At 62.9% G+C, this 56,616-nt stretch carries 55 protein-coding genes (2 of these 55 only partly in view); 22 read left to right on the top strand and 33 right to left on the bottom strand.

Features of this window, described 5'->3' with window-relative positions; genetic code table 11:
* Positions 1–1,104, bottom strand: partial view of a B12-binding domain-containing radical SAM protein gene (locus tag AC1DZP_RS19040; RefSeq protein ID WP_477304828.1) — the 5' portion only. Its footprint begins 678 nt before the window's first position; only the first 1,104 of its 1,782 coding nucleotides appear in the window; it begins with the start codon at positions 1,102–1,104; the stop codon falls past the left edge of the window.
* Positions 1,105–1,599: 495 nt separating this feature from the next.
* Between AC1DZP_RS19040 and AC1DZP_RS19035 the strand changes: the two genes are divergently transcribed.
* On the top strand, positions 1,600–2,070 hold the full coding sequence (locus tag AC1DZP_RS19035; RefSeq protein WP_477304510.1) for a nucleoside deaminase: 471 nt from the start codon (positions 1,600–1,602) through the stop codon (positions 2,068–2,070).
* A 75-nt stretch (positions 2,071–2,145) separates the two neighbouring features.
* On the top strand, positions 2,146–3,831 hold the full coding sequence (locus AC1DZP_RS19030; protein ID WP_477304508.1) for a hypothetical protein: 1,686 nt from the start codon (positions 2,146–2,148) through the stop codon (positions 3,829–3,831).
* A gap of 9 nt (positions 3,832–3,840) precedes the next feature.
* Here the strand turns inward: AC1DZP_RS19030 and AC1DZP_RS19025 are convergent, their stop codons facing one another.
* Positions 3,841–4,527 (bottom strand): D-lyxose/D-mannose family sugar isomerase, encoded by a 687-nt coding sequence (locus AC1DZP_RS19025; protein ID WP_477304506.1) that lies wholly within the window; start codon positions 4,525–4,527, stop codon positions 3,841–3,843.
* Between the two features lie 190 nt (positions 4,528–4,717).
* Here AC1DZP_RS19025 and AC1DZP_RS19020 point away from each other — a divergent pair, with 190 nt between their 5' ends.
* Positions 4,718–5,776: a D-TA family PLP-dependent enzyme gene (locus tag AC1DZP_RS19020; protein ID WP_477304503.1), complete on the top strand. Its 1,059-nt coding sequence runs from the start codon at positions 4,718–4,720 to the stop codon at positions 5,774–5,776.
* A gap of 57 nt (positions 5,777–5,833) precedes the next feature.
* Here AC1DZP_RS19020 and AC1DZP_RS19015 read toward each other — a convergent pair whose 3' ends face one another.
* From AC1DZP_RS19015 to hutI, 9 genes are all read right to left on the bottom strand, one after another.
* Complete coding sequence (locus tag AC1DZP_RS19015; protein ID WP_477228897.1) at positions 5,834–6,586, bottom strand: heme ABC transporter permease; 753 nt, start codon at positions 6,584–6,586, stop codon at positions 5,834–5,836.
* 151 nt (positions 6,587–6,737) lie between these two features.
* On the bottom strand, positions 6,738–8,519 hold the full coding sequence (locus AC1DZP_RS19010; protein WP_095085827.1) for a glucan ABC transporter ATP-binding protein/ permease: 1,782 nt from the start codon (positions 8,517–8,519) through the stop codon (positions 6,738–6,740).
* Between the two features lie 513 nt (positions 8,520–9,032).
* Positions 9,033–17,615: a glycoside hydrolase family 94 protein gene (locus AC1DZP_RS19005; RefSeq protein ID WP_477304501.1), complete on the bottom strand. Its 8,583-nt coding sequence runs from the start codon at positions 17,613–17,615 to the stop codon at positions 9,033–9,035.
* A gap of 267 nt (positions 17,616–17,882) precedes the next feature.
* Positions 17,883–18,470 carry a HutD/Ves family protein gene (locus tag AC1DZP_RS19000; RefSeq protein WP_457152816.1) on the bottom strand — a complete coding sequence of 196 codons (588 nt, stop codon included), beginning with the start codon at positions 18,468–18,470 and terminating at the stop codon, positions 17,883–17,885.
* Between the two features lie 11 nt (positions 18,471–18,481).
* Positions 18,482–20,155, bottom strand: a complete 1,674-nt coding sequence (gene hutU / locus AC1DZP_RS18995; protein ID WP_457152815.1) for a urocanate hydratase — start codon at positions 20,153–20,155, stop codon at positions 18,482–18,484.
* Positions 20,152–20,526, bottom strand: a complete 375-nt coding sequence (locus AC1DZP_RS18990) for a hypothetical protein (RefSeq protein ID WP_477304499.1) — start codon at positions 20,524–20,526, stop codon at positions 20,152–20,154. Before AC1DZP_RS18990 ends, hutU begins: the two co-directional genes overlap by 4 nt.
* 23 nt (positions 20,527–20,549) lie before the next feature.
* Positions 20,550–21,362: an N-formylglutamate deformylase gene (gene hutG / locus AC1DZP_RS18985; RefSeq protein ID WP_477304497.1), complete on the bottom strand. Its 813-nt coding sequence runs from the start codon at positions 21,360–21,362 to the stop codon at positions 20,550–20,552.
* 2 nt (positions 21,363–21,364) lie between these two features.
* Positions 21,365–22,903, bottom strand: coding sequence for a histidine ammonia-lyase (gene hutH, locus AC1DZP_RS18980; RefSeq protein ID WP_457152813.1), 1,539 nt, complete (start codon positions 22,901–22,903; stop codon positions 21,365–21,367).
* A complete protein-coding gene (gene hutI, locus AC1DZP_RS18975; protein WP_477304495.1) occupies positions 22,900–24,135 on the bottom strand; it encodes an imidazolonepropionase in 1,236 nt (411 codons plus the stop codon). The genes hutH and hutI overlap by 4 nt, the downstream gene beginning before the upstream one ends.
* A gap of 98 nt (positions 24,136–24,233) precedes the next feature.
* On the opposite strand from hutI, the gene AC1DZP_RS18970 reads away from it, so the two are divergent.
* A complete protein-coding gene (locus AC1DZP_RS18970; RefSeq protein ID WP_477304493.1) occupies positions 24,234–25,586 on the top strand; it encodes a formimidoylglutamate deiminase in 1,353 nt (450 codons plus the stop codon).
* Positions 25,583–26,326, top strand: coding sequence for a histidine utilization repressor (gene hutC, locus AC1DZP_RS18965; protein ID WP_477304491.1), 744 nt, complete (start codon positions 25,583–25,585; stop codon positions 26,324–26,326). The genes AC1DZP_RS18970 and hutC overlap by 4 nt, the downstream gene beginning before the upstream one ends.
* Before the next feature lie 177 nt (positions 26,327–26,503).
* Here hutC and AC1DZP_RS18960 read toward each other — a convergent pair whose 3' ends face one another.
* On the bottom strand, positions 26,504–26,848 hold the full coding sequence (locus AC1DZP_RS18960; RefSeq protein ID WP_095085854.1) for a RidA family protein: 345 nt from the start codon (positions 26,846–26,848) through the stop codon (positions 26,504–26,506).
* A gap of 238 nt (positions 26,849–27,086) precedes the next feature.
* Here AC1DZP_RS18960 and aztA point away from each other — a divergent pair, with 238 nt between their 5' ends.
* From aztA to AC1DZP_RS18930, 6 genes are all read left to right on the top strand, one after another.
* Positions 27,087–27,905, top strand: a complete 819-nt coding sequence (gene aztA, locus AC1DZP_RS18955) for a zinc ABC transporter ATP-binding protein AztA (protein ID WP_477304489.1) — start codon at positions 27,087–27,089, stop codon at positions 27,903–27,905.
* On the top strand, positions 27,905–28,780 hold the full coding sequence (aztB, locus tag AC1DZP_RS18950) for a zinc ABC transporter permease AztB (protein WP_095085859.1): 876 nt from the start codon (positions 27,905–27,907) through the stop codon (positions 28,778–28,780). The genes aztA and aztB overlap by 1 nt, the downstream gene beginning before the upstream one ends.
* Positions 28,781–28,807: 27 nt before the next feature.
* Positions 28,808–29,749 carry a zinc ABC transporter substrate-binding protein AztC gene (aztC, locus tag AC1DZP_RS18945; RefSeq protein ID WP_477304487.1) on the top strand — a complete coding sequence of 314 codons (942 nt, stop codon included), beginning with the start codon at positions 28,808–28,810 and terminating at the stop codon, positions 29,747–29,749.
* A gap of 153 nt (positions 29,750–29,902) precedes the next feature.
* Positions 29,903–30,325, top strand: coding sequence for a YeeE/YedE family protein (locus AC1DZP_RS18940; RefSeq protein ID WP_457154151.1), 423 nt, complete (start codon positions 29,903–29,905; stop codon positions 30,323–30,325).
* Between the two features lie 3 nt (positions 30,326–30,328).
* Positions 30,329–30,766 (top strand): DUF6691 family protein, encoded by a 438-nt coding sequence (locus tag AC1DZP_RS18935; RefSeq protein WP_477304485.1) that lies wholly within the window; start codon positions 30,329–30,331, stop codon positions 30,764–30,766.
* A 68-nt stretch (positions 30,767–30,834) separates the two neighbouring features.
* Positions 30,835–31,173, top strand: coding sequence for a protein tyrosine phosphatase family protein (locus AC1DZP_RS18930; RefSeq protein ID WP_477304483.1), 339 nt, complete (start codon positions 30,835–30,837; stop codon positions 31,171–31,173).
* Positions 31,174–31,193: 20 nt separating this feature from the next.
* Here AC1DZP_RS18930 and AC1DZP_RS18925 read toward each other — a convergent pair whose 3' ends face one another.
* Complete coding sequence (locus AC1DZP_RS18925; protein ID WP_477228886.1) at positions 31,194–31,532, bottom strand: hypothetical protein; 339 nt, start codon at positions 31,530–31,532, stop codon at positions 31,194–31,196.
* Positions 31,533–31,583: 51 nt separating this feature from the next.
* Positions 31,584–32,051 (bottom strand): Lrp/AsnC family transcriptional regulator, encoded by a 468-nt coding sequence (locus AC1DZP_RS18920; protein WP_477304481.1) that lies wholly within the window; start codon positions 32,049–32,051, stop codon positions 31,584–31,586.
* A gap of 137 nt (positions 32,052–32,188) precedes the next feature.
* Between AC1DZP_RS18920 and hppD the strand changes: the two genes are divergently transcribed.
* Entirely contained in the window at positions 32,189–33,301 is a 1,113-nt protein-coding gene (hppD, locus tag AC1DZP_RS18915; RefSeq protein ID WP_477304479.1) for a 4-hydroxyphenylpyruvate dioxygenase, read from the top strand.
* Positions 33,302–33,353: 52 nt separating this feature from the next.
* Here the strand turns inward: hppD and AC1DZP_RS18910 are convergent, their stop codons facing one another.
* The 5 genes from AC1DZP_RS18910 to hmgA all read right to left on the bottom strand — a co-directional run bounded on the left by AC1DZP_RS18910 (position 33,354) and on the right by hmgA (position 37,475).
* Positions 33,354–33,896: a DinB family protein gene (locus AC1DZP_RS18910; protein ID WP_477304477.1), complete on the bottom strand. Its 543-nt coding sequence runs from the start codon at positions 33,894–33,896 to the stop codon at positions 33,354–33,356.
* Complete coding sequence (locus tag AC1DZP_RS18905) at positions 33,893–34,186, bottom strand: hypothetical protein (RefSeq protein ID WP_477304475.1); 294 nt, start codon at positions 34,184–34,186, stop codon at positions 33,893–33,895. The genes AC1DZP_RS18910 and AC1DZP_RS18905 overlap by 4 nt, the downstream gene beginning before the upstream one ends.
* Before the next feature lie 4 nt (positions 34,187–34,190).
* Entirely contained in the window at positions 34,191–35,204 is a 1,014-nt protein-coding gene (locus AC1DZP_RS18900; RefSeq protein WP_477304473.1) for a fumarylacetoacetate hydrolase family protein, read from the bottom strand.
* 91 nt (positions 35,205–35,295) lie between these two features.
* On the bottom strand, positions 35,296–36,165 hold the full coding sequence (locus AC1DZP_RS18895) for an MBL fold metallo-hydrolase (protein ID WP_477304471.1): 870 nt from the start codon (positions 36,163–36,165) through the stop codon (positions 35,296–35,298).
* On the bottom strand, positions 36,162–37,475 hold the full coding sequence (gene hmgA / locus AC1DZP_RS18890; RefSeq protein ID WP_477304469.1) for a homogentisate 1,2-dioxygenase: 1,314 nt from the start codon (positions 37,473–37,475) through the stop codon (positions 36,162–36,164). Before hmgA ends, AC1DZP_RS18895 begins: the two co-directional genes overlap by 4 nt.
* A 101-nt stretch (positions 37,476–37,576) precedes the next feature.
* On the opposite strand from hmgA, the gene AC1DZP_RS18885 reads away from it, so the two are divergent.
* Entirely contained in the window at positions 37,577–38,029 is a 453-nt protein-coding gene (locus AC1DZP_RS18885; protein ID WP_477304467.1) for a MarR family winged helix-turn-helix transcriptional regulator, read from the top strand.
* Between the two features lie 13 nt (positions 38,030–38,042).
* On the opposite strand, the gene AC1DZP_RS18880 is transcribed toward AC1DZP_RS18885, so the two are convergent.
* The 3 genes from AC1DZP_RS18880 to AC1DZP_RS18870 are packed head-to-tail and all read right to left on the bottom strand — an operon-like array spanning position 38,043 to position 40,788.
* Positions 38,043–38,462 (bottom strand): hypothetical protein, encoded by a 420-nt coding sequence (locus AC1DZP_RS18880; RefSeq protein ID WP_477304465.1) that lies wholly within the window; start codon positions 38,460–38,462, stop codon positions 38,043–38,045.
* A 51-nt stretch (positions 38,463–38,513) separates the two neighbouring features.
* A complete protein-coding gene (gene tdh / locus AC1DZP_RS18875; RefSeq protein WP_040584004.1) occupies positions 38,514–39,548 on the bottom strand; it encodes an L-threonine 3-dehydrogenase in 1,035 nt (344 codons plus the stop codon).
* Between the two features lie 52 nt (positions 39,549–39,600).
* The gene (locus tag AC1DZP_RS18870; RefSeq protein WP_477304464.1) at positions 39,601–40,788 is read right to left on the bottom strand and encodes a glycine C-acetyltransferase; all 1,188 of its coding nucleotides are present in this window, start codon (positions 40,786–40,788) and stop codon (positions 39,601–39,603) included.
* Positions 40,789–41,098: 310 nt separating this feature from the next.
* On the opposite strand from AC1DZP_RS18870, the gene AC1DZP_RS18865 reads away from it, so the two are divergent.
* Entirely contained in the window at positions 41,099–43,168 is a 2,070-nt protein-coding gene (locus AC1DZP_RS18865) for a putative bifunctional diguanylate cyclase/phosphodiesterase (protein ID WP_477304462.1), read from the top strand.
* A 177-nt stretch (positions 43,169–43,345) separates the two neighbouring features.
* The gene (locus tag AC1DZP_RS18860; RefSeq protein WP_477304460.1) at positions 43,346–44,086 is read left to right on the top strand and encodes a polysaccharide deacetylase family protein; all 741 of its coding nucleotides are present in this window, start codon (positions 43,346–43,348) and stop codon (positions 44,084–44,086) included.
* Positions 44,087–44,093: 7 nt separating this feature from the next.
* On the opposite strand, the gene AC1DZP_RS18855 is transcribed toward AC1DZP_RS18860, so the two are convergent.
* Positions 44,094–44,522: a MarR family winged helix-turn-helix transcriptional regulator gene (locus AC1DZP_RS18855; protein ID WP_095085903.1), complete on the bottom strand. Its 429-nt coding sequence runs from the start codon at positions 44,520–44,522 to the stop codon at positions 44,094–44,096.
* 117 nt (positions 44,523–44,639) lie between these two features.
* Between AC1DZP_RS18855 and AC1DZP_RS18850 the strand changes: the two genes are divergently transcribed.
* The gene (locus AC1DZP_RS18850; protein WP_477228875.1) at positions 44,640–45,047 is read left to right on the top strand and encodes a hypothetical protein; all 408 of its coding nucleotides are present in this window, start codon (positions 44,640–44,642) and stop codon (positions 45,045–45,047) included.
* A 239-nt stretch (positions 45,048–45,286) separates the two neighbouring features.
* Positions 45,287–45,748 carry a preQ(1) synthase gene (gene queF / locus AC1DZP_RS18845; protein WP_477304458.1) on the top strand — a complete coding sequence of 154 codons (462 nt, stop codon included), beginning with the start codon at positions 45,287–45,289 and terminating at the stop codon, positions 45,746–45,748.
* A gap of 110 nt (positions 45,749–45,858) precedes the next feature.
* Here queF and AC1DZP_RS18840 read toward each other — a convergent pair whose 3' ends face one another.
* The 4 genes from AC1DZP_RS18840 to AC1DZP_RS18825 all read right to left on the bottom strand — a co-directional run bounded on the left by AC1DZP_RS18840 (position 45,859) and on the right by AC1DZP_RS18825 (position 49,051).
* Complete coding sequence (locus AC1DZP_RS18840; protein WP_477304456.1) at positions 45,859–46,467, bottom strand: hypothetical protein; 609 nt, start codon at positions 46,465–46,467, stop codon at positions 45,859–45,861.
* A 5-nt stretch (positions 46,468–46,472) separates the two neighbouring features.
* Complete coding sequence (locus AC1DZP_RS18835; protein ID WP_457152002.1) at positions 46,473–46,952, bottom strand: DUF3828 domain-containing protein; 480 nt, start codon at positions 46,950–46,952, stop codon at positions 46,473–46,475.
* 197 nt (positions 46,953–47,149) lie between these two features.
* Entirely contained in the window at positions 47,150–48,259 is a 1,110-nt protein-coding gene (locus AC1DZP_RS18830) for a mandelate racemase/muconate lactonizing enzyme family protein (protein WP_457152003.1), read from the bottom strand.
* Positions 48,260–48,358: 99 nt separating this feature from the next.
* Positions 48,359–49,051: a corrinoid protein gene (locus AC1DZP_RS18825; protein WP_095085921.1), complete on the bottom strand. Its 693-nt coding sequence runs from the start codon at positions 49,049–49,051 to the stop codon at positions 48,359–48,361.
* A 275-nt stretch (positions 49,052–49,326) separates the two neighbouring features.
* Between AC1DZP_RS18825 and AC1DZP_RS18820 the strand changes: the two genes are divergently transcribed.
* From AC1DZP_RS18820 to AC1DZP_RS18805, 4 genes are all read left to right on the top strand, one after another.
* Positions 49,327–50,901: a trimethylamine methyltransferase family protein gene (locus AC1DZP_RS18820; RefSeq protein ID WP_477227536.1), complete on the top strand. Its 1,575-nt coding sequence runs from the start codon at positions 49,327–49,329 to the stop codon at positions 50,899–50,901.
* Between the two features lie 89 nt (positions 50,902–50,990).
* Complete coding sequence (locus AC1DZP_RS18815) at positions 50,991–51,680, top strand: hypothetical protein (protein ID WP_477304453.1); 690 nt, start codon at positions 50,991–50,993, stop codon at positions 51,678–51,680.
* 105 nt (positions 51,681–51,785) lie between these two features.
* Positions 51,786–52,523, top strand: a complete 738-nt coding sequence (locus tag AC1DZP_RS18810) for a dienelactone hydrolase family protein (protein ID WP_457154459.1) — start codon at positions 51,786–51,788, stop codon at positions 52,521–52,523.
* Positions 52,524–52,624: 101 nt separating this feature from the next.
* Positions 52,625–53,803 (top strand): BaiN/RdsA family NAD(P)/FAD-dependent oxidoreductase, encoded by a 1,179-nt coding sequence (locus AC1DZP_RS18805; protein ID WP_477304451.1) that lies wholly within the window; start codon positions 52,625–52,627, stop codon positions 53,801–53,803.
* 22 nt (positions 53,804–53,825) lie between these two features.
* Here AC1DZP_RS18805 and AC1DZP_RS18800 read toward each other — a convergent pair whose 3' ends face one another.
* From AC1DZP_RS18800 to AC1DZP_RS18775, 6 genes are all read right to left on the bottom strand, one after another.
* Positions 53,826–54,221 carry a DUF1801 domain-containing protein gene (locus AC1DZP_RS18800; RefSeq protein WP_477304449.1) on the bottom strand — a complete coding sequence of 132 codons (396 nt, stop codon included), beginning with the start codon at positions 54,219–54,221 and terminating at the stop codon, positions 53,826–53,828.
* A gap of 41 nt (positions 54,222–54,262) precedes the next feature.
* Positions 54,263–54,655: a VOC family protein gene (locus AC1DZP_RS18795; RefSeq protein WP_477304447.1), complete on the bottom strand. Its 393-nt coding sequence runs from the start codon at positions 54,653–54,655 to the stop codon at positions 54,263–54,265.
* Positions 54,656–54,736: 81 nt separating this feature from the next.
* Positions 54,737–55,186, bottom strand: coding sequence for a DUF1801 domain-containing protein (locus AC1DZP_RS18790; protein WP_477304445.1), 450 nt, complete (start codon positions 55,184–55,186; stop codon positions 54,737–54,739).
* Positions 55,187–55,197: 11 nt separating this feature from the next.
* A complete protein-coding gene (locus AC1DZP_RS18785) occupies positions 55,198–55,419 on the bottom strand; it encodes a hypothetical protein (protein WP_477304443.1) in 222 nt (73 codons plus the stop codon).
* Between the two features lie 56 nt (positions 55,420–55,475).
* Positions 55,476–55,901 (bottom strand): SRPBCC family protein, encoded by a 426-nt coding sequence (locus AC1DZP_RS18780; RefSeq protein WP_477287951.1) that lies wholly within the window; start codon positions 55,899–55,901, stop codon positions 55,476–55,478.
* On the bottom strand, positions 55,898–56,221 hold the full coding sequence (locus AC1DZP_RS18775; protein WP_457154973.1) for an ArsR/SmtB family transcription factor: 324 nt from the start codon (positions 56,219–56,221) through the stop codon (positions 55,898–55,900). The genes AC1DZP_RS18780 and AC1DZP_RS18775 overlap by 4 nt, the downstream gene beginning before the upstream one ends.
* 154 nt (positions 56,222–56,375) lie before the next feature.
* Between AC1DZP_RS18775 and AC1DZP_RS18770 the strand changes: the two genes are divergently transcribed.
* Positions 56,376–56,616, top strand: partial view of an RNA polymerase sigma factor gene (locus AC1DZP_RS18770; RefSeq protein ID WP_095087997.1) — the 5' portion only. The gene runs 320 nt beyond the window's last position; only the first 241 of its 561 coding nucleotides appear in the window; the start codon lies at positions 56,376–56,378; its stop codon lies beyond the right edge, outside the window.

Here is a 56,616-nt window from a genome sequence, read left to right as displayed (position 1 = left end):
GATCGTCTCGGGCGTGTCCGACGGAAAGCCGAGAATATAGCCCGCCAAAGTCATGATGCCCTGTGCCTTCCAGGCGAGTAGCATCTTACGGTATTCGGTAATCTTGTTCTGCCGCTTTTTGGCCGCAGCGAGATTGTCCGGATTGACGTTCTCCAAGCCAATGAAGACGCGCGTAACACCAGCTCGTTTCGCCTTCTCCACGAAGTTCTCGATCTTGTGGCACAGCGTGTCCACCTGGATCATGAGGCCGAGAGGGATGCCGTCCTTCTCACGCAACGAGATGAGGCGATCGAAAATCGCTTCCCATTCCCTGTTGCGCGCGAAATTGTCGTCAGTGATGAAGAACTTGTGGACCCCGTGCGTCCAGTTCATCCGCACCAGCTTCTCCACGTCATCTGCGGAGCGGAAGCGTGATTTTCGACCTTGCACATTGATGATGGTGCAGAACGAGCATTGATAGGGGCAGCCGCGACCCGCATCGAAACTCGTGCTGAGGCCCATAGTGTGTTCGACGTACTGTTTAGGAAGGAACGGTACCGGCGAGCCCTCAATGCCGGGCATGTCCTTCAGGAAATCGTATAGCGGCGCGAGATGGCCTGATGCAGCGTCGCGCAGTACCGCTTCGAATCTGCCTTCGGCCTCGCCTGCAAACATGGAAATGCCCATTTCTCGACAAGCGTCGAGTTCGACCGCGCTCCCGTCCAGCATGGCCAGGCATCCAGAGACATGGAAGCCACCCATCGCGACGGCCACTTTCGCGTCGCGGAAGGGTCGAGCAATATCGAGCGCGCGGGGATACTGATTGGACTGGACGCCAATCAGAGCGATCATTCCGAAATTGTCGTGCTGCCGGAGCTTCGCCAACAGCGCCGGAATATCGACCCGCGTGTTGGTCTCGTCGATCGCCATGATGTCGATGGCTACGTCTGAACCGAGGATCTTGCGATCCGCACAATCGGTAGCGATGCCATAGACAGCGGCGAGCGAATTCGACGGGATCATCGCTCGCCACCAGCGAATAACGTATCCGTCGTCGTCGTAGTGCGATGGCTTTATCAGGATGAGCTGGAAGCGTCGGCTCCCAGCTTTTGGAGAAGCGGACAAAACACGCACCCCTCGTATCAAAAGCTAAAGATAGCACGCAGGACTGCGCCTGTCGCCCTGCGGGGTCATAATTAAAGTGACGGGCGAAGGTTGAGGAAGGGCCGGTAGGCCCTTCCTCAACGGCTCGAAGGTCGGTCGTTACTTTCATAATCCGCTGACGATTACCGACTTCGCCAGCCGTTATCTGATCGCCTGCGAGGCGCTCTTCACCACGAAGGAAGCCTATGCCTTCACCAAAATCCCTGTTTTTTCCCTGTACTTCAGGGAACCGAGACCAGAGACGGGTTCGCTTGAGACCGCCAGCACAGCCACGCAATTTGCCAAGTTAGATCAGCTCGTTGTCCAGGTCCGAGCCGATCGGCGCTCGCCTCCGCGCCACCGACCTTGGAGTAGGTGGACCCTCAAGCGGGTTAGCTCTTGCCAATCGCGTCGCTTTGGCCGCAATCTCGGCGCGAAGAGCCGCTCATCGGATGTCGGCGTGATGGGGATTTTGCCATGACCCGAGATCAGATGCTCGCCCACCTCCGATCCGCAGACGCGGTCGCGCGCGAGGCGGCGGCGCATGGGCATCATCCGTTCGGTTGCGTGCTGGTCGGGCCGGACGATCACGTGCTGATGCGGCAGGGCAATCTCGACACGGTGCGCCATGCCGAGACCGAGCTCGCGCGGCGCGCCGCGGCGACCTACGAGCCGGAGTTCCTATGGCAATGCACGCTGGTCTCGACCGGTGAGCCCTGCGCGATGTGCACCGGAACGCTCTACTGGGCAAATATCGGCCGGCTGGTCTACGGCTTCGAGGAGAGCAAGCTCCTGGCGCTCACGGGGGATCACGCGGACAACCCGACGATGAGCCTCTCTTCGCGCACCGTACTCGACTCCGGCCAGAAAAAGATCGAGGTCTTTGGCCCCTTCCCCGAAATCGCGGACGAGCTAATCGCACCGCACCGCGATTTCTGGAAGCGCTGACGCGGTGTCCAGCCCTCCACCGGGGCGCTCTGTAAGCGCACTCTGACCAAAGCGCTCGGAGAACTCGGGGGCTTAATGGATCGCTTCAACCTCGGCAGCTACCGCCGCCCCATCTCCACCCACTCGGCGGAAACCCAGCGCTGGTTCGATATCGGCCTGAACTGGTGCTACGGCTTCAACCATGAGGAAGGCATCAAGTGTTTTGAGAAGGCACTCGCAACGGACCCTGATTGCCCGATGGTGCATTGGGGCATCGCCTATGCCGCCGGGCCTTTCTACAATCTGACCTGGAAGGAGCATGGCGAGGCCGAGGCGAACAGCGCGACGAAGCGCTGCTTCGAGCATGTTCAACTCGCACGCGCCAATGCGGCTTCCGCCAGCGAGGTCGAAAGGCGATTGATCGAGGCGCTGGCCTGCCGCTTCCAAAAACCGCATCGGGTGACGCCGCCGGAATTCGAGCAGTGGGATGACGCCTACGCCGCCGCGATGCGGCTGGTGTATCAAAGCTTTCCTGATGACCATGACGTGATGGCGCTGCTGGTCGAGGCGCTGATGATGCGTACGGTGCGGCGGTTGTGGAACCTCAAGACCGGAGCGCCGGCGCCGAACTCCGACGTGATCGAGGCGCTCGCGGTTTGCGAGCGGTCGATCCGGCTTGCCGACGAGGCCGGCATTTCACAGCATCCGGCGATCGTCCATCTGCACATCCATCTCCTGGAAATGTCGACCATGCCGGAACGCGGCATGCGATCGGCGGACCTGCTCGGCGAAATGTGCCCCGATGCCGGGCACATGAACCACATGCCGGGTCACATCTATGTGCTGTGCAGCGCGTACGAGAAGGCCAAGCTCGCCAGCGAGAAGGCGGTTCGCGCCAACGACCTCTATCTCGCCTATGCGGACGAGCCAACCTACTACCTGCTCGGCTGCTGCCACGACCTGCATCTGATGATGTTCACCTGCATGTTGCTCGGCCAGTCCAGGCCGGCGCTGTGGGCCGCCGACAGAGTGCGCAGCCTGGTGACGCGCGATGTGGTCAGCCTTCCCGACCGGCCCAAACTCACGCAGACGGTGGAAGGCTACCACGCGATGAAATCGCATGTTGAGGTGCGCTTCGGCCGCTGGCAGGAAATCATCGACGAACCGGTGACCCAGGAGCCCGGCCTCTATGTGCTGACGGCGGCCATGCAGCACTACGCCAAGGGTGTGGCGCACGCGACGCTGAGGAATTTTGTCGAGGCGGAACGCGAGCGCGAAAAATTCCACCGGCATCTGGAAGGCATTCCCGCCGAACGGCGCTTCCTCAGCAACCCGACCCGCGCCTCGCTGGCTGTCGGCGCGGCTCTCCTCGATGGCGAGCTTGCCTTTCACCAGGGCCGGCATGACGATGCATACGGCCATCTGCGGCAAGCGGTCGAGCTTGACGACAATCTGTCCTACACCGAGCCGTGGGCGTGGATGCACCCGCCGCGCCATGCGCTGGCGGCGCTGCTTCTCGACCAGGGTCACGCCGAGGAAGCCGAGCAGGTCTATCGCGACGATCTGGGTCTGAGCGGCAAGGTGCAGCGCTGCGCCCAGCATCCGAACAATGTCTGGGCACTGCACGGGCTGGTGGAATGCCTGAAGCGGCGCGACGAGACCGAAGAACTGGCGGCGCTGCAGGCAAGCCTTGCCACGGCGCTGGCCAAGGCAGACGTGCCGATCACCTCGTCCTGCCTCTGCAGGACGAGCGTACAGTCAGCGCCCAGCTGCTGTCACTGAGCCCCGAAGCTACCCCAGCCACTTCTCATAGTCGGACACCAGCAGGTGCACCGGGGCGACGTCCTCGTCGATGTTGGAGAAACGGCCGATCTGCTCGCGGAACACATTGTCGGTGAGATCGTCATTGACGGTCGACACCTCGCCTATCAGCACATCCTTGCCCTCGGCCCAGAAGGCGTGCCAGACGCCGGGCAGCAGCGTGACGCTCTGGCCCGGGTCGAGCTTCAGGAGCCCGCCCGCCGGCAGCCTGTGGATGGTTCCATCGACAGGCACCGACACCTCGGCCTTGGGATCGATACCACCGTCGCGATCGTGCATGAACAGTTCCAGCACCAGCTTGCCGCCGCCGCGGTTGATGATGTCCTCGGCCTTGATGTTGTGGCGGTGCATCGGCGACAGCTGGTCCTTGCGCGAGATCATGATCTTCTCGGCATAGAGCATGCCCATGCCCTTCTTCATGTCTTCGTAGCGGCCGTTGCGAACGGTGAACAGGAACAGGCCCAGTTCATCGAACTTCTCCTGCCCATAGTCGGTGATGTCCCAGCCAAGCCGTGAGGTGAAAACGGCCGAGGAATCGACCTGGCGCGCCTTTGCCTCCTGCGGCGACCAATAGGCGAAGGGCGGCATGATGTAGCCGAACGAGCGGATGAAAGCGTCGGCGTCGCGGATGATGTCGTTGATGGCGGAGCGTTTCATGATCATGGTCCTTCGTGTCGATTTTTCCGACAAATCGCATAGCGGAACGCCGATCCGGTGTCGATCCATCTTGCCGCCCTGCCCGTCCTTGCGGCGTAAGCGCATGGACCACAGATCAGCTGCGCTGGCCGCGTGACATCATGCGCTTTCGGGGTCATAAACCCTGCGGATTTCCATGGGATGACAGACGATGCCGACCATCCACGACCTCGATACGCCATCGATCCTGATCGACGCCGCACGCGCCGAAGCCAACATTGCCCGCGCCCAGGCCCATGCCGACAAGAACGGGCTGCAGCTTAGGCCGCATATCAAGACGCACAAACTGCCCTATTGGGCGAAGAAGCAGGTCGCGGCCGGCGCCGTCGGCATCACCTGCCAGAAGATCGGCGAGGCCGAGGTGATGGCCGACGCTGGCCTGACAGATATTTTTCTCCCCTACAACATCCTCGGGCGGGCCAAGCTGGAACGGCTTCTGGCGCTGCATGGCCGTGTCACCCTGTCGGTGACGGCTGATAGCTTGGACACGATCGAGGGGCTGGCGGCCACCTTCACCGATGCCGGCCATCCTCTGCCGGTGCTGGTCGAGTTCGACACCGGCATGGGCCGCTGCGGCGTGCAGACGGCGGATGAAGCCGTTGCGCTGGCAAGACAGATCGACAAGGCCGGCGGCCTTGCCTTCGGCGGGCTGATGACCTACCCGGCCGCTGGCCGCGCGGCGGAGGCCGAAGCGTGGCTTGCCGACGTCAGGCAGGCCTTGGCCGGTTCGGGCCTCGCCTGTGACCGCATCTCCAGCGGCGGCACGCCGGATATGTGGCGCTCCAACGAGGCATCGGTCGTCACCGAGTATCGCCCCGGCACCTACATCTATCTCGACCGCTACCAGGTCGCCAAAGGCGTCGGCACTCTCGACGATTGCGCGCTGACGGTGCTGTCGACGGTGGTCAGCCATCCGACAGCAACGCGCGCTATCCTCGATGCCGGCAGCAAGGCGCTGTCCAGCGACACGCTGGGGCTTGCCGATTTTGGCGAACTGCTTGGCGTTGCGGGAGCGCGGGTGACGGGCTTGAGCGAGGAGCACGGCACCGTCACGCTTTCAGACCATGCCAAGCTGCGCATCGGCGAACGCGTCCGCGTCGTGCCCGACCATTGCTGCGTGGTCACCAACCTGTTCAACGAGGTCAACCTGATCGACGGCGACAAGGTGCTGGAGACACTGCCGGTGGCAGCGCGCGGACGGATGGGCTAACCCCACGCCAGCGAGTGCTGCCGCGCGCAGCAAGATTTTTTGAGAACTCGCCGGTCGTCAGCTAGCCTGTCGTGCCGCCACACGCCGCATGGCAATAACCCGGCGGCGGCGAATTTCCGTGCGCATCGCCATCAGGTGCAGCGCGAAGAACAGCACCGTGAAGCCGACGGCCATCACCAGCAGCGGCCACAGCAGGCTGGGGTCGATGGTCGGCCCGCCGAGCCTGAACACCGAAGCCGGCTGGTGCAGCGTGTTCCACCAGTCGACCGAGAATTTGATGATCGGGATGTTGATGAAGCCGACCAGGGTGATGATGGCGGCGGCCCAGGCGGCGCGTCCGGCATCGTCGAGCGCGCGGGTCAGCGCGATGATGCCGAGATACATCAGGAACAGCACGAAGACCGAGGTCAGCCGCGCATCCCAGACCCACCAGGTGCCCCACATCGGCTTGCCCCAGATCGAGCCGGTGATCAGCGCCAGCGCTGTGAAGACCGCGCCTATGGGGGCCGCCGATTTCAGCGCCACATCGGCCAGCGGATGCCGCCAGACCAGAGTGCCAAGTGCGGAGACCGCCATCAGCGTGTAGCACATCATGGCGAGCCAGGCGAAAGGCACGTGGATGTACATGATGCGAACGGTAATGCCTTGCTGGAAATCCTCAGGCGCGGCGAAACTCATATAGAGCCCGACGGCAAGGACCAGTGCGGCGATGGACGCCAGCCATGGCACGACCCTGTCTGCCAGCCCGACAAAGCGCGTCGGGTTGGCAAGATCCATCCAGCCGGTCAGGCGTGAAGTCGCGTCGCTCATGCGGATCTACATAGACCGCTCGTGCGCTTGGGGCAATCGAGCGGTGGTGTCGCAGGCTGCCTCCTTGCATGGAGGGCACTGCGAAGCAGCGGAGGAGGCCCACCCGGACCTTGGGTCCGACCTCCCCACAAGGGGGAGGTAAAGAACGAAATCAGGCGGCGGCTTCCTGCTGTTGCTGCACGGTGCGGCTGAGGCGGCGAACCTCCTCGTCGTTGAGCAGGCCGCCGGCGCGCAGCAGGCTGGCAAAGCGGCCATTGCGCATCGACAGTTCGGCGAAGCCGCCCATCTCGACCACCCTGCCCTTGTCCATGAACACGACCAGATCGGCGTCGCGAACGGTGGTCAGGCGGTGGGCGATGATGAAGGTGGTGCGGTCGCGCCGCAATTCGTCGATCGCTTCCTTGACCCGATCCTCGGTCTCGACGTCGAGGGCGCTGGTCGCCTCGTCGAGCACCAGGATAGGGGCATCCTTCAGCACGGCGCGGGCAATAGCGATGCGCTGGCGCTCGCCACCCGACAGCTGGCCGCCACGTTCGCCAACCAGCGTGTCATAGCCATTGCTCTTGGACAGGATGAAGTCCTGCGCGGCAGCCGCGGTGGCGGCTGCATGGACCTCGTCATTGGTCGCGTCAGCCCGCCCGACGCGGATGTTGTCCTCGATCGAGCGGTTGAGCAGGCCCGCATCCTGGAACACGGTGGCGATCGAATGACGCAGCGACTTGCGGGTCACGCTGCGGGTGTCGATGCCGTCGACCAGGATACGGCCATGGGACGGCGAGAAGACGCGCTGCAGCAGATTGATGAGCGTGGTCTTGCCGGCCCCCGTCGGGCCGACGATGGCGACCGTCTGACCGGCCTGGACCTCGAACGACACGTCGTCGATGCCCTGGCCCGAATTGGCGAATTCGAAGCCGACATTCTCGAAGCGAACATGGCCGGTGACGTTGGTGAGATCGCGCAACCCGTCCGGCTCGGCGGCGTCGGCCGCGGAATCCTCGAGGTGGTAGAAGTCCTCGAGCTTGGCACGGGCCTCCGAAATCTGGTTGGCGAAAGCCGACATCTGGTCGAGCCTGGCGATCAGCAGCGTGGCAAAGCCGGTGAAGGCGATGACGTCGCCGATACGCAGCTGGCCATGGGTGACCAGATAGGCGCCGATCAGCAGCACCACCATCATCGAGATTGTCGACGACAGACGGTGAAGCGCATTGGCCATCGCCCACCAGTCGAGCACCGGGTTCTGCGCGTCGAGCAGGTTCTTGACATAGCGGCGTAGCGTGTCTGCCTCGTGGCCGAGGCGGTTGTAGCTCTGCAGGACGGCGACGTTGGAGACCGAGTCGGTCACATGCGCGAAAACCTTGTGGTAATGGCGCTCAACCGCCGCCTGACCTTCCTTGGTCCGCTTCATCACCAGCCGGCCGATGCCGACATAGAGCACGCCGAGCGCCAACAGCACCATCGACATGCGCAGGTCCATGCTGATCGCGGTCGGGATCAGCAGGAACAGCGCGACCGCCGTCGACAGGTGCTGGCGCATGAATTCAAGCCACAGGCTGAACAGGGTCTCGACCGCGCGCAACAGGGTGTGCAGGGCATTGGAGGTGCCGCGCTGGTGATGCCAAGCAAGCGGCATGGTGATCACGCGCTCGAACGACTGGCAAAGCACCTCGCTGCGACGCTTGTGGGCAAAGCGATCGGCACCGCGCGCCACCAGGACGAAGGCCACGATGTTGAAGGCGCCCAGGCCCGCCCACAGGGCAAGCGTGGCAAACACCGATCCGCGTTCGGAAATCGCATCGATCACTCGTCCGAACATGATCGGCTCGAGAATGGCGATGATTGCGAGAGCGACGTTGGCCGAACAGATCAACGCGACGCGTTTCCTGTCTGCGGCCAGATAACCGAGCGCTCGCCAGTAGATTTGCAGAAGGGTCACCCCAGTTACTCCGCCATCCTGTTTATTGTGCACTGCATCATTTGACTCGTACCGGTTGATACGTCGCAAAACAATGGCCGTGTACCTCTTCAGTTCCCAATTCGCGAACAAAAGATGGCGACGTTCCGAAATCTGCCGTGATCACCTAACGGTTTGAGAAGACAGGTAAAATGTCAGGCATGCGGCGAAATCATGGCAGCTGGCACGTGCTGCCACAAATTTAATCAACAACGATGTCTGGCGGATGACCAATGCCGAAATCGCCTTCTACACAGTATAGCGCCAAACAAATGCGGCCTCGCGCCCGCCAAAGGCGACGAGATGCCAAGCCCAGCCAGCCTGGGCGGCGTATGCACTTTGCATCAAGCCTTTGATTTTATGTGCTTTTAATCGGCGCGCCCTTCACCCAAGGCGATGGCAACGCAGGGTGGCATGGCGCCTTACATCCTGTTGTGGTCCCGAAACCGCCCCCGGGCTCTTGAGCCCGAGAGCACGCTTTCTGGGCAAAATGCCTCAGGCCGGGATCCTGATGACGACGTCGGTAACTTCGCCATCCTTCAGTTCGACTGCCGAAACCTTGGTCTTGGCCCCATTCAGCTCCAGCGAAACCGCCTTGGCCTTATTGTCGCGGACGACGCGAACCTTGAGTTCGGCCCCCAGCATCTTGAGGGTTGCCGAGTATCCGTCCCAATGGCCGGGGAGTTTTGGCTTGAACTGAACACGCTTGCCGCGCCGTTCGATGCCGAGGATCCCTTCGACTGCAGCCCTGTAGAGCCAGCCGGCCGAGCCGGTGTACCAGGTCCAGCCGCCACGGCCGCCCTTGTCGTCCCCGGCGTAGATGTCAGCCGCCACCACATAGGGCTCGACGCGATAGTGCTCGGCCGAGGCCTCGTCGGTCGCATGGTTGACCGGGTTCAGCATCGAGAAACAACGATAGGCCTCGTCGGTCCGGCCCATCTCGGCAAGCGCGATGACGAACCACGTGGCGGCGTGGGTGTACTGGCCGCCATTTTCGCGAACACCGGGCGGATAGCTCTTGATGTAACCCGGTTCCTTGTCCGTCTTCGAGAACGGCGGCGTGAACAGCTTGACGATCTTGAGCTTGTCATCGACGAGCAGTTTGGTCGCCTGCTCCATCGCCGTCGTCGATCGGGCCGGATCGCCCTCTCCCGAAAGCACGCTCCAGGACTGGGCGATCGAGTCGATCTTGCACTCCTGCGAGGACCGCGACCCGAGCGGCGTGCCGTCGTCGAAGCTGCCGCGCCTGTACCATTCGCCATCCCATGCCGTGCTTTCAAGCGCCCGCTTCAACGCATCGGCATGCTTTGCCCAGGCTTGCGCGTGCTTGGCATCGCCTTCGGTCTTGGCAATTGCGGCGAAGTCGCCCAGCGTCTTCAGCAGGAACCAGCCGAGCCAGACGCTCTCGCCCTTGCCGTGTTCGCCGACGCGGTTCATGCCGTCGTTCCAGTCGCCGCCGAGGATCAGCGGCAGCCCGGCGGGGCTGCTGCGCTTGATGGCAAGATCGAGCGCCCGCGCGCAATGGTCGTAGAGCGACGCCGTCTTCTTCAAGATTTCCGGGGTGAAGAAGGCATCGTGCTCGCACTCGCCCAGCGCCTGTCCATCGATGAACGGCAGTTGCTGCTTCAGGATGGTGGCATCGCCGGTGACCAGCAAATAGCGCGCCGTGGCGTGGGCGAGCCAGACCACGTCGTCGGAGATCATGGTGCGCACGCCGGCCCCGGTGCGCGGCAGCCACCAATGCTGCACGTCGCCTTCGGGGAACTGCCGCCGCGCCGCGTTGAGGATCTGGTCGCGCGCCAGTTGCGGATCATGCGCCAGCAATGCCAGCGTGTCCTGCAACTGGTCGCGGAAGCCGAACGCACCGCTTGCCTGGTAGAAGGCGGAGCGGGCGCGAATGCGGCAGGCGAGGCTCTGGTAGGGCAGCCAGTGGTTGACCATGGCGTCGAGCGCCTTGTCCGGCGTCTCGACCTGGATGGTGTCGAGGAAGCCGCGCCATTCGCGCTCATTGTCGGCCAGCCGCCGGTCGAAATCCTTGACCCGATGCTCCTGCACCAGGGCGCTGGCCTCCTCGACGGTCTCGGCATCGCCGAGCAGCCAGAGCAGCGTCACGTCGCCGCCGGCCGGGATTTCGATGTCGCGGGCAATCGCAGCGCAAGGATCGTCTCCGGCCTCGACACGGCCCGACAACGCCGCGCCGCTCAGCACCGCCTGTGGGAGTTCGCTGGAGCCATGCCGGCCGAGGAACTCCGAACGGTCGGTCGTCACCGAATGGACGCCCCCGTCGGCGGCAAGGAAGGCCACCCGCTCGCTGAAATCGAGCCCGTAGGGGTTTTGCGCCAGCAACGCACCGGTAGCAGCGTCGCGCGACGGGACGATAGTTGCCGCCGTGCGCGACCGATGCCCACCGAGCACCCATTCGGCATAGGCGTAGACACGCAGCCGCGCCGGCATCGAGCCCGAATTCTGGATACGCAGCCGCGAGATCTTCACCGGGTCGATCGGGTCGACGACATGGGTGAGGTCCATCGACAGCGGCCCGCGCCTCGAACGGAACGTCGAGAAACCCTGGCCGTGCCAGGCCTCGTAGGTCATCGAGGGGTCGCGTACCACGGCGGCGAGCGGCGAGAACGCCTTGCCGCTGGCCTGATCGTAGATGTAGACGCCCTCGCCCGGCCGGTTCGAGACCGGATCGTTCGACCACGGCGTCAGCTGGTAGTCACGGCTGTTGCGGCTCCAGGTGAAGGCGGCACCCTCGGCGGAGGTGTGGAAGCCGAACGAAGCGTTGGAGACGACGTTGATCCATGGCTGCGGCGTGGTGCGCCGGCCAGCCAGGCGCACGACATAGTGCCGCCCGTCGCCATCGAAACCACCGAAGCCATTCCATTGGCTGAGGCCGCTTCCATCGGCGCTGACATCCGCCACGGCCTGCGAGGCATGCATCACGGGCACCGGCGACTGCAATTCGCGCGCGACCGCCAATGCTGCCGGCTGCAGGGCGTCGCGCGCCTGCAGGGCGGCCGCCTCGGCCCGCTCGATCTGGTCGAAGATGGTGCCGTTGCGCGTGTGCAGGACGACGCGGGCGACAGCGAGCAGCGTCTTGTAGGTGATCTCGTCCATCAGGTCGCGGCGCACCGCGAAAATGTGCTGGCGAGGCCCGAGTTCCTTGCCGCGCAGTCGGCTGTTTTCGCACAGCGTCTCGACGGCCCGCTGCAGGTCCTGGACATAGGAGGAGGCCTGCTCGTTGACGACGACGAAGTCGATCATCATGCCGCGGGTGCGCATGTATTCCTGGAAACGCAGCGCCTGGGCGACGATTTCGAGATCGGCGACGTCGCCGATCCTGACCAGGAAGATCGGGAAATCGCCCGAAATGCTGGTCGGCCACAGGCTCGACTGCTTGCCCAGCCCCGTGGCGATGGATTCGGCCGGAAGACGCAGGAACGGATCTGGATAGATCAGATAGCGCGCCAGTTTCTGCACATTGGCGGCATCGGTCAGGCTGAGGCCCATATGACGGGTCTGCACCTGGCTTCGCGTCCAGGCGAGCATGGCCTGGCGGGCAAAACTCTCCGGATGGTCAAGCCGGGCAAGGGCCTCTTCCAGTTCGGCGCGGCTGGCGCCGACGACGGTCCAGAAGGTCAGCGATATCTTCTTGTTGGCAGGCACGCGCACCTGGCGGCGCAGCGCTGCGACCGGATCGAGCGTGAAACCCGAATGGCCGCCAAGCCTGGCGCCGGGGTCGAAGGCGGCCGCGTCGACGATGGTGCGGCCGCGGCCGATGAAGGCGCGCCGGTCGGTCTCGGCTTCGGCATCGCGCGCCGATCCGGACGGATCGGTGACGAAATGCACCATGGCGATATCGGGCTCGCTGGTCTCCCGCTTGCGCCGCGTCGCAAAGATCTGCGCGTTGTTCGATGCGATTTCGGTTTCCACGAACATCTTCGAGAAAGCCGGATGCGCGTTGTCCGACGCCTCCAGGCCGAGCACCAGTTCGGCAAAGGAGGTGACTTCAATGTGACGGTCGGACGGCCCGTCATTGTAGAGCGTGACCCGACGGCCCTCGCCATTGCCTTCCGAGATGACGATACATTCGACTTCGGAGCGCAACGTGCCCACCGATTTGACGAAGCTTGCCTTGTCGTCGGAGAACAAGGTCTGCGCCTTTTCCTCGGCCGCACGCTTCGGCTCGGCCGTAGCCGACCACCAATCGCCGGTGCCTGCGTCCCGCAGGAAGATGTAGGAGCCGAGCCGGTCCTCGGTTGGATCCGGCTGCCAGCGGGTGATGGAGAGATCGCCCCAGCGGCTGTAGCCCGAGCCGGTCGCGGTGACCATCACCGAATAGCGGCCGTTCGACATCACACTGGTCGACCRCAGCGACCGCAACGGATCGAGCACGATGCGGGTGTCGGGGCTCTCGACTTCCGTCTCGTCCTTGGAGCGCTCGTCGGCCTCGGTCCTGACGGTCGCGGTCGGGATGTCGCGCGGCGCCCTCTCCTGCAGCAGGAGTTCAGCAGATTCGATGACCGGGTCACTGTGGAAGCGGTCGCGCATGCGGCCTTCGAAGATGGCGTCGGCGACGGCCACGATCGACATCCCCGAATGGTGGGCCATGTAGTTCTGCACGACGACATGATCGGTGCCTTCCGGCACGCGCTGCGGCGTGAAGTCGACAGCGTCGTAGTAACCGTGGCGGCCAAGCGCGCCGATCTCCCTCAGCCGGGCGAGATTCTGCACGGCTTCGCGCGGGTTGAACTGTGCCGCGAGCACGGTGGCGTAAGGCGCGATCACCGTGTTCTGGCCAAGGCCGCGCTTAAGGCCGAGCCCGGGCACGCCGAAATTGGTGTACTGGTAAGTCAGTTCGCGGTCGCGGGCGTTGTAGGCCGCTTCCGAAATGCCCCACGGCACGTTCTTCTGGCGGCCATACTGGATTTGCCGCTTGATGATCAGCTTGCTGGTCTGGTTGAGAATGCTGCCTTGCGGCTCCTTCATCACCAGCGGCGGCATGAGGTATTCGAACATCGAGCCGGACCAGGACATCAGCGCGCCCTTGAAACCGATCTCGACGATCGGCCGGCCAAGCCGGAACCAGTGCTCGGTCGGCAGGTCACCCTTGGCGATGGCGAACAGGCTGGTCAGCCGCGCCTCGGAAGCCATAAGGTCGTAGCAGCTTTCATCGAGCTGGTGTTCCTCGACCCGGTAGCCGATCGACAGCAGCTTGCGTTCGGGCCGCATCAGGAAGGAGAAATCCATCTCGAAGGCGAAGCGGCGCGTGCGCTCGCGCAAGGTGAGCAGCTTGGCGCGCAGCGCCTCGACGGCGTTGTCGTCGCTATGCGCATCATGGACATGCGCCTCGCAGGTGGCCTCGAGCCTGGCCGCCCAGTCGACGATGACGTCGCTCTGGGCCGACGCCGCCTCGGTGTGGATGGCGGTGGCGAGCTTGCGGATCTCGCCGGCCAGCACGGCCAGATTGATGGTGCGGATCGACGCCATTTCCGGCTGCGCCTTGATGGTGTCGACCGCGCGCCGCATACCGTCGAGACGGTCGACGAGGCGCTGGCGCAACGGTCGCAGCTGTCGGCGGTCGTCGGGCAGTTCGTCGAGGCTCTCGCTGAGGATGGTCACCGTGTCCAGAATGCCTTCGAAATCGCCCTGGAGATGGACCGAGGGCGCTTCCGCCCATTCGGCGCATGCCGCCGCAACCGCCACCAAATGGCCGGCCAGATTGCCGCTGTCGACAGCCGAAATGTAGAGCGGGTAGAGCGGCTTCAGCGTCGTCGTGTCATACCAGTTGAAGAGATGGCCACGGTCGCGCGGCATGCCTTCGATCGTCGTCATGGTGGCGTCGATGCGGGTGATGGCGTCGGACAGACTGATCCAGCCGAAGTCGCGGGCAGAGACGACGGACAGCAGATAGACGCCGATATTGGTCGGCGAGGTGCGCGGCGCCACGACCGGCGCCGGGCTTTCCTGGAAATTGTCCGGCGGCAGATTGTGGTGCTCGGCCGTCACGAAGCTTTCGAAATAATGCCAGGTGCGCCGCGCCACCGTACGCAGTGCGTGGATATCGGCTTGCGATATGCGCAAGCGATCCTCGGTTTCGGCCGAACGGCTGATCCAGCTGGCGATGGCCGGCGAAGCGATCCAGAACAGGGCGAAGAAGAAGGCGACGAAGGCGCCAGTGGAATCGGCCAGCACCGGAATGGCGAGGCCGACGAAGCCGATGATCACGGCGCCATACATCATGCCGTAATAGGAGCCGACATCGTTGTCGCCCGCCTTGTGCGCCTGCGAGGCGGTGCGCCATTCCAGCAGGTTCTGGCGGCTGACGAAGAGCCGGTAAATCGTGCGGATGATGGCGTCGCCCATCATCCAGGCGTTGTGCGCCATCAGCACGATCTTCAGCGCCACCATGGCGGTGCCGAAGGCGACGTCTCGCGCCAGGGCCGAGAAATGGCCGCGCGGCGTCTGGTCGCCGCTCTTGGGCAGGATGGCGTTGACGATGTCGAACGTCGGGGCCATGAACAGGCTGAGGATCAGCAGGGCCTGCCATTGGGCGGCCTGCGTGAAGGGCAGCAGCGTCCAGCCGGCGATCGCGGCCATGACCCAGAAGATCGGCGTCAGCGAGCGGCGCAGATTGTCGACCATCTTCCAGCGCGACAGAGCCGGCACGCCGGAGCGCGGATCGAGCATGAAGCCGAGAAGCTGCCAGTCGCCGCGTGCCCAGCGATGGTGGCGCGATGCGTCGACTGAATAACGGATCGGATAGTCCTCGACCAGTTCGACGTCGGTGACCAGCGCCGAGCGCGCCAGCGCGCCTTCCAGCAGATCGTGGCTTAGGATGGTGTTTTCCTCGATGCGGCCCTGTAGTGCGGCCTCGAAAGCATCGACGTGATAAAGGCCCTTGCCGGTGAAGGACCCGTCGCCGAAGACATCCTGATAGAGATCGGAGACGGCAAAGACATAAGGGTCGAGGCCGCGATTGGCCGAGAACACCCGCTGGAAAAACGACGCATCGTCGCCACTGGTCAGCGACGCGGTGATGCGCGGCTGCAGGATGGCATAGCCGGCCGTGACAACACGCCTGGTAGCATCGAAATGCGGACGGTTGAGCGGATGGCAGAGCTTGCCGACCAGGGTCGCGACCGCGTCGCGGGTTGTGCGCGTGTCGGCATCGAGCGTCATCACATGGACGACGTTCTCGGGCAGCGGCACGTCGAGCGGCAGGAATGTGGTGTCGCTGTCGCCGCGCAGCAGAAGGTCGAGTTCATGCAGCTTGCCGCGCTTGCGCTCCCAGCCCATCCAGGAACCCTGCGCCGCATTGAAGAGCCGGCGCCGGTGCAGGATGTAGAAACGCGGCGTGCCTTCGGAGGGATAGCGGGCGTTGAGACGAGCGATCTCGGCGCGGGCGAATTCGAGGATCTCGGTATCGGCCGCATCGATTTCGGTCTTGCTGTCGGGCCAGTCCGAAAGCAGCGCGAAATAGATTTCATCCGCCGTGTTCGCGAGATGATGCACCTCGATGTTGCGGATGTTTTCCTCGACGTCGTCGCGTGAGCCGATCAGCGACGGCACCACCACCAGGGTGCGCGCCTCAGGCGGCACGCCGTGCCTGTAATCATAGCCAACGAGGCGCGTCGGTTTCAGGAACAGCGATACGACGGTGTTGAAGAAGGCGAGCGCGCCCTCGCTGGCCGGTACGGCAAACAGCGCCAACATCACGACGATTGACGGCACCGACAGGCCGAGATTGGCCAGCGCGTTGCCGGTGAGCACGAGAAGCAGGGCCGTCAGCGCAAATACCGGTACGACGATGCCAAGCCATCCGGTCTTGCGGAAGGTGCGCTTGACCGTCTGGCTGATGGTCGGCCGATAGCCGATCGCCTTCTCCAGTTCCAGCCGGCGCGGACCGACGAGGAAGAAACCGACATCGGTGTGGGCGGATGCAACTTGGGTGGCAGAGCCTTCATCATCGCCCGATAGGGTCTCGGTGGCGGCGTGATCGGCCAGTTCAATGGCCTTCTCGGCGACGCGATATTCCGAAAGGTCCGAGCGGCGCGCCAGTTCCTCGATCGCGGTCCGGTACTGGTCACGCGAGAAGAAGTCGAGCGCGGCGAAATCGGTGCGCTCGCGCAGCACGGTGTCGATGCGGCTGACGCCTTCGAACCACACCGTCCAGTCGACGTCGTTGATGAGGCGCAGGCCGCGGATGATGTTTCCGGTCGTCACATTGCCGCTGGACAGCGTGTGATGTTCGGAAATGATGATTTCCTCGGCGTCGGAGCCGGTCTTTTCGAGCTCGCCTTCGAGCCATTCCAAGGCCTTGCCGGCATTCTGCGATCCATCGCGCAAGCGATAGAGCAGCTGGGTGGCGAAGGTGGTGTCCTGCGCATGAGCGCTGAATTTGGACAGGATCGCCTGCCGGTCCGGGCTGTCGTCGGTCGACAGAACCTTGTCGGCGACATCGTTGGCGATCTGGCGCATCTGGCGGGTGCGGTTGACCCTGACCGCCAGCCGGCGGAGATTTTCGATCAGGACGAAGCGCAGAAGCGACGGCAGCGCCCAGAGTTCGCCGATCTTCAGCGGCTCGAGCGACTGGAAGCCCTGGACGATGGACTTGAACATCGTCGCCGAGACGGAACTGTCCGAATGCGCCACATAGGTCCAGGCCAGCGCCAGCGCGCGCGGCACGCTGCCGCCCTCGGGCAGTTTCAGGCTGGGCAGCTGGCGGTAGAAGCGGCGCGGCAGATCGCGCTTGACCTGGAAAATGGTTTCTTCGACCAGATAATTGTTGTCGAGCAGCCACTGCGCCGCCGGCGTGATCGTCTCGCCCCTCGCCTGCGCGGCATTGGTCGAGCGGTAGACTTCCAAGATCTTCTTGGCGCTGTCGCGGATGCGGGCCTGAAAGTCGAACGGCGTCAGGCCGAACAGATCGGTGAGATCGCCTTTTGCCAGGCTTTCGCCAAGCAGGCGAAGACGCTCTTCGGGTAGGAAATTGGATCGGATCGGCTCTTCCGTGATGGCTGGGAAGCTCGCGCTCGTCTTCTCGATCTGGGCAGGGGTCGTCTGAATATTCATTGAAAATTCCGTATGCGGACACTGAGCGGCGTCACCGCCACGGCAATGGCCCTAAAACCGATTCAAATGCAATTGGTTGCATAATCCCACTTGCTGAAAGTTTGTTTCCGCACCACGACAGGGCGTTATCTCTCAGCAAAAATTCCAAGACGAGCGCCCCTTCTCCCGTCAAGCTCGATCGACGGGGAGGATTCAGGCTTTTTCGTGATGCCGCCGATAGCTTACGCTATATTTCGCCGGCATCGCGATCATGTTTGGAAACAAGCGTTAATCGTTGCCGGAGATGCCGCCGATCCGGATCACGAACAGCGTCGTCTCCTGGACGGGCTGGATAAAGAGGCTGGCGGTGTCCGGGCCGGGCAGCAGCGTGTCGAGCGGCCCGAGGTGGACCGGCTCGGTGCCGGGCACGGTGACTTCGCCGTTCAAACACAGGACGAGGGTCGTCCCGGTCCCGGTCCTGATTTCCACAGGGTTCGAAACCATAAGGCGTTCGACCGAATGCGTCATCCGGCTGCGGCGGGTCATGACATTGAGATCGGTGATCGGCCCGCCGATCAGCGCGGCCGCGGTCGCCACGTCAGCCGGAAAGGAAAGTGGGGCGGTCGCCCCAGTGACTGATATCGGCGGGCGGCCAGCAACATCCAGCACGATGCCCTCGCCTTCGAGCACTGCAAGCGTGCGATCGATACCGGCAAATTGCGAGAACGGACCGCTGCCTTCGACGCGCGCCATCGAGACGCGCCAGTCGAAGTCATTTAGCCCGGCGTCGGCAGGCGAGACGGCGACCTCGGTCGTCACCCCGCCGCCGTTCTTCCACGGCATGGACTTGTATCCGGCTGCCCGCAGGACGCGCATCAGTCAGTCCATCACCCGAGAATGCCGGGCAGGTTGAGCTGGTGCTCCCTCGCGCATTCGACTGCGATGTCGTAGCCGGCATCGGCGTGGCGCATGACGCCGGTCGCCGGGTCGTTCCACAACACCCGCTCGAGGCGCCTAGCCGCCTCACGCGTACCGTCGGCGACGATGACCATGCCGGCGTGCTGTGAGAAGCCCATGCCGACACCACCGCCATGGTGCAACGATACCCAGGTGGCGCCAGATGCGGTGTTGAGCAGCGCGTTGAGCAGCGGCCAGTCGGACACCGCGTCCGAGCCGTCCTTCATTGATTCCGTCTCGCGGTTCGGCGAGGCGACTGAGCCGGAATCGAGATGGTCGCGGCCGATGACGACAGGCGCCTTGAGCTCGCCCTTGGCCACCATCTCGTTGAAGGCGAGGCCGAGCCTGTGCCGGTCGCCAAGACCAACCCAGCAGATGCGCGCCGGCAGGCCCTGGAAGGCGATGCGCTCGCGCGCCATGTCGAGCCAGTTGTGCAGATGGGTGTTGCCGGGCGTCAGTTCGCGAACCTTTGCGTCGGTCTTGTAGATATCCTCGGGATCGCCCGACAAGGCCGCCCAGCGGAACGGGCCGATGCCGCGGCAAAACAGCGGACGGATATAGGCCGGCACGAAGCCGGGGAAGGCAAAGGCGTTCTCGAACCCCTCCTCCTTGGCCACCTGGCGGATGTTGTTGCCGTAGTCGAGCGTCGGCACGCCGGCGTTCCAGAACGCCACCATCGCCTCGACATGTTCGCGCATCGAGGCGCGGGCGGCTTTTTCAACTGCCTTCGGGTCGCTGACGCGCTTCTCACGCCACTCAGCCATCGTCCAGCCTTTGGGCAGATAGCCGTTGATGGGGTCGTGGGCCGAGGTCTGGTCGGTGACCATATCAGGGCGAATGCCGCGCCTGAACATTTCTGGAACGATCTCGGCTGTATTGCCGAGCAGGCCTACCGACTTCGCCTCGCCTGCCTTGGTCCAGCGCTCGATCATCGCCATCGCCTCGTCGAGCGTCTCGGCCTTCTCGTCGACATAGCGGGTGCGCAGGCGGAAATCGATCGAATCCGGGTTGCATTCGATGGCCAGGCAGCAGGCGCCGGCCATAACTGCGGCGAGCGGCTGGGCGCCGCCCATGCCGCCGAGGCCGCCGGTCAGGATCCACTTGCCCTTGAGATTGCCGCCATAGTGCTGGCGGCCGGCCTCGACGAAGGTCTCGTAGGTGCCCTGCACGATGCCTTGCGTGCCGATGTAGATCCACGAGCCGGCCGTCATCTGGCCGTACATCATCAGACCCTTCTTATCGAGCTCGTTGAACTTTTCCCATGTCGCCCAGTGCGGCACCAGGTTGGAGTTGGCGATCAGCACGCGCGGCGCGTCGGGATGGGTGCGGAAGACGCCGACCGGCTTGCCCGACTGCACCAGCAAGGTCTCGTCATCGGCCAGCGTCCTCAACGAGGCGACGATGCGGTCAAAGTCGTTCCAAGTGCGCGCCGCCCGGCCGATGCCGCCATAGACGACCAGCTCGTTGGGGTTTTCGGCGACGTCCGGGTCGAGATTGTTCATCAGCATGCGCAGCGGCGCCTCCGTCAACCAGGAGCGGGCGCTGATTTCCGTGCCGCGCGGGCTGCGGACTTCGCGAATGTTGTGGCGAGGATTGTTCATCATTGTCCCTTTCGAATGAGGTGCGCGGCGTTGCGGTGGCCGTCAGCACTGATCCAGGTGACCTGCTCATGGGCAGGGTCGGAAGCATCGATGGTCATGGCGTAGCAGGCCCAGACATCCGAAGGCGGCCATAGCGAGCAGTACTGGTCGCCACGAACATCCCAACGCCCGGGAGACTGGGGGCCGCCTTTTGTGTAGATGGTGGCTCCGCCGTCGTCGAAGCTCTGTGTCCAGTCCGGCCCTTCGACATGCGCGCCTTTCAAGGTGGCGAGCATATCAGCGCCCTTCATCTTCACCTCATCGGCTGACGCGCCGAAAACCAGCGTCGCTGCGAACAGAATGGCGAGAAAGCCGATCCTGGCATGGCGGTTCATGACATCCTCCCGATGTTTCGATGTCAGCTCTGCGCCCAGGTGATCGCGGTCTCGAGAATCTTCTTCAGCTTCGCAGCCATGGGTGCGGCGAACGCGGCATCATAGGGCACCGGCCAATTGTCCGGTTCACCCTTGCCCTCGGGCTCATGCAAGTAGCCGCGATCGGCAAGTTCCATCTGCAGGGCATGGAAGCCGCCTTGCGGATTGCCGAAGTAGCGCGTGATCCAGCCACCCTTGAAACGGCCGTTGATGACGTAGCTGTCGCCGCTTTCGGCCATGATCTGGCCGACCAGGCCCTGCAGCACCGGATCGGCTGTCTGGCCGTCATTGGTGCCGAGATTGAACACCGGCAGCGTGCCATAGAACAGGCGCGGCAGAACCGAGCGGATCGAGTGGCAATCATAGATGACGACCTTCTGATGCAGGCCGCGCAGCCTGGTCGCCTGAAACCCGAGCATTTCATGGTAGGGCGCGAAATATGACTGATAGCGCTGGCTGATTTCCGCCGGCGTCGGTTCCTCGCCGGGCAGGTAAAGCGGATCGCCGTCGAAAGTCTCTGTCGGGCAAAGCGTCGTCGTCGTCTGCCCTGGATAGAGCGAGGCGCCGGAGGGATCGCGGTTGACGTCGATGACGGTGCGCGAGATCGACGTATGCACGACCGTCGCGCCAAGGCCGGCGGCGAAATCGTAGAGCTGGTCAATCCACCAGTCGCAGTCGCGGCGACCGAGCCAGGGTGAGACCAGCCGGTTGTCGATGCCGGCGAGATCGATGCCGGTATGCGGGATCGACACCAGCAGAGGTGCCGTGCCTTCCGTCACTGTAAGCCAGTCGGTCATGTTCAGGCTCCCGAGATCGAAGGTAGTGTTACCGCGCCGGCTGCCTTGACGGTCGCGCCGCTGCGCACCATGGCGATGGCTTTTTCCATATCAGGATGGAAGTGGCGGTCATTGTCGAGATGCGGCACCTCGGCCCGGACCAGCTTGCGCACCGCTTCCAGGGCATTGCTCGATGCCAGTGGCGCATGGAAATCGCAGCCTTGCGCCGCGGCCAGCAATTCGATGCCGATCACCGCCGTCGCATTCTCGACCATGCCGATCAGCCGGCGCGCGCCATGCGCTGCCATCGAAACGTGGTCTTCCTGGTTGGCCGAGGTCGGGATGGAATCGACGCTGGCCGGATAGGCTTTCTGCTTGTTCTCGGAAACGAGCGCCGCCGCCGTCACCTGCGGGATCATGAAACCGGAATTCAAGCCGGGCTTGGGCGTCAGGAAGGCCGGCATGCCGGACAGCGCGGGGTCGACCAGCATGGCGATACGCCGCTCCGACAGCGAGCCGATCTCGCAGACGGCGAGCGCGATCATGTCGGCGGCAAAGGCCACCGGCTCAGCATGAAAATTGCCGCCGGAAAGTGCAGTATCGTCCTCGGCGAAAATCAGCGGATTGTCAGTGACGCCATTGGCCTCGGTGCCCAGCGTGTCCGCCGCCTGACGCAGGACGGTGAGTGCCGCACCCATCACCTGCGGCTGGCAGCGCAGGCAATAGGGATCCTGCACGCGCTCGTCGCCAACGCGATGCGATTCACGGATGGCACTGCCGGCCATCAGATTGCGCAGCGCATCTGCCGTCTCGATCTGGCCGCGATGCTTTCTCAGTTGATGGATGCGCGGATCGAAGGGCGCGTCGGAGCCTTTTGCCGCGTCGGTCGACAAGGCGCCGGCGACCAGCGCCGACTGGTAGAGCACTTCGGCCTCGAACAAAGCGGCCAGCGCATAGGCCGTCGAGAATTGCGTGCCATTGAGCAGTGCCAGGCCTTCCTTGGCGCCCAATGTCACCGGTTCCAGCCCGTGCGAGACGAAGGCGACCTTGGCCGGGAAACGGCCATGCGGGGTAAAGCATTCGCCGACACCGATCATCACCGCGGTCATGTGCGACAGCGGGGCAAGGTCGCCGGAGGCGCCGACGGAGCCTTGCGCCGGCACCACCGGGATGACGTCGTTGGCCAGCATCGCCTCAAGCAACTCGATGGTCTGCGGCCGCACGCCGGAGGCGCCCTGCGCCAGGCTGGCCAGCTTCAGGGCCATCATCAGCCGGCAAACAGCGACCGGCATCGGCTCGCCGACGCCGGCGGCATGCGACAGCACGATGTTGCGCTGCAAGGTCTCGAGATCCGCGGCGGGGATGCGGACGCTGGCCAGTTTGCCGAAGCCGGTGTTGATGCCATAGACCGGCTCGCCCTTGGCGACGATCCTGGCGACGGCCTCGGCGCTCGCCTTGATTTTTGGCTGGCAGGCATCGTCAAGCTTGGGCACGGCGCCACGGTAGATGGCGCGCCAGTCGGCCAGCGTCGCATTGCCGGGCTTCAGGGTCAGTTCGGTCATTGTCCTCTCCAGATGCGGGCATGCAGCGGGTTGAAGCCCATGCGGTACACGAGTTCAGCAGGGCGCTCGATGTTCCAGATCGCCAGATCGGCGGATTTGCCGGCTTCGAGCGTACCGGTCTCTCCCAGCAGCCCGAGCGCACGGGCGGCCTCGCGGGTAACGCCGGCCAGGCATTCGTCGACCGTCAGGCCGAACAGGGTCGCCGCCATGTTCATAGTCAAAAGCAGCGAGGTCAGCGGCGAGGTGCCGGGATTGTTGTCGGTGGCGACCGCCATTCTGACGCCGTGCTGGCGGAACAGGCTGACCGGCGGCTTCTTGGTCTCGCGAATGAAATAGTAGGCCCCGGGCAGGATCGTCGCCACGGTTCCCGCCTTCGCCATGGCCACGGCGCCTGCCTCGTCGGTGTATTCGAGATGATCGGCCGACAGCGCATCATAGCGGGCGGCAAGTTCGGCGCCATGCAGGTTGGAGAGCTGGTCTGCGTGGAGCTTGACCGGCAAGCCTGCCGCCTTGGCGGCATCGAACACGAGCGCCATCTGCTCCGGAGAAAAGGCAATGCCTTCGCAAAACCCGTCGACGGCATCGGCCAGCCCCTCGGCGGCGACCGCCGGGAGAATTTCTCTTGCGACCAGATCGATAAAGGCGTCCTTGTCGCCTTTGGCTTCCGGCGGCAACGCATGGGCGCCAAGGAAAGTTGTGCGGATCGTCACCGGCCGCTCAACGCCCAGCCGGCGCGCGGCGCGCAGCGACTTCATTTCGTTTTCCAGATCGAGCCCATATCCCGACTTTACTTCTACCGTCGTCACGCCCTCGGCGATCAGCGCATCGAGGCGCGGCAGCGACTGCTCGACCAGATCGCTCTCGCTGGCGGCACGCAATGATTTGACCGAGGAGACAATGCCGCCGCCGGCCTTGGCGACCTCTTCATAGGTGGCGCCGGCCAGCCGCATCTCGAATTCATTGGCGCGGTTGCCGGCATGAACCAGATGGGTATGGCAGTCGATCAGGCCGGGCGTGATCCAGCGCTGCTCGCAATCGATCGTCTCGACATTTTGGGCAAGCGCTGTGGGCATGCCCGATTCAGGGCCGGCATAGACAATGCGGCCATCACGAACCGCGACCGCGCCGTGTTCGACGACGCCAAGTCCGGCGGCTCCCTCGGCCATGGTCGCCAGGCGCGCATTGCGCCATAGACGAAGACCCCCTGCCCGGCTTTTGCTCTCTGCAGCCATCATCTTTTCCGTTTCAATCGGTGGCGATTATGTATATACATATTGAAACGCACTGCAAGTGCCATCATCGCATATGAGTCAGGGAACCGGAGAGAAAAGTGACTGACATCTTCGCGGAACAGGCGCTCCTTCCCAATGGCTGGCACAGCAATGTGCGGATCACCTTGGCCAAGGGGCGCATAACAACTGTCGAGCCGGGTGCGACCGCCGTGGCCGGCGACGAACGCCATGCGATCCTGGTGCCCGGTATGCCCAATTTGCACAGCCATGCCTTCCAGCGCGGCATGGCCGGATTGGCCGAGCTTCGCGGGCCCTCCGCCGACAGTTTCTGGAGCTGGCGCGAGGTGATGTATCGCTTCGCCCTGTCGATGACGCCCGACCAGGTCGAGGCGGTTGCCGCGCAGCTCTATGTCGAGATGCTGGAGGCCGGCTTTTCACGCGTCGGCGAATTTCACTATCTGCATCACGACCGCGACGGACAACCCTATTCCAACCCTGCCGAGATGGCCGAGCGCATCGCGGCGGCGGCCGGCGAAACCGGCATCGGCCTGACGCTGCTGCCGGTATTCTACGCGCACTCTTCTTTCGGAGGCGCTGCGCCAAACGAAGGCCAACGGCGTTTCATCAACGATGTGAACCGCTTCTCCAGGCTTGTTGAGAAAAGCCGGGAATGCGTTCGCACTTTGAATCAAGCTGTTGTCGGCGTCGCTCCGCACAGTTTGCGCGCCGCGACAGCGGACGAATTGACTGAGGTGGCCGCCATGGCGCCGGATGGGCCGATCCATATCCACGTCGCCGAGCAGGTGAAGGAAGTCGAGGACTGTCTTGCCTGGTCGGGCGCGCGACCAGTCGAATTCCTGCTGGCCAACGCGAAAGTGGACCAACGCTGGTGTCTCATCCACGCCACTCACATGACCGATGCCGAGACGGTCGCGATGGCCGGGAGCGGCGCGATCGCCGGCCTTTGTCCGATCACCGAGGCCAATCTTGGCGATGGCACTTTTGCAGCGCCGCTGTTCGGGGAGCATGGCGGCCGCTTCGGCGTCGGCTCCGATTCCAATGTGCTGATCGGCCTTCCCGACGAGCTGCGGCAGCTCGAATATTCGCAGCGCCTCGCGCACCGCGCCCGCAATGTGCTGGCAGTGGCCGGCGGCTCGACCGGACGCGCGCTGTTCGATGCCGCGCTCGACGGCGGCAGCGCCGCCCTTGGCGCCGGCGCCTCGCAAATCGCCACGGGCGCAACCGCCGATCTCGTCTCGCTCGACGGCAATCATCCCTCGCTGGCCGGCAAGACCGGTGACGCGATCCTCGATGCCTGGATCTTCGCGAATGGCAGCAAGGTCGACTGCGTCTGGGTGCACGGCAACAAGCAGGTCAGCGGCGGCCGGCATGCAAGGCGCGAGGCCATCGCCGAGCGGTTTCGCAGCGTGATGACGGCGCTTTCGGCATGAGCATGATCGAGACGGCGGATGCGGAAGGCGGCGTCGTCTCGCTGCACCAGCGCATCCTGTCCGACATCAGCGAAAAGATCCTGTCCGGCGCCTGGGCGCCCGGCCATCGCATCCCGTTCGAGCACGAACTGAGCGCGCAATACAATTGCTCGCGCATGACAGTGAACAAGGCACTGTCGCAGCTTGCCAAGGCGGGGCTGATCGAGCGGCGCCGCCGCTCAGGCAGCTTTGTCCGCCAACCGCAGTCGCAAGCTGCGGTGCTGGAGATCCATGACATCCGGGTCGAGGTCGAGGCACTCGGCCTGCTTTATCGCTACGAGCGCGTGGCGCGCCACAAAAGACGCAGTGATGCCGAGGATCGCGCTTTGCTGGAGCTTGGTGCCGCCGGGCCGGTGCTGGCACTGGAATGCCGGCATTTCGCCGGCAAGCGGCCGTTCGCGCACGAGCAGCGGCTGATCAACCTGACCGCCGTGCCGGAAGCATCAGACGAGGAATTCCTGGCCATCGCACCCAGCCCGTGGCTGATCGGCCGCGTGCCGTGGAGCGAAGCCGAGCACCGCATCCGTGCGGTCGGCGCCGACAAGCAGGTCGCGGGTGCACTCGACATTGCGGCCGGCGCGCCCTGCCTGGTGGTCGAGCGGCGGACCTGGAGCGCCGAACACCCTGTCACTTATGTGCGCCTCACCTACCCTGCCGACAGCCACACGCTGGTGGCGCGATTCAGGCCGTCGCAGGGGTGAGCTGTGTCCAGTTGAAGGCTGGCGAAAAGCCAACGATTTGGCATTTCGAACGCCGAACGCCTGGAGCCATAGCGGAGGCAGTCGAGCAAGCCCGGATCCCCGCTGCCTACGGTAGCCTCCCGGCGTTCGCCCGCCTTTCGGCGCGCCACTGGCGCGCTGAATTCGCCAGCGCTGCGCTCAAACCGCTGCGGTAATAATGATCTCGACCAGATATTCCGGTCCGGCAAGCTTTGCTTCGCCGGTGGCGCGGGCCGGCGTGTTGCCTTGCGGCACCCACTTGTCCCATTCCGCGTTCATCTCGGCAAAGGTGCTCATGTCGGCCAGCCAGATGATCGCCTGCAGGATCTTGGTCTTGTCCGAGCCGGCCTTGGCCAGCAGTCCGTCGATGGTCGCCAGGACATCCCTGGTCTGCGACGCGACGTTGCCGCCCGGCTGACCAACCTGGCCGGCCAGATAGACGGTATTGCCGTGGATGACGATCGGGCTCATGCGCGGGCCAACATCGATGCGACGAATGCTCATGGGAGGTTCCTTCCTTTGTGGTCGCGCTTCTTTAAAGTTGCGGCCGGCTTCGGGCAAGGTCGCCCAGTCAAATCCCTTGGCAAATCCCTTTGGGCCAAGGGCGTGTGATGTCCACACACGGCAAGTTGACCCGGCAGTCGCAATTCCGCCCGATTGGCTTGTTGACTAATGTAATAACATCACATATCCAATCGGCCGCTACCAGCAGCCGGTTTTCGCTGCCTTCACGGATCGCAGAATGACAAATACCTGCCTGACCTTCCGCGACCTGACGCTTGGCTACGGCAGCCACCCGGCGATCCATCATCTCGACGGCAAGATTCGCAAAGGCTCGCTGACTGCCGTGGTCGGCGCCAACGGTTCGGGCAAATCGACGCTGATGAAAGGCATTGTTGGCGTCCTGAAACCGATGGCCGGCGAAGTTATCCGCGCGCCCGGCGTGCGTGCCGCCTATCTGCCGCAGCAATCGGAGCTCGACCGCTCCTTCCCGGCGCGGGTGGTTGACCTGGTCTCGCTCGGCCTGTGGCCACGGCGGGGCCTGCTCGGTCGCCACACCAGGGAAGATCGCGATTCCGTCAGCCAGGCACTGATGGCCGTCGGTCTCGGCGGCTTCGAAAAGCGGCCGATCGACACGCTGTCAGGCGGCCAGTTGCAACGCACGTTGTTTGCGCGAGTGCTGCTGCAGGACGCTGACCTCATCCTGCTCGACGAGCCGTTCAACGCGGTCGACGCCAAGACGGTCGGCGACCTGATCGCGCTGATCAAGCATTGGCATGGCGAAGAGCGCACCATCCTGGTCGTCGTCCACGATCTGGACCTGGTGCGCCAGAATTTCCCCGAAACGCTGCTGCTTGCCCGCCAGCCGATTGCCTGGGGGGAAACCAGGGAAACGCTGAAGCCGGAGAACCTGTTGCGCGCCCGCCGCTTCCACGAAGCCTGGGAAGAGAATGCGCCCTGGTGCGAGCCGGACGGGCATGCTCATGACCACGATCACGACCATCATGGCCACACTCACGGGCATGACCATCACCACGGTGCCGGACCGAGGGCTGCCTGATGGACACGCTTTACGGTCTCTTCATCGCGCCCTTCGCCGATTTCGGCTTCATGCAGCGGGCGCTGATCGGTTCGCTGATGCTGTCGCTCGGCGCCTGCCCGGTTGGTGTGTTCCTGATGCTGCGACGCATGAGCCTGTCCGGCGACGCCATGGCGCACGCCATCTTGCCGGGTGCCGCCGCCGGCTTCCTGCTCTACGGCCTGGAAATCCTGCCGATGACCATTGGCGGGCTGATCGCCGGCGTCATCGTGGCGCTCGGCGCTGGCGCCGTCTCGCGCTTCACCATCCAGCGCGAAGACGCCTCGATGGCAGCCTTCTATCTGATTTCGCTCGCCATCGGCGTCTTGATGGTGTCGATCCGCGGCTCCAGCGTCGATCTCATGCATGTGCTGTTCGGCACCGTGCTGGCGCTCAACAACGAAGCGCTGACGCTGATCGGCGGCATTGTGGCGGTGACGCTGGTCAGCCTCGCCATCTTCTGGCGGGCGCTGGTCGCCGAATGCCTCGATCCGCTGTTCCTGCGCTCGGTCAGCCGGCTCGGCAGTCCGGTGCATTTCATCTTCCTCGGCCTCGTCGTGCTCAACCTTGTCGGCGGCTTCCAGGCACTCGGCACGCTTCTATCGGTCGGACTGATGATGCTGCCGGCGGCAGCCGCCCGTTTCTGGACCGTGCGCGTCGAGCCGATGTGCGTGCTGGCGGTGCTGATCGGCTTTGCATCCTGCATCGCCGGGCTGCTTCTGTCCTATCACGCGTCGCTGCCGTCCGGCCCGGCCATCATCCTGTCGGCCGGCGTGGTCTATTTCGCCTCGATCCTGTTCGGCACGCGCGGCATCCTGCGCGCCCGCATTGTCCATCACCGTCACAGAACGGCCTGATCCCCCGCCCCAAAAGGAGACCTGTCCATGCTGAAATCGATCCGTGCCGCCTTGGCGATGAGCGTTATAACATTAACTGCCATTGGCGCCTCGCCGGCTTTCGCGGCACCGCTGAAAGTGGTCGCCAGCTTCACCGTTATTGCCGATTTTGCCAAAAATGTCGGTGGCGACCGCATCGATGTCACCACCATCGTCGGACCGGACGGCGATGCCCATGTCTACGAGCCGAGCCCGGCTGACGCGGTGGCGATGGCCAAGGCCGACATCGTGCTGGTCAACGGCCTGCATTTCGAGGGTTTTCTGCAGCGGCTGGTCGATGCCAGCGCCACCAAGGCCTCGATCGTCACCTTGACCAAGGGCGTGACGCCGATCGATTTCAAGCCTGAATTCGCCGACGCCGACGCCGCCGAAGGGGCCGGAACCGGCGGCGGCAAGACGGTCACCGATCCGCACGCCTTCCAGTCGATCGCCAATGCCAAGATTTACGTGGCGAACATCGCCGAAGCCTTCTGCGCCGCCGACTCCGACGGCTGCGTCAGCTACCAGACCAATGCCGCCGCGTATACCAAGAAGCTCGACGCGGTAGAAGACGAAGTGAAGGCCGCGATCGCCTCGATCCCCGAAGCGAAGCGCGTCGTCATCACCTCGCATGACGCCTTCGGCTATTTCGAGCACGAATACGGCCTGACCTTCCTCGCCCCGCAAGGCATCTCGACCGACTCCGAACCGTCCGCCGCCGATGTCGCCAGGCTGGTCGACCAGGTGAAGCAGGACAAGGCGGCGGCGATCTTCGTCGAGAACATCACCAACCCGCGCCTGATCGAGCAGATCGCCAGCGAGACCGGCATCAAGGTCGGCGGCACTCTCTATTCGGATGCGCTGTCGCAGCCCGACGGCCCGGCCTCGACCTATATCGACATGATGCACAACAACATCCGTCAGATCAAAGGCGCCATCCTCGGCAGCTGACGCGGCCCTCCCCGGAAAGGCGGAGCCGGTCTCCGCCTTTCCATTTGCACTCTGGCAGTTTGAGCTGGATTCCGCGCCGGAAATGCCTATCTGCGCTACGGTGTCGAGTTGCGCAAAGACGCGGATCGACCGTGGATCAAAAGCCGGCATCACATGACAGACTTTACGCCTTTCCAGTCGCTGCTTGGCGGCGCTCTTATTGGCCTGTCGGCAGTGCTCTTGATGGCACTGCATGGGCGGATTGCCGGGATGACCGGCATTCTGACCGGCGTCATCCCGCCGCTTTCGCCTGAATGGCGCTGGCGCGCCGCCTTTCTCGCCGGCGCCGTGGCGGCGCCGCTTGTCTATCAGACGGTCGGCGGACACATCGCCTTCAGCGTGCCCGTGTCGACGCTGGCACTTGTCGGTGGCGGCTTCCTGGTCGGCATCGGCGTGCATTTCGGTGGCGGCTGCCCGAGCGGACACGGCATTTGCGGCATAGCGCGGCTATCGCCACGCTCGATCGTCGCCGTCGCGATCTTCATGGTTACAGCCTTCGTCACCGTCTTCATCATCCGCCACGTGATCGGAGGCTGAGCCGTGAACAAGCTCGTCTCGGCATTTCTGATCGGTGGGATTTTCGGCCTCGGCATCGCCGTGTCCGGGATGATAAATCCTGCCAAGGTGCTGAACTTCTTCGACATCGCCGGCAGCTGGGACCCGAGCCTGATCTTCGTCATGGGTGGTGGCCTTGCGGTCGCCTTCGCCGGCTACCGCCTGATATTCCGGCGCCGTAAGTCACCGGTGTTCGAAACCGCGTTCGCCCCGCCGACGTCGCGCACCATCGACGCGGAGCTGGCCAGCGGCGCCGCTGTCTTCGGCATCGGCTGGGGCATCGCCGGCTTCTGTCCCGGCGGCGCCATTCCCGCGCTTGGTCTCGGCTCCTCCGCGACGGCGATCTTTGTCACGGCGGTGATCGCCGGCATCGTCGTGGCGCGTTTCGCTAAGCCGAGGCTTGCTCAGCCGGCCGCGGCATAGGAAGTAGTTGCCGGTTCCGCCGGAGAGTGGCAAGACTTCTCGCCAAATCAGATTGCGAGGATACAGCCATGGAATACCGCGAGATCAGCGAGGCCTATTCGGTCTCAGGCCAGATCCAGCCCGAAGACGTCACCGCCATCAAGGAGGCCGGCTTCAGGAGCGTCATCTGCAACCGGCCCGATGACGAGCAGCCCGGCCAGCCTTCGGCCGACACGCTCAAAGCCGCGGTCGAGGCCGCCGGCATGGCCTTCCGCTACATCCCCGTCATCAGCGGCCAGATCACGGCCGAGAATGTCGAGGATCAAGCCGAGGCGCTCGACGAGCTCCAAGGCCCGGTGTTCGCCTATTGCCGTTCCGGCGCCCGCTGCACCAATCTGTATGGACTAATCCAGCAGTCGAAAGGGTGAATTGGCTGATCGGCGTGAGCCTATTGGCGCCCCTTGGCGACGAAGCTTCGGATGCCAAAAAGAAGCCCTAGAAGAGCGATGAAGGGCGCGAGCGCGGCGAGTGGGACCGTGCTCACGACCAGCAAGACAAAACCCGAGATACAGATTGAAAAGCCAATCCCGCACCACCAGCGGGACTTCGGATGGGCCAGGATGCCCTCAAAACCTATCTTGCGATCCCGCCATGACCAACTTGTATCTCGCAAAAGCGACGCGTTCCAATTCGAGGAATCGTACCGTAGGAAGATCAGGCCGCCGATCGTGAACGGCACCAGCCCGACCAGAAAGAGGATTATGCCGGCAAGCTGAAAGTTGGACATGGTTCACCGCAGGTTGGTAATTCCATTTAGCGCGGGCCAATCGAAGAATGTTCAAATCGGCAACGCGCCGGTTTCCTTCAGCGTCTCGAGCACGATCGCCGTCTTCACATGCTGCACGGATTCGTGTGGCAGCAGCACGCCGTTGACGAATTCCGATAGCGACTTCAGGTCGGGCGTCACCACTTTCAGGATGTAGTCCATCTCGCCGGTCAGCGCGTGCGCTTCCTGCACCTCGGGCAGCCGCGCCACCAGTTCGCCGAAGCGCCTGGCGTTGTCGCGATTGTGGGTGGCTAACGTCACCGAGATGACGTTGACCAAGGAAAAACCGAGTTTGTCGCGGTCGAGCACTGCGTGATAGCCCTTGATATAGCCGTCCTCCTCCAGCCGCTGGCGGCGGCGTGAGCATTGTGACGCCGACAGGTTCACCCGCTCCGACAAATCGTTGTTGGTCAGCCCCGCATCGCCCTGCAAGAGCGCCATTATCTTGCGGTCAAACTGATCAACGCGCGTCTCATCCATGGATTTCTACCCTTTCGTGCACGCTTTACGCATGAACTGATCATTTCAAGCGTTCGAATGCAAGCACCATGCGCCGGCTCCGCGCTATGATGGCGTCAGGTGGCCGTTTCAGGCCAAGCCATATCCGGAGAACTATCATGGGCCCCTTCCCGCACGACGCCCCGCCCGCCAAGATCAGCAAGGAAAACCCCGCCGGCACGGATGGGTTCGAGTTTGTCGAGTTCGCGCATCCGGAGCCCGAAAAGCTCGCCGAATTGTTCACCCGCATGGGCTATGTCGCGGTGGCCAAGCACCGCACGAAAGACATCACCGTTTGGCGCCAGGGCGACATCAACTATGTCGTCAATGCCGAGCCGGGCTCACATGCGATGAAGTTCGCCGGCAAGCACGGCCCTTGTGCCGCATCGATGGCCTGGCGGGTGGTCGATGCCAAGCACGCTTTCGACCACGCCGTTGCCAAGGGCGCCACGCCTTACGAAGGCGACGACAAGGCGCTCGACGTGCCGGCCATCGTCGGCATTGGCGGCTCGCTGCTCTATTTCATCGACACCTATGGCAAGAAGGGCTCGGCCTATGATGGCGAGTTCGAGTGGCTCGGCGCGCGCGATCCGCGGCCGCAAGGTGTCGGCTTCTATTTTCTCGACCACCTCACCCACAATGTCTATCGCGGCCAGATGGACAAATGGTGGGATTTCTACCGCAATTTGTTCGGCTTCAAGCAGATCCATTTCTTCGATATCGACGGCAAGATCACCGGTCTGGTCAGCCGCGCCATCACCTCGCCCTGCGGCAAGATCCGCATCCCGCTCAATGAGTCCAAGGACGAGACCAGCCAGATCGCCGAGTATCTGAAGAAATACAATGGCGAAGGCATCCAGCACATTGCGGTTGGCACCGACGAGATCTACGCCGCCACCGACAGGCTGGCCGAGAACGGACTGAAGTTCATGCCCGGCCCGCCAGAAACCTACTACGACATGTCCTATGACCGCGTGAACGGCCACGACGAGCCGATCGAACGCATGAAGAAGCACGGCATCCTGATCGACGGCGAAGGCGTGGTCGACGGCGGCATGACCAAGATCCTGCTGCAGATCTTTTCGAAAACCGTTATCGGGCCGATCTTCTTCGAGTTCATCCAGCGCAAGGGCGACGAAGGCTTTGGCGAGGGTAATTTCCGCGCCCTGTTCGAATCGATCGAGCAGGACCAGATCAAGCGCGGCGTGATCAAGGTTCAGGCGGCGGAGTAGGCTTCAGGTCGAGCGGACTGTGCATGACCCTGGTTTCGGGTCATGCGCCAAATCAGATCTTGAGGCCCAGCCGCTCGACCTCTTCTTTCCTCAGCTTCATATCGTAGTCGAGCAGGAATTCATCGAGTTGCGGCGGCGCGACCGACGTGCCGGAGAGCATCGCGTGCACCTGACCGCGATGGTGGATGTCATGCAGGAAGACGTGAGCGAGGATGTCGCCAATGCGCTCGGGGATCATGCCGTCCTTGCGCCGGTCGGTGACGACCTGACGATCGAGATCGGCTGCCGAGAGCCGGTCGCAAAAAGCGATCAGGCGACGGTCCGCGGCGACCTGTGCGGCAAACAACGCCTGCGGCTCGTCGATTGGCACAAAATCGTCATGGGCGGCAGCACCGACGCCACCCTCTTCGAGAAAATCAAGATAGAGAAGATCGACCGCAAGGATGTGGTTGAGCGTCGCCTCGATCGACGGGAAGAAACTGGTGCGTTCGGCTGCGAATTCGCCGGGCTTGAGCTGCAGAACAGCACGGTACAGCCGATCGTTCGACCAGAGATTGTTGCCGGCCATGCGGTGCAGATGATCCAGCAGGTTCATCCGGCGGACCGCACCAGATACAGACCCGCCCACATAACCGCAAATCCGGCGAGAACGATCAGCAGCAGCCTGTTCATGCGCCGCCGCAAGCCTTGCGTTTCGGCGTCCCGCGCGACTTTCATGTTGGTGATGGTGTGGAACATCATCGCCTTGCGCGGAAAGCCGCTGCGGTTGGTCAGGTCCGGCGAGCGCGCCTCGATGCGGTAGCTCAACCGGATCGCCAGGATGAAGACAGCCAATATGGCAAGCGCCCAGACGCCCGCCAGCATATAGAACGCTTCCCCCGTCATTCCCTCACCTCTCGTATTTCTCGACCTTCTGCTCGATGGCGCCGAAGATCGAATGACCCGTCCTGTCCTTCATCTCGATGCGCACCGTGTCGCCGAAGCGCAGGAACGGCGTTTTGGGCGCGCCTGATACAATGGTCTCGATCATGCGCAGTTCGGCGATGCAGGAATAGCCGGCGCCGCCGGCCGAGACAGGCTTGCCTGGTCCGCCGTCGAGCTTGTTGGAGACGGTGCCGGAACCGATGATCGTACCTGATACCAGCGGCCTCGTCCTTGCAGCGTGGACGATCAGGGCCGGAAAATCGAAGGTCATGTCGACGCCCGCATTGGCCCGGCCGAACGGCTTGCCGTTGAGGTCGGCGAGCAGCGGCAGGCTGACCTTGCCGCCATCCCAGGCGTCGCCCAATTCATCGGGCGTCACCGCGGCAGGTGAAAACGCCGAGGACGGCTTTGATTGGAAGAAGCCGAAACCCTTGGCGAGCTCCGGCCCGGTGAGCGCGCGCAGCGTCACGTCGTTGACCAGCATCACCAGCCGGATTGCGGCGCGTGCCTCATCGAGGCTGGCGCCCATAGGTACATCGTCGACAATGACAGCGACTTCCCCCTCCATGTCGATGCCGAAGGCCTCGTCGGCCATACGGATCGGATCACGCGGCGCGATGAAGGAATCCGAGCCGCCCTGGTAGATCAGCGGGTCGGTCCAGAAACTCGCCGGCATCTCGACGCCACGCGCTTTCCGCACCAGTTCGACATGGTTCACATAGGCCGAGCCATCGGCCCATTGATAGGCACGCGGCAGCGGTGAGTGCGCGTCATGCTCGTGGAAGCGCTCCGACGGCACCGCGTTGTTCTCCAGCGATTCCGCTATTGTTGCGAGGTGCGGGGCGATGCGCCGCCAGTCGTCGAGCGCTGCCTGCAGGGTGCGCACCAGGAACGAGGCGTCGGTGAAGCGTGTCAGGTCGCGCGAGACGACGACGAGTTTTCCGTCACGCGTCCCATCCTTCAGTGTGGCAAGCTTCATGCGGTTTCCTCTCCTGTTACGGCGTTGGCGCCGCTTTGGATTTTTGTTTTACGCATTGTCTCCAGCGAAAAGCGGTTTCCACTTTTCAGGGTCATGCGAACTTTACAACAAGGCCGTCGCGGGCGATCGTCAAGTCGCCGGTCCATGTTTTCCTGACAGCGGCGATCCAGTCGGCCTCGCCGATTCCGGGATCGTCGGCCGGAATGAGGTGGTTAAGCACCAGCCTCTTCACGCCGGCATCGCTGGCGATGCGCCCGGCCTCCTCGGCAAAGCTGTGGCTGGCGAGCAGATGTTCCCGCAGCCGCGCGCCATTGCCGGTTTTGGCCACCAGCCGCTCTATGCCTTCCTCCAGCATAGCTTCGTGGACGAGGATATCGGCGCCTTGGGCAAAATCGGCGAGCGGCGGAAAGAAGGCCGTATCGGTGGAGAACACCACGCCTTTCCCGCCATGTTCGAAGCGCAGCGCAAAGCAGTCGGTCACCGGCGGATGGTCGACGCGCAGCGCTGAAACCTCGAGGCCGTGTTGCTCGACAATCAAGCCTTCGGTGAATTCGTTGATCGAAACCAGCTCGCGAATATCCGGCCGGCCTTCGTCGACGATGCGGACTTCGATGTCGAATTCCATCGCCTGACAAAAGCGCCGCCAGTAATGGCCGGTGCCGGGCGGACCGTACACGCTGACGGGCGAGGCCAGACCGGCCGTCCAGGCGGTGTGGACCAGCGCACCGAGTTCCAGCACATGGTCGGAATGCAGATGCGTGATGAAGATCAGGTCGAGTGCCTTCAGCCCAATTCCGGCGTCGACCAGGCCACGCGTCACACCAAGCCCGCAGTCGATGACAATGCTGCGACCGCCCATCTGCAGCAGCGACGAACTCGGCCATGGGCCACCCGGCCGCAGCGCCGGGCCGCCCTTCGAGCCCAAAAGCACCAGCCGGTCCGGTATCGGCTCGCCGCTCAAGACCAGTCGCCCTCGGGCGTGCCGTTGAAGCGCTTCTTCAGGTCGGCCCAGCAGTCGATGTAATTGTCCTGCCGGGTTTCCAGTTCGGCGCCGTAGCGGGTCAGCATCTGCGGAAAACGGGTCTCGAACATGAAGGCCATGGTGTTGTCGAGCTTGACCGGTTTCAGGTCCGCGCGCGAGGCTTTTTCGAAACCAGGCGCATCCGGGCCGTGGGCCAGCATCAGATTGTGCAGGCTGATGCCGCCTGGAACGAAGCCTTCCTCCTTGGCATCGTACTGACCGTTGATCAGCCCCATGAACTCGCTCATGATGTTGCGGTGATACCAGGGCGGCCGGAACGTATCCTCCGCCACCAACCAGCGCGGCGGGAAGATGACGAAGTCAATGTTGGCGGTGCCTTCCTCGCCGCTGGGCGCCGTCAGCACGGTGAAGATCGACGGATCGGGATGATCGAACAGGATGGCGCCGACCGGCGAAAAGGTGGCCAGATCATATTTATAGGGTGCGTAGTTGCCGTGCCAGGCAACGACGTCCAGCGGCGAGTGGCCGATCTCGGTGACATGGAAGTTGCCGCACCACTTCACCGTCAGCCGGCACGGTGTCTCCTTGTCCTCGAACCAGGCGCAAGGCGTCTTGAAATCACGCGGGTTGGCCAGGCAATTGGCACCGATCGGGCCACGGTCCGGCATGGTCAGCTTGGCGCCATAGTTCTCGCAGACATAGCCGCGCACTTCGGCATCGACCAGCTCGACCTTGAAGACAAGCCCGCGGGGCAGCACGGCGATCTCGCCGGGCCGAAGCTCGATGACGCCCATCTCGGTGACGAAGCGCAAGGCGCCAACTTGTGGCACGATGAGCAACTCGCCATCGGCGTTGAAGAAATGATCGTCGGCCATCGAGCGGTTGGCGACATAGACGTGGGCCGCCATACCGGTTTGCCCGAGCACGTCGCCGGCCGTAGTTATGCTGCGCATGCCGGCGATGAAATCGGTCGGCTCCTTCGGCATCGGCACCGGGTTCCAGCGGTACTGGCCGAGCGCCAGCTCGTGATCACCGACATTGGGAGCGCTCTTCCACAATGGATAGTCAGCCGGTTTGAAACGGCCGGTGTGCTTCACGCTCGGCCGGATCCGATAGAGCCAGGAGCGCTCATTGGTCCCGCGCGGCGCGGTGAAGGGCGAACCGGAAAGCTGCTCGGCGTAGAGGCCATAGGCCGGCCGCTGCGGCGAGTTCCGCCCCTGCGGCAGCGAGCCCGGCAAGGTTTCGGTTTCGAAGTCGTTGCCGAAGCCCGGCATGTAGGAAAAGGCCATTGCTTCCTCCCAGAATGGATCTCAATTGACCAAACTGGTTTCATTTGTAACCATCGAAAATGTAACTATCAATGCCAATGCTGCTGCCGGGATGTGCGACCATGGAAATCCTCGACCTGGAAAACTTCCTGCCTTATCGGCTCTATCGCCTGGCCGACGCCGTCAGCCGGGAATTCGCAGGGATTTACAAGGACAGCCATGGCTTGACCCGCCCGGAATGGCGCACTCTTTCCGGGCTTGGCCAGCACGGCACGATGACCGCGACAGCCCTCGGCGAGCAATCGGCCATGCACAAGACCAAGGTGTCGCGCGCTGTCGCCGAACTCGAACGGCGGCGCTGGCTGACGCGAACTCCCGATGAAAACGACCGCCGCGTCGAGCATCTGACGCTGACCAAGGCGGGGCTTGCGGCCTATCGCGAGATGGTGCCGCTGGCGAAAGCGTTCGAGCGGGATTTACTGGCAAAGCTGAGCATGGCAGAGCGGACTGCGATCAGCGATGGATTGACTGCGCTGGAAGCCAACTTGGCCCCGACCAACTCAGCGACAGAGTAACCGCTCTCCGACCCTACTCGACATCCAGAACCTCTCGACTGAGCGACCAATCTTTAGCAACAAGCTCGATCGTTTCGTCTCGAAAGTAGAACAAGAAATGCCGTGAACTCGGAGTGTCCGGTGATAGAACCTCCCAATCAAGTTCATTGACTGCGCGATCGTCGCCGATCACCTCATAGAATTCCCCCCATTCTGGAGCTTGATTGCTGTAGCGGCCTTTGCCTGCGAACCAAGCGTGATCGTTGGTGGCGTCCCATCGCCAACGACTACAGTCAACGAAGCGAAGCGTTCCCTTCTCGCCCTTTTCGGCCTCGTAAGCCCATGGGTTCAAAAGAAAGACAAGTTGAACGCCGTCACCCTCGACGGTTAGCTCGACGTCGGGCGCGTTCGGGTCGGCATTCCAATCGGGGTTTAGGTGCAGGAACTCAATCATGTACAGACATTGCCATGTCGAGAGTGTGGTTTTCCACCCTGCGACCGCCGTCTACCAATCCATCACCACCTTGCCGGAACTGCCGCTGCGCATTGCATCGAAGCCGGTCTGGAAGTCGTCGATGCCGATGCGATGCGTGATCAGCCCGGAAACATCGAGTGGGCCCTGCACCAGCGCGATCATCTTGTACCAGGTCTCGAACATCTCGCGGCCGTAGATGCCCTTGAGATGCAGCATCTTGAAGATGACCTTGTTCCAGTCGATCTCGAAGCCGGTGGGCGCAATGCCTAAAATGGCGATCTTGCCGCCATTGTTCATCGTGTCGATCATGTCGCGGAAGGCGGGCGCCGCCCCCGACATTTCGAGACCGACGTCGAAACCCTCGGTCATGCCGAGCACCGGCATGACGTCGCGCAGCTTTTCCTTCGAGGCGTCGACGACGTGCTGCACGCCAAGCTTTTTCGCCAGCGCCAGCCGCACCGGGTTGATGTCGGTGATGACCACCTTGCGCGCGCCGACACATTGCGCCACCAGCGCGCCCATGATGCCGATCGGGCCGGCCCCGGTGACCAGCACATCCTCGCCGACCAGATCGAAGGACAGGGCGGTATGGACCGCATTGCCGAGCGGATCGAAAATCGCGGCGATCTCGTCCGGCACGTCGTCGGGGATCGGCACGACGTTGTGCTGCGGGATCGCCAGATACTCGCCGAAGGCGCCGGGGCGGTTGACGCCGACGCCGAGCGTGTTGCGGCAGAGATGCCCCCGGCCCGCGCGGCAGTTGCGGCAGTGGCCGCAGACGATGTGGCCTTCGCCCGACACGCGCTGGCCGACCTTGTATTCGGTGACCGCGGCGCCGAAATCGGCAACCGTGCCGACGAATTCATGGCCCGTCACCATTGGCACCGGCACGGTCTTCTGCGCCCACTGGTCCCAATTGTAGATGTGGACGTCGGTGCCGCAGATCGCCGTCTTCCTGACCTTGATCAGCACGTCGTTGGGGCCGATCTCCGGCACCGGCACCTCTTCCATCCAGATGCCCGGCTCGGCCTTGGCCTTCACCAGCGCCTTCATCATGTTCGACATGCTTTTATCCCTTGAATCTCTTGTTCCGTAATCGCTTTGCGATTTTGGCCTTTCAGGGAATCACCCCGAGTTCGCGCCCGACGGCGCCGAACGCCTCCACTGCACGGTCGATGTCGGCGCTGGAGTGCGCCGCCGACATCTGCGTGCGGATGCGCGCCTGGCCCTTCGGCACCACCGGGAAGGAAAAGCCTATGACATAGATGCCACGCTTCAGCATGCGCACCGCCATCTCCTGCGCCAGCGTCGCGTCGCCCAGCATCACCGGAATGATTGGATGATCGGCCCCGGCCAGCGTGAAGCCCAGTTTACCCATCTGCGACCTGAACCGTGCCGCATTCGCATATAGGCGTTCGCGCAAGGCGTCGCCATTGCGGATCAGGTCGAACACCTTGATCGAGGCGCCGGCGATCGCCGGCATCAGCGTGTTGGAAAAGAGATACGGCCGCGAGCGCTGGCGCAGCCAGTCGACCACTTGGCTTTTGCCCGATGTGTAACCGCCGGATGCACCGCCGAGCGCCTTGCCGAGCGTGCCGGTGATGATGTCGACCCTGCCCTCGACGCCGCAATGCTCCGCCGAGCCGCGGCCATTCTGGCCGACGAAGCCGACCGCATGGCTGTCATCGACCATAACCATGGCATCGTACTTGTCGGCGAGGTCGCAGACACCCCTGAGATTGGCGATGATGCCATCCATGGAAAACACGCCGTCGGTGGCGATCAGCCGGAAGCGGCAATCCTTCGCCTCCTTCAACCGCGCTTCGAGGTCGGCCATGTCGTTGTTTGCATAGCGGAAGCGTTTTGCTTTCGACAACCGCACGCCGTCGATGATCGAGGCGTGGTTCAGCGCATCGGAAATGATCGCATCGTTCTCGCCGAGGAGTGTCTCGAACAGGCCGCCATTGGCGTCGAAGCAGGAGCCGTAGAGGATGGTGTCCTCCAGGCCGAGGAAGGATGAAATCGTCGCCTCGAGCTGCTTGTGCTCTTCCTGCGTGCCGCAGATGAAGCGCACCGAGGCCATGCCGTAGCCATAGCGGTCGAGCGCCTGGCTGGCCGCCGCACGCAGGTCGGCGCTGTCGGCGAGGCCGAGATAGTTGTTGGCGCAGAAATTAAGCACCTTCTGACCGCCGACCTCGATCTGCGCCGACTGGGTCGAAGAGATCACCCGCTCGGATTTATAGAGGCCGGCCGACTTAAGCCCCGCGAGTTCGCTGTCGATGTGAGAGAGAAATGCTGCGGTCATGATAGGGCCTCGTTTGATGTGGGCCGACTGTCGTCCGGCCCGCGCGAAAAATCCATCGCAAAAACGACCGGATCGGTGGGCATGCGGCCCCGATATGCATCGTCATGCGGCCGCGGAAGCGACGTCACGACAACAGTGCTGGCCGACGACCTCTCAAATGCCGACACAGCGCGAAACCAGCCGATAACCATTTCGCGATCTTTAAGCGTTTCCCCCTCGCCGTCCGGCTGTCGATTTCCAGACCTGTTAACGTTTGCAAGCCAATGGTCCTCGCAACAAGAATCCGTTGGCGAGAGGGCCGCCCCACAACATGTCGCAGCAGCCGGTGCAAACCGTTTCAGGCAAGCTCATACTGCTGATCAAGGCTGGCTACTGGCTGGCCCTGCTGATCATCGCCGCCATGGTGATAGCTTCCTTCATCCTGCTACAGCAGATGATGGCCACCCAGCAGCACAACAACACCTTGCTCGACATCGTAAGCACGCAAAAGACGCTGTCGCAGCGCATCGTCTTCCTTGCCGGCGCAACGAGTTCTGGTTCGCGTGACAAGCAGCCGGCGCTGGTCAGCGCTCTCAAGCAGGCGACGGCGGAGTTCGAGACGAACTACGATCTGCTGCTCGAGCAGACCAACGCCGACCCGATGTCCCCTGCCCGATTGGACCCGAAATCGACCGAGAGCGTGCTGTTCGCCAAGCCGTTCCATCTAGATTATTTCTCGGTAGGCCTCGTCGCCAATGGCAAGCGGCTGATTTCATCCTTTGAATCCCAGCTGACGGGCGCCAGTGACGGCTACAAGGGCAGCGGCGAGCGCGTCAATCTCGATGCCTCTGTCGCCAACGCGACCTTGTCGGGCTACGCAGCGCTTGGCCAGCGCATCAGCGCCGATGCCGACGAGCGCGCCGAGAAGCTGCTCGCGCTTCACCGCACGCTGTTCTACGCCACCCTCGGGGTGATCGTGCTGGTGGCGCTCTTCATCTTCCGGCCGATGTCGAACGCCATCCTGCGCAAGACGCATGAGCTGATCGACGCGCGCAATTCCATGGCCTTCATCGCGGTGCATGACGGCCTCACCGGCCTGCACAACCGCACGTTCCTGACCGATCATTTCGATACGCTGATCAAGGGCTCGCAACGGCGTCGTGAGCGGCTTGCCGTCGTCCAGCTCGACCTCGACCGGTTCAAGCAGATCAACGATACGCTCGGCCACGCCGCCGGCGACTATGTGCTGGTCGTCACGGCGCAGCGCATGCGCGATTCCTGCCGGGCATCGGACCTGTGCGTACGCCTGGGCGGCGACGAGTTCGTCATGATCCTCGGCGGCGCCGGCGGCACCGAAGACATCAACATGCTGGCGCGGCGTATCCTGGCCCACATCAACGAGCCGATCATCTTCCAGGGCACGACCATTCTTCCGGGCGCCAGCGCCGGCATCGCCGTCTACCCGGTCGACGCCGACAATGCGCAGGACCTGCTGGTCCACGCCGATCTGGCGCTCTACTCCGCCAAGAAGCTGGGAGGCAGCAACTTCTCGTTCTTCTCCGAGGAGTTGCGCCGCGAGCTCGACTATCGCAAGCAGCTCGAGCACGACATCAAGATCGCCATCGCGGACCGGGCGTTCCAGGTCTATTTCCAGCCGCAGGTTTCGCTGACCGACGGCACGATCAGCGGCATCGAGGCGCTGGTGCGCTGGAACCATGCCGGGCGCGGCATGATCTCGCCCGGCGAATTCATTCCGGTCGCCGAGAAATGCGGCTTCATGCCGGAGATCGGCCGCATCGTCATCAGCAAAGCGATCAACGAAGCCGCCGAATGGAATCGCGCCGGCATTGCCTTTGGGCGGCTTGCCGTCAATGTTTCAGGCACCGAACTGCGCGAGCACGACTTCGATGCGTTCCTGTTCGAGACGCTGGAGAAGGCTGGGCTGCCGCCGCAGAAACTGTCGCTGGAAATCGTCGAGTCCGTCATTCTCGACGACGAGAAGACCGGCATCGCCGCCAAGCTGCGCCATATCAGGGCAGCCGGGGTCCATCTCGAACTCGATGATTTCGGCACCGGCTATGCCTCGCTCAGCCATGTCAATCCCAACGAGATCGACCGGCTGAAGATCGACCGCCGCTTCGTCCAGAACATCCATGAGAATGGCGACAATTCGAAGATCGTGCGCGCCATCACCGAGTTGGCGCGCGGCCTTGGCATCTCGATCGTTGCCGAAGGTGCAGAAACCGAGGCCGAGCTCAATTCGCTGATGGCAATCGGCTGCGACCAGGTGCAGGGCTATTCCATCGCCTTCCCGATGCCGCAGGACAAGGCGCTGGAATGGCTGACGGCCCGCATGCCGAAGAAGGCCAGGCTGACGGTGCTGCAGGGAAGCCTGGCGTAGGCACTGCCCAAAGCGCGTCGCGCTCGAGCGGAGACATCGGACGCACTTTGTCTCTCTGTTTTCTCCATGTCGTTGCCCCAAAACCGCTGCGCACTTTTGGGCGACATGCACCGCACGCCTTGACAAGCCGTTGTGGACATGGCGGCCTGTCGTCATCGCAACCTGATAGTGCGGGTGATGACACCGTTTCGGATTGTCCTGGCGGCACTGTTGATTTTTGCGTTCCCTGCCCATGGAGCGGATCGCACAATCTATCTCACCTTTGACGATGGCCCGCTGAACGGCACCAGCAACATCCTCGACGTGCTGGAAGCCGAACAGGTTCCGGCGACCATGTTCATGGTCGGCATGCATGCGCAAGCAAGCGCCGCCAACAGGGCGCTCGTCCAGCGCGCCAAACAGCTTCCGCTGGTTACACTCGGCAACCACAGCTACAGCCACGCCAACAACCGCTACCAGCATTACTACGGCGACACCGAAGGCGTCGTCGCCGACATGATGCGGGCAAACGCGGTGCTCGGCCTGAAGCCGGTGGTGCACGCCCGCCTGCCGGGGCGCGACGTGTTCAGGCTGCCCTCGATGTCGAAGAACGACACTTCGCTTGGCCTGGCCCAGGAGGGCCGCGAGGAGCCCGACTATGAGTTTGTCGCAGCCTCGGGCTTCTATCTCTACGGCTGGGACCATGAATGGGTGCACAAGGACAGCGGCGAGCCGGTGCAGAGCGTCGACCATCTGGTCAGCGAGATCGATCACCTGTTCGGCTACGGCCGCTTCGTGAAGCCGCACAAGCTGATCCTGCTGATGCATGACGAGATGTTCCAGGACAGTTTCGACGGCAAGACCAAGCTGACCAACCTGATCACCGCACTGAAGCTGCGCCGCTACACCTTTGGCGCAATCCAGAGCTACGACGACTGAGCCTGCCCTAGCTTTCCACATTGGCCCGCAAGGCCGCCAGCACCTGTGCGAACTCCGCCAGCCGCTCGTCGGAAAGACCCACCCGCAGCCGCTTGTCGAAGACAAGAGCTGCCTTGCGCAATGTCTCGAACATCGCTTCTCCGGCATCGGTCAGTTCGACCAGGTGAACCCGGCGGTTGACGGGATCGCGGCGGCGCGTCAGCAGGCCCTGCGTCTCCATCGCGTTGAGATGGTGGGTCAGCGTCGCGCCCTGGATGCCGATCATGCCGGCGAGTTCGCGCTGGTTGGCAAGCTTGCTTGATTTGACCGAAAGCAGCGTGAGCCAGACAGGCAGCGTGCCGCCAGCCTCGACCAGGGCAGCGTCAAAAGCCTGGGCAACCAGCTTGGCGGTACGGCCGAGATTCATGCCGACTGGCGGGCGTTCAAAGGGCGTCATCACAAGACACTAGAACAAGGGAAAGGCCGATGGAACTGGCCGTGGTTTATACATTGACACCTAACCGTTAGATATCTAACTATATCATATTGACGCACGAAAGAGGAGAATCCGGTCATGCAGTACGTCTACATCGTCGTTATCGGCCTTCACGTCATGGCGGGCGTATTCTGGGCAGGCACGACGATCACGCTGGCGCGCGATCCCGATATCCGTGCCGAGCGCTTCATCCAGCCGCAAATGGGTGCGGCCGGCATGGTTTTCCTGACCGGAGCGCTGCTCTGGTATTTCTTCCACGGCGCCTATTTCGGCTCGATGGAAATGGTGCTGGCGCTTGGCATCCTGACCGCTTTCGCCGCCGCGGGCGTGCTCGGCGCCATGGTCAGGGCGCCCAGCCGGCGGCTTGCCGGCGCAAGTGCGGAAACCGAAACGCAACTGCGCGCCAGAATGGCGACGGGCGAGCGCATCGCCGCGCGGCTGCTGGTCGTCACTGTGCTCTGCATGGCCGTCGCCAGAATGGTCTGAGACGCAGCAAACTCACAGAATCGTACGTTGTCTGGCGACAAGCCAATGACGTGCGGGCGCGCGGCCTGACCGACGTACACGGGCTCTCGTACGCAGGGCCGACCGCGCGCCACCAACGATGCCGGGGCACTTTTCGGTCCGATGGTTCAGATCCTATTTAATGATCGGATTCGTCCGAAAACCGCTGCGCGCTTTTCGGTCCGGTGCTAATGAGCGGCAAATTCGAAGGAATGCTGCCCATGACCGTCACCAAGAACCTTACCCAGCTCGGCGCACACGTCGAGACCCCCCAGAGCCCCGATCAGGCGGTGCTGGAGACCGTGCCGTTTGCGCGCGGCGACGGCCCGCCCGCAATCGTGCGCTTCACCTGCCCGGAATTCACCTCGCTGTGCCCGGTCACCGGCCAGCCGGACTTCGCCCATATCGTCATCGACTACGCCCCCGATGCGCTGCTGGTGGAATCGAAGTCGCTGAAACTGTTCATGACCTCATTTCGCAACCACGGCGCCTTCCATGAAGAATGCACCGTCATGATCGGCCGCCGCATCGTGGCGGCAACCAAGCCGCTGTGGCTGCGCATCGGCGGCTACTGGTTCCCGCGCGGCGGCATTCCGATCGACGTGTTCTGGCAGACCGGCGCGCCGCCGGAAGGCGCCTGGTTGCCCGATACCGGAGTGGCGCCCTATCGCGGGCGCGGCTAATGCATGTCACCCAAAATTGACGCCGGTTTTGAGGCAACGGCAAATATAGGAACAAAGACTTAAAGCGCGTCGCCTGAATCCGTTTCAACAACGCGCTTTTGGTCTCCCGCTCATTCGCACTGATATTGGCTGAGCGCCCATTCGCCGGTCACCGACAACAGGTCCGATATCTTCCAGTCGCCGTCGACCTTGCTGAACTTCCATTCCAGCCGGTGCGGGTTGCCGGCGACAACGAAGGCGACAATGACCTTGGCCTTGTCGCCATTGATCGCTTCCAGCGTCTTCAGGCTCTTGTCGATCTCGGCTTTGTCATAGTTCGCGTTGTCGAGCGCCATGTTGGGGTCGAGGCATTCGCCCTGTCCCGATTTGCGCAAGGCGTCGCTCTTGTCGAGAACGGTTTTCGCCGGATCGATGAAATGGCTGCGCTGCGCCGGATCGAGTTCGAGCCCGACCTGATCGTAAAATGGCCGCACCACCGCCGTCGGCGATCCCGGCTGGATGGGTGCGGCGGGCTCGCTGGGCGGCCATGCCACTGGTGGCGTTGCGGGTTCCACCGCACCGCCGGGCGCATTTGCAGCTGGCGCCCCGCTGTCGCCCGGGGCGCTGTCAGCCGGCGCGCTTGCCGGCGGCGCACCGAAYAGCCCTTGCGCGGCGGCGCCGCTCGGACCCGCTGCCAGCAGGCACATGGCCGACAGTGCCAGGATCCGGCGACGGACCATCGCCTTCACTCCGGCGTCTGGCCGGCCACGCATTCCAGCGCGCTGAGCTTCCAGTCGCTGGTCTTGGAGGCAATGTCCGATATCTTCCACTTGCCCTCGATCTTCTTGAGCGACCAGACCATGTCACGCTTGGAGTCATCGCCTTCCGCAAAGAGGCTGAAGGACGCTGTAACCTCGGCGGTGTCACCATCCAGCTTCTCGGACAGTTTCAGCGTTTTCGAGACAGTCTTCTGATCGAAGTCCTGCGCGTCCAGACCGGGATCGAAATCGATGCAGGCGACCTCGTCAGGGTTCTTTTTCGTTGCCTGGTCGTTCAGGTTGAACAAGTTCGTCACCGGCTCGGTAAACCGATCCCGGTATTGCTCGTCAGCCTCGAATTTGACCGCCGGCACATAGAAGAACTTCACCGCATCGGACGCTGGTCCGGCGAAGGCAGCCGCGGGCAAGGCTATCGAAAGGGCGGCAACGAGCACTGTCAGTCGCATGCAGGATCTCCGGCTTTTGATGGCTTGACGCTATCAATACCACACATCCTGCATATCGACTTTTTTGCGGCTGATGAAGTCCTGGAGCGCCAGCCCCCAGGCGCCCCGCGAGACATTCCGGAGGTTCGCAAAAGCACTTCCGCGGTTAGCTGCCGACGATACTGGCAGATACAATCGCCGCGAACATCAGAGGATCCTCAGCCTCCGAAAGTCGCGACAGGCGCTTTGAGCCGGGAGCGCTCAGGCTTGACACCGAGCCCTGGCATCTGCGGGACGCGTATATGCCCGTTTTCGATGACGACGGGGTTTACCGGGTCGGTATGCCCTTCGATGTATTCCTGCGCGATCCAGGCGCCCTCAAAACGGCTCGGCTCGACGGTAGCGGCGAGGTGCACGCAGGCCGCGGCGATGACGTCCCCACCCCAGGCATCGTCGCAGCTGTGCGGGAGCGATCGTATCGCACACAGGTCGCGGACCGTGACCATCTTGGTAAGGCCACCAAGGCGGGTGACCTTCAATCCGAATCCGTCCGCGATACCTGAAGAAACTGCCCGCAGGACGGCATTCAAATCCTCGGTATTCTCATCAAGGTAGACCGGATGGGTCACGCGTCCCTTGAGACTCGCGACTTCCTCCATTGTGTTGCAAGGCTGTTCGAACACGAACGGGATTGCCTGGCAAAGCCGATCGATGTGCAACGCCGCCGCGGCGGTGAGGCCACGATTGGCGTCGACGGCTATCCGGGCCTTGAAGCCAACCACTTCCCATACCTTGTGCACGGTGGCGACGTCTTGCTCGAGATCCTGTCCGCCTATCTTGATCTGAAGTCGTGGGTATCCGGCCTTGACCTTGTCGACGGCAATACGCGCCGTCTCGTCCGGTGCACCGACAATAGTCGAGTAGTAAGACGGTACACGATCGGTGAGCGCCCCGCCCAGAAGTGTTGAAACCGGAACACCCAGCCGCAGGCCGGCGAGGTCGAGGAGGGCTATGTCCAAGGCCGCCTTGGCATAGTTGTGACCGTTCAACCGCTCGTCCATTCTTTTCGCGAGGCGGCGCATGGACGCAGTGTCCTCACCAATGAGTCCAGGCGCTATTTCGGCAATTGCCGCTCTCGCACCCAGGGCATGTTGGGGCTGATAAACAGGGCCGACCGGGCACGTCTCACCCCAGCCTGACAGTCCGTCTTCGGTGGTCACTTCAACGAGTGTGCTATCCAGATTCTGCACGGTATCGCTAGCCATCCGGTAGGCGCCGCCTTTGACAGGCAGAAGGACCTGATAGACTTTGATCGACTCGATGCGCATACGGACCTCAGCCCCCTTCGTGCCAAGCGATTCAGGCCATCTTGCCATCCGGGTGCATGGCGGCGTTCTCGGTCACAAACATGGATCGAACTGTTGTGCTCAAGTCCGCACGTTGTGCTTGCGCTTCATGAAGTCCTTGGCGGTCTCGACCGCCACTGCGGCGTCGCGGCAATAGGCGTCGGCGCCGACGGCTTTGCCGAATTCCTCGTTCAGCGGCGCACCGCCGACCAGCACGACATAATCGTCGCGGATGCCCTTTTCCTTCATCGTGTCGATGACGACCTTCATGTAGGGCATGGTCGTGGTCAGCAGTGCCGACATGCCGATGATGTCGGGCTGGTGCTGCTCGATCGCGTCGAGATATTTTTCGACCGCATTGTTGATGCCGAGGTCGATGACGTCGAAGCCGGCACCTTCCATCATCATGCCGACGAGGTTCTTGCCGATGTCGTGGATGTCGCCCTTGACGGTGCCGATGACCATCTTGCCCTGCTTCGGCGCGCCGGTGGCGGCAAGCAGCGGACGCAGGATGAACATGCCGGCCTTCATCGCRTTGGCCGACAACAGCACTTCGGGAACGAACAGGATGCCGTCGCGAAAATCCTCGCCGACGATGCGCATGCCTTCGACCAGCGCCTCGGTCAGCACCTTGTAGGGCGCCCAGCCGCGCTCGAGCAGGATGTTGGTGCCTTCCTCGATCTCTTCCTTCAGCCCGTCATAGAGATCGTCGTGCATCTGCTGCACCAACTCGTCGTCGGAAAGTTCGGAAAGGATGATCTCGTCGTCGGACATTTGTATCGAGCTCCTGCCGGCATCGCGACTGCGTCGCAAGGCACACAATATTCGCGTTCATACCTAACCCGCTGGGGGCATGTATCCATAGCTGATTTGCGACTTCCCGCAAAAGGAAAGCGACCGTAACTCTCTTGGAATTCTTGTCGATTTTGCGACAGCCGTTGGCGCTGGCGGGCCGTTTCGAATAGGGTGCTTGGCTACGATCCGGCAAGAAGCGGCGATACGCTGCCGCAATGGATTCCGGACAAGAACAAATTCAGGGAAGAGCGATCATGAGCGAACACGCGGCAGTCGATCAGGAAGCGTCAAACGCGCGACGCGGGCGCGGCGCCAGCGGCGGAGCGGCTGCCCGGCGTGCAGCCCGTTCGGGCGGCGGCCCCGGCACCCAGCTCACCTATATCAAGCGCAAGATCAACGTCTATGAGGTGCTGGACGAGGAAGGCCTGGCGCTGATCGAGAAGAACACCGACACGGTGCTCGAGGAGATCGGCATCATCTTCCGCGACGACGCGGAAGCGCTGCAGCTGTGGAAAGAAGCCGGCGCCGACGTCAAGGGCGAACGCGTGCACTTTCCCAAAGGGCTCTGCCGCTCGCTGCTGAAGACCGCGCCGTCCGTCTACACCCAGCACGCCCGCAATTCCGAACGCTCGGTGCAGATCGGCGGCAACGCCACTGTCTTTGCGCCGGTCTATGGCCCGCCCTTCGTGCGCGATCTCGACGGCGTCAGGCGCTATGCGACCATCGAGGATTTCCGGAATTTCGTGAAGCTCGCCTACATGGCGCCGTCGATCCACCATTCGGGCGGCACCGTGTGCGAACCGGTCGATGTGCCGGTCAACAAGCGCCATCTCGACATGATCTACAGCCACATCAAATATTCGGACAAGCCGTTCATGGGCTCGGTGACAGCGCCCGAGCGCGCCGAGGACACCGTCGCCATGGCCAAGATCGTGTTCGGCGACGACTTCGTCGAAAACAACACGGTGCTGACCAGCCTGATCAACGCCAACTCGCCGATGGTGTTCGACGAGACCATGCTCGGCGCGCTGAAAGTCTATTCGCGCCACAACCAGGCCTGCATCGTCACGCCGTTCATTCTCGCCGGTGCGATGAGCCCGGTGACGGTCGCCGGGACGCTGACGCAGGTTTTGGCCGAGGTGCTGGCCGGCGCGTCGTTCACCCAGTTGATCCGGCCGGGCGCGCCGGTGCTGTTCGGCACTTTCGCCTCGTCAATCTCCATGCAATCGGGCGCGCCGACCTTCGGCACGCCCGAGCCGTCGCTGGTGTCCTATGGCGCCGCACAGCTCGCACGTCGCCTCGGCCTGCCGTTCCGCACCGGCGGCTCGCTTTGCGCATCCAAGGTTCCGGACGCTCAGGCGGCCTATGAAAGCGCCAACACGCTGAACTCGACCATCCTGGCCGGCACCAACTTCGTGCTGCACTCGGCCGGCTGGCTCGAGGGCGGGCTCGCCTCCTGCTACGAAAAATTCATGATGGACATCGACCAGCTCGGCATGACGCAGAAGTTCTCCGAGGGCGTCGATCTGTCGGAAAACGGTCAGGCGATGGATGCCATCCGACAGGTCGGACCGGGCAGCCACTATCTCGGCTGCGACCACACCCAGGCCAATTTCCAGACCGCCTTCTATCGCTCCAACATCGCCGACAACAATTCCTACGAACAGTGGCTGGCCGAGGGCGAGAAGACCGCGCCGCAGCGCGCCAACGAGCTCGCCCGCCGCTGGCTGGAAAGCTATGAGGCACCATACCTCGATCCGAGCACCGACGAAGCCTTGAAGGACTTCATCGCCAAGAAGAAGGGGTCGATGCCCGACGCCTTCACTTGAAAGGAGCCCGAGTCAGGCGGGGCTAAAGTCGCCAACATCATTCACAAGGAAGTCTGGCGGAGCGCATTCTCCGATCCGGTCAAGAAGGAATGATTGCGCCTGCCGGCAGCGTTGACCGTATCGCTTCGGCACTTCTCGCCAACGGCCTTGTTCTGCGTGGCGGCTTCAATTTTGTGCCGGGCGATGTACCGCCACCGGGCCAGTCGGGCGCTTCCGCCAAGTCCGTCCTGCTGGTGGGGCAGGCGGGTGCTGCGTCCTGGCCGCATTTCCTGCGCTGGCGGGAAAAGCAATCGCGGACCATCGCCAATCCGCTCGACACCTGGTCGCGTGAAGTGATCGGGGCGGTGGCAGAGGTATTCGGGGCGAGGGCCATTTCACCGTCCGACAAGCCCTATCTGCCCTTTCAGCAATGGGCGATGCGGGCGGAGGGGCTGAAGCCGTCACCGCTCGGCATCCTCATGCATCCGCAATATGGGCTGTGGCACGCCTATCGTGGTGCGCTGCTGTTCGAGCAAGAACTTCCTCTCCAAGCCGTTGAGACGCCGCTCCACCTTTGCGATGCATGTGTGGAAAAACCTTGCCTGAAATCCTGTCCGGTCGACGCTTATTCCGAACAAGGTTTCGCCTACCAATCCTGTCTGGCGCATGTGCGGGGAGCAAATGGCGGACCGTGCCGAAGCGGCGGCTGCCTCGACCGTAACGCCTGTCCGTACGGCACGGCCTATCGCTATCCATCGGAGATCCAGGCTTTTCATATGGCGGCATTCGCCGGTCTGTAGTCGCCACGCCATCCTGCACGAAATGTTGACTGCCGGGTTCAGGGAACGCCTTGTTCTGGCGGCTCACGCGGATATGTATCGCGCATCTAATGAACGGAGCAGGCGATGACGAAACAAGACCTTCAGATCAAGACCAGGGATGGCGTTGCCAGGGCAGGACTTTTCCGCGCTGCAAACACGTCCCCGGCCAAGGCCGGCATCATCCTGTATATGGATGCGTTCGGGCCGCGCGCTGCGCTCGATGGGATGGCGGAACGGTTGGCGGGCGAAGGCTATGCGGTGTTGGTGCCGGACCTGTTCTACCGCAATGCGCCCTACGGGCCGTTCGACGCCAAGACCGCCTTTGCCGAGGAAAAGACCAAGACAGTGCTGATGGCGCTGGTCACCGGCACCACGCAAGAGATGACCATCAGCGACAGTGGTGCATTCGTCGATGCGCTGGCTGCCGAGGGTGTTACCGGACCGATCGGGACGGTGGGCTATTGCATGGGCGGCGCACGGGCATTGAACGCCGCTGCAACCTATCCCGAGCAGATAAGGGCGGCGGCCAGTTTCCATGGCGGCAATCTGGCCAGCGATGCCGCCGACAGCCCGCATCGCAAGGCTGCCTCGATCAAGGCGCGTGTCTATGTCGGCACGTCCGGTGTCGACAGAAGTTTCCCGCCTGAGCAGTCGGCACGACTTGCCGAGGCGCTGCGAGTTGCGGAAGTCGACCATGTGATCGAGAACTATGTCGGCATGGCGCATGGCTGGTGCGTGCCGGATCATAGCGTCTTCGATGCGATCGGCGCCGAGCGCCATTGGAAGCGGTTGACGACGCTTTTTGCCGAAACGCTGATCTAAAACGGACCGGGACGTTGCCTGCGGTCGCACCGAACGGGTAGAGACTTGCACGATTGGCGCCGCCTGCTGAACGGCGCCGTCAGCGGGAACGATTTGGCCTGATGCAATCCTATGATGTCGTGATCATCGGCGCGGGCGCCGCCGGAATGATGTGCGCCGTGGAGACGGCCAAGCGCGACCGTTCGGTGCTGATCCTCGATCACGCGGCGATGCCCGGCGAAAAGATCCGCATCTCCGGCGGAGGCCGGTGCAATTTCACCAACATCCATGCCAGCCCGAAGAACTTTCTCTCGGGCAATCCGCATTTCTGCATCTCGGCGCTCAGCCGCTACACGCAGCGCGATTTCATCGCGCTCRTCGAGCGCCACCGCATTGCCTATCACGAAAAGACGCTGGGGCAGTTGTTCTGCGACGGCTCCGCACGCCAGATCATCGACATGATGGTCGCGGAAATGCGGAGCAGGGGCGTGGAACTGGCACTGTCGGCCAACGTCGGTGATGTCCGCAGAACCGTGGAAGGATTTGTGCTTACCCTCTCCACCGGTACGGTCGCATGCCAGTCCCTGGTCGTGGCGTGTGGCGGCAAGTCGATTCCCAAGATGGGGGCGACCGGCTTCGGCTACGAGCTTGCCGAACGGTTTGGCCTTGCCATTGTCGAAACGCGGCCGGCGCTGGTGCCGCTGACCTTCGACGCAAAAACGCTCGAGCGGCTGGCGCCCCTGGCCGGCAATGCCGTCGAAGCGGAAGTCGCCTGTGGCAAGACACGGTTTTCCGAAGCGATGCTGTTCACGCATCGCGGCGTCAGCGGACCGTCCATCCTGCAGATATCGTCCTATTGGCGCGAGGGAGACGAAATCCGCATCGCCATGCTGCCGGGGGCCGACGTGGCGGACCTCATTCGCACTGCCAAGCGCGGCAACGGACGGCAAGCCGTGCAGACCGTGCTGGCAAATCATCTGCCGAAGAGGCTTGCGCAGTCGATCGCCGAGCGCACCGGGATCGACAGCAACCTCGCCGATCTTTCGGATGCTGAGATCAAAACGATCGCCGCGGCGGTCAATGACTGGCGCATCAAGCCGGCCGGTTCGGAGGGCTACCGTACCGCCGAAGTGACGCTGGGTGGGGTGGACACCAACGGACTCGACCAGAAGACGATGCAGGCGAAATCTGTCCCAGGCCTGTTCTTCATCGGCGAAGTCGTCGATGTCACAGGCTGGCTGGGCGGTTATAATTTCCAGTGGGCGTGGTCGTCCGGCTGGGTTGCGGGGCAGGCGGCCTAAAGCACCAAAAATGGCGACGATGCTACTTCCGTGCCTTCGCCAGCGCTTTCTTCTGCTTTTTAGCCTGGTTGTAATCGATGGCGGCCCGGACGAGGTCTTTCAGTGCGCGCTCATCGAGCTCATCGCCCTCGAAAAGATCGATCGCACGCCACACCTTGCCGTCCAAACCCGCGTTGAAGAGCTTGCCGGGATCCGGGAGGCCGGCGCCGTGGGAAAAGGTCAGTTTCACTTTGTCCTTGTGGGCGTTGCCGACGGCGATCATTCCGTCGCGGGACCACACTGGGCTTCCCATCCACTTCCACTCCTCGATGATCTCGCCATCGACTTCAAGAATGGTCCTGCGGACGCTGGCGAGCGTCTTGCCACGCCAGTCCGCGAGGCCCGCGATCAGCAGGTCGATCTGTTGGGATGGAGTCATCGGGTGCCTTTCTCCGCCACGACGCGTTTTATTGCCGCGCTTTACCAGCGCGCCAACTGGGTGATCTGAACGAGGTTGCCGCAGGTGTCGTTCAACTGGGCGATGGTCGAGCCGGTCACCTCGGTCGGCGGCATGGTGAACTCGCCGCCGCTCGCCATGATGCGTTCGTAGTCACCCTTGACGTCATCGGTGAAGAACATGACGGCTGGCTGGCCTTGCTTGAAGATGGCTTGCTGATAGGCCTTGGCGGCCGGGTTGTCGTTGAGCGCGAGTTGCAGCTCGGTTCCATCGGGCTCTTCGGTCGAAGCCACGGTCAGCCAGCGATAGGGTCCATTGCTGAAGTCGGCCTTCTTGGTGAGGCCGAGCACTTCAGTATAGAAGCGCAGGGCGTTTTCCTGGTCGTCCACATAGACGCTGGTCAGCTTGATCTTCATCGCTATTTCTCCTCTGTCCGCCCTGTCGAAATGGCGTGGTTTGAATTGTGCTGGCAGGCTTCGATCAGTCCGCTGCCGCGGCTAGGGGATCCAGCCGGGCAGGGCGGCGGCCTGCTTCATCCAGTCCGCGATCTGCGCCTCGTCGAGCTCGTCGCCTTCGTGGATGTCGATCCAACGCGCGTCCTTGCTTTTCGTTGTGCCGCCGGGCGGGACCGGTCGCAACGACATGCCGCTGAAGAAGGTCACCTTCACATAGTGGGTCAGGACACGGAACGTCACGAACCAGCCTTGGCCCTCGATGCCGTAGAACGGCGAATTCCATCTCACGGCTTTGCGGACATCAGGCACATTGCGCACGATGAGTGCATCGAGGCGCTCGCCGAGGCCGCGTTTCCAGCCCGGCATTGCAGCGATATAGGCCTGCACCGGCGCGTCGCCGTCCCCCTTCGCGATTTGCGGGTTGCCGCCCGACAGCAGAACCGGTGCGGCCTTGGCCGCGACCTTGGTCGATTGCCCCTCCGTCTTGGCCATTCTGCCCATTCCTATGCGCCTGCGCGTTCCCTGCCGCTTCCCTTGGCGGCATACGGCAGCACGAACATGTACAAGCCACTGAACAGCAGCAAGAAGAGCGGCAAGAGCGGCGAGTAGACGATCCAGGCAGGCGGCTGCCCCAATGTCATGGCAACGAAGTTGGCGATGACGGTCAGCGTAAAGATGATCGACAGCCAGCGATGAATTTGCCGAATCCACTTGTTCCAATCCAATGAGACCTCCCGTTAAAAACGAACCGAAGCGGACCCAGTGATCCGCTCGGCGGGTTTCAATCCATTCGCGCCAGGACCTCAGCCAGGTTCGCAAAGTACTGCCGCCACCCACTCGTCGCACCCCGGTATGCCTGCTCCTGATCCGGCCGGAAGCCGGACTGCTCCATGCGCAATCTAGTGCCCGTGCTGGTCGGCATGAGAGTCCATGTGACGACACTCTCGAGGCCATAGGCCTGCCAGGTGTAGGACAGCGTCTTGTTCGGCTCGATTGCGGTTACCTGACAGTCAACGACGATGCTCACGTCAGGCTGCGGGTCCTTTCGCAGATTGAAACGATGACCCGCGACTGGCTTGAAATCATTCTTCATCAGCCACTCCTCGATCAAATGCGGTTGGGTGAGCGCGCGCCAGATCTTTTCCGGGGGATGAGGTATCTCTCGTTCGACAACGACGGAGCGCGTTTCGGTCGCAATGTTGGTCATTGGTCCATTCTATTGAGCAGATTTTCGAGGTCGTCGAACCGACTCTGCCAGAATGCGTTCATCTGGTTCGTCCAGTCTGTCAGCGGTGCAAGTGCGCCGAGTTGGGCGCTGTAATGGGTCTGCCGTCCCTCATGGCGGTCGCGCACTAGCCCGGCATGCCTCAGCACGCCGAGATGCTTTGATACGGCTGGTTGCGAGACCCCGGACTGAGCCGTCAGAGCGCCGACCGTCTGCTCGCCTTCCCGGCACAGGCGCTCGAAGATTGCCCGACGCGTCGGATCGGAGAGCGTTCTGAAAAGGACATCGTGAGCATTCGTCATGGGAATCGATAACTCGGCGGCTATTGATCGACGTATAACTGCAGAGATATGTATCTGTCAAGCATGGCCGCGATGGCCACGATCTGCCCGCTTCCAAAAAAATCTTTCCATTGCCCCAAGGAATCGCCATTAGCCTTCGTCCAACAGGCAAATGATGGCGATGATGCTGGATGAGAGCGAAGCCTCCGACGCCGAACTGATCGGGCGGGCGAAGGGCGGAGACAGGGGGGCCTTCAGCAAATTGCTGGAAAGGCACTATGACTTCGTCTATCGCGCCGCCTATCGCTGGTGCGGCAAGAAGGCAGATGCCGAAGACATCGCCCAGGAAGTCTGCGTCCGGCTCGGCCGGGCTATCCGCGACTATCGCGGCGGCGGCGCCTTCACGACATGGCTCT

Source organism: Mesorhizobium sp. P2_F8 (assembly GCF_056403655.1).
Note: the sequence above shows the minus strand (reverse complement) of the source record. Positions and strands in the feature narration are given on the sequence as shown.

Bases quoted from the DNA above. Each gene is read 5' to 3' on its own strand.
- AC1DZP_RS19035 (WP_477304510.1), top strand. From the start codon at position 1,600: ATGACCCGAGATCAGATGCTCGCCCACCTCCGATCCGCAGACGCGGTC.
- AC1DZP_RS19030 (WP_477304508.1), top strand. From the start codon at position 2,146: ATGGATCGCTTCAACCTCGGCAGCTACCGCCGCCCCATCTCCACCCAC.
- AC1DZP_RS19025 (WP_477304506.1), bottom strand. From the start codon at position 4,527: ATGAAACGCTCCGCCATCAACGACATCATCCGCGACGCCGACGCTTTC.
- AC1DZP_RS19020 (WP_477304503.1), top strand. From the start codon at position 4,718: ATGCCGACCATCCACGACCTCGATACGCCATCGATCCTGATCGACGCC.
- AC1DZP_RS19015 (WP_477228897.1), bottom strand. From the start codon at position 6,586: ATGAGCGACGCGACTTCACGCCTGACCGGCTGGATGGATCTTGCCAAC.
- AC1DZP_RS19000 (WP_457152816.1), bottom strand. From the start codon at position 18,470: ATGCGCGTCCTGCGGGCAGCCGGATACAAGTCCATGCCGTGGAAGAAC.
- hutU (WP_457152815.1), bottom strand. From the start codon at position 20,155: ATGATGAACAATCCTCGCCACAACATTCGCGAAGTCCGCAGCCCGCGC.
- AC1DZP_RS18990 (WP_477304499.1), bottom strand. From the start codon at position 20,526: ATGAACCGCCATGCCAGGATCGGCTTTCTCGCCATTCTGTTCGCAGCG.
- hutG (WP_477304497.1), bottom strand. From the start codon at position 21,362: ATGACCGACTGGCTTACAGTGACGGAAGGCACGGCACCTCTGCTGGTG.
- hutH (WP_457152813.1), bottom strand. From the start codon at position 22,903: ATGACCGAACTGACCCTGAAGCCCGGCAATGCGACGCTGGCCGACTGG.
- hutI (WP_477304495.1), bottom strand. From the start codon at position 24,135: ATGGCTGCAGAGAGCAAAAGCCGGGCAGGGGGTCTTCGTCTATGGCGC.
- hutC (WP_477304491.1), top strand. From the start codon at position 25,583: ATGAGCATGATCGAGACGGCGGATGCGGAAGGCGGCGTCGTCTCGCTG.
- AC1DZP_RS18960 (WP_095085854.1), bottom strand. From the start codon at position 26,848: ATGAGCATTCGTCGCATCGATGTTGGCCCGCGCATGAGCCCGATCGTC.
- aztA (WP_477304489.1), top strand. From the start codon at position 27,087: ATGACAAATACCTGCCTGACCTTCCGCGACCTGACGCTTGGCTACGGC.
- aztB (WP_095085859.1), top strand. From the start codon at position 27,905: ATGGACACGCTTTACGGTCTCTTCATCGCGCCCTTCGCCGATTTCGGC.
- aztC (WP_477304487.1), top strand. From the start codon at position 28,808: ATGCTGAAATCGATCCGTGCCGCCTTGGCGATGAGCGTTATAACATTA.
- AC1DZP_RS18940 (WP_457154151.1), top strand. From the start codon at position 29,903: ATGACAGACTTTACGCCTTTCCAGTCGCTGCTTGGCGGCGCTCTTATT.
- AC1DZP_RS18930 (WP_477304483.1), top strand. From the start codon at position 30,835: ATGGAATACCGCGAGATCAGCGAGGCCTATTCGGTCTCAGGCCAGATC.
- AC1DZP_RS18925 (WP_477228886.1), bottom strand. From the start codon at position 31,532: ATGTCCAACTTTCAGCTTGCCGGCATAATCCTCTTTCTGGTCGGGCTG.
- AC1DZP_RS18920 (WP_477304481.1), bottom strand. From the start codon at position 32,051: ATGGATGAGACGCGCGTTGATCAGTTTGACCGCAAGATAATGGCGCTC.
- hppD (WP_477304479.1), top strand. From the start codon at position 32,189: ATGGGCCCCTTCCCGCACGACGCCCCGCCCGCCAAGATCAGCAAGGAA.
- AC1DZP_RS18910 (WP_477304477.1), bottom strand. From the start codon at position 33,896: ATGAACCTGCTGGATCATCTGCACCGCATGGCCGGCAACAATCTCTGG.
- AC1DZP_RS18905 (WP_477304475.1), bottom strand. From the start codon at position 34,186: ATGACGGGGGAAGCGTTCTATATGCTGGCGGGCGTCTGGGCGCTTGCC.
- AC1DZP_RS18900 (WP_477304473.1), bottom strand. From the start codon at position 35,204: ATGAAGCTTGCCACACTGAAGGATGGGACGCGTGACGGAAAACTCGTC.
- hmgA (WP_477304469.1), bottom strand. From the start codon at position 37,475: ATGGCCTTTTCCTACATGCCGGGCTTCGGCAACGACTTCGAAACCGAA.
- AC1DZP_RS18885 (WP_477304467.1), top strand. From the start codon at position 37,577: ATGGAAATCCTCGACCTGGAAAACTTCCTGCCTTATCGGCTCTATCGC.
- AC1DZP_RS18880 (WP_477304465.1), bottom strand. From the start codon at position 38,462: ATGATTGAGTTCCTGCACCTAAACCCCGATTGGAATGCCGACCCGAAC.
- tdh (WP_040584004.1), bottom strand. From the start codon at position 39,548: ATGTCGAACATGATGAAGGCGCTGGTGAAGGCCAAGGCCGAGCCGGGC.
- AC1DZP_RS18870 (WP_477304464.1), bottom strand. From the start codon at position 40,788: ATGACCGCAGCATTTCTCTCTCACATCGACAGCGAACTCGCGGGGCTT.
- AC1DZP_RS18865 (WP_477304462.1), top strand. From the start codon at position 41,099: ATGTCGCAGCAGCCGGTGCAAACCGTTTCAGGCAAGCTCATACTGCTG.
- AC1DZP_RS18860 (WP_477304460.1), top strand. From the start codon at position 43,346: ATGACACCGTTTCGGATTGTCCTGGCGGCACTGTTGATTTTTGCGTTC.
- AC1DZP_RS18855 (WP_095085903.1), bottom strand. From the start codon at position 44,522: ATGACGCCCTTTGAACGCCCGCCAGTCGGCATGAATCTCGGCCGTACC.
- AC1DZP_RS18850 (WP_477228875.1), top strand. From the start codon at position 44,640: ATGCAGTACGTCTACATCGTCGTTATCGGCCTTCACGTCATGGCGGGC.
- queF (WP_477304458.1), top strand. From the start codon at position 45,287: ATGACCGTCACCAAGAACCTTACCCAGCTCGGCGCACACGTCGAGACC.
- AC1DZP_RS18835 (WP_457152002.1), bottom strand. From the start codon at position 46,952: ATGCGACTGACAGTGCTCGTTGCCGCCCTTTCGATAGCCTTGCCCGCG.
- AC1DZP_RS18830 (WP_457152003.1), bottom strand. From the start codon at position 48,259: ATGCGCATCGAGTCGATCAAAGTCTATCAGGTCCTTCTGCCTGTCAAA.
- AC1DZP_RS18820 (WP_477227536.1), top strand. From the start codon at position 49,327: ATGAGCGAACACGCGGCAGTCGATCAGGAAGCGTCAAACGCGCGACGC.
- AC1DZP_RS18815 (WP_477304453.1), top strand. From the start codon at position 50,991: ATGATTGCGCCTGCCGGCAGCGTTGACCGTATCGCTTCGGCACTTCTC.
- AC1DZP_RS18810 (WP_457154459.1), top strand. From the start codon at position 51,786: ATGACGAAACAAGACCTTCAGATCAAGACCAGGGATGGCGTTGCCAGG.
- AC1DZP_RS18800 (WP_477304449.1), bottom strand. From the start codon at position 54,221: ATGACTCCATCCCAACAGATCGACCTGCTGATCGCGGGCCTCGCGGAC.
- AC1DZP_RS18795 (WP_477304447.1), bottom strand. From the start codon at position 54,655: ATGAAGATCAAGCTGACCAGCGTCTATGTGGACGACCAGGAAAACGCC.
- AC1DZP_RS18790 (WP_477304445.1), bottom strand. From the start codon at position 55,186: ATGGCCAAGACGGAGGGGCAATCGACCAAGGTCGCGGCCAAGGCCGCA.
- AC1DZP_RS18780 (WP_477287951.1), bottom strand. From the start codon at position 55,901: ATGACCAACATTGCGACCGAAACGCGCTCCGTCGTTGTCGAACGAGAG.
- AC1DZP_RS18775 (WP_457154973.1), bottom strand. From the start codon at position 56,221: ATGACGAATGCTCACGATGTCCTTTTCAGAACGCTCTCCGATCCGACG.